The sequence below is a fragment of the Ochrobactrum sp. CGA5 genome, assembly GCF_006345815.1.
Lineage (GTDB): Bacteria > Pseudomonadota > Alphaproteobacteria > Rhizobiales > Rhizobiaceae > Brucella.
Genome location: NZ_VCIG01000009.1, coordinates 171,889 through 223,094 on the forward strand (window position 1 = coordinate 171,889; position 51,206 = coordinate 223,094).

The window sequence follows — 51,206 nt, forward strand, 5'->3', positions numbered from 1 at the left end:
GGCGGGTTCATGATTACAGTGTCGTAGATGCCTGCCATCTTTTCACTCGTCACATCAAACCAGTTGAAGCTGATCGGCACAGATGCGGACAGCCGTTCCAGACTGCCGCGCGCCGCTTCCAGCGCCTCGTAATCCGCTTCGTAGAGATCAATGGATTTGATGCGATCCGCGAACTTGAGGCATTGCGCTGCAAGATACCCCCAGCCTGCGCCAAGATCAGCAACATTGCCGAAAACGATCTTTTCCATATGCGGGACGAGCAGCGCCGAACCTTTGTCTATAACGCCGTGCGAGAACATGCCGGGTTCGGTGCGAAACACGTCGTCAATATCCTTAGCAAGCGGTTTCAGCGCCGTGATAAAATCATCAGTAAGATCGGCAGGACGCCTAAGCCAGAACACCACCGCATGGTTCTTCGACATACGGTCGCTGATCTCGGCAATATTGCCGACCCATTTCCTGAAACTATCGATGCCAAGCTTCTTGTCGCCGGACACGACAATCCACCCCCCCGGCTCAACACGCGCCAGAAGCTCAGAAAACCACGCCTCGTTACGTCCGCGATGTTTTCCAAGCACAAGTAGCCCACCGGAAAAACGGCTCTCCTCGCCCATGTCTGGCGCTAATCTGGGAACGGTCTTGAAACTCTCCTTTTCCAGCGCCAGCCAGTCGGGACGCCACGGCTGCAGGAAAGTCAATGCACGTTTCCATTCGTCTTCAAGATGCCGGTCCGCAGACAGACCACAGGCCAGAAAAGATTGTCCCTCCTCGGGCACATCTAGAATGGCCTGATCGAAGGGGAGAAAGAGAGTTTGTTGTGCCGGTGTAATCATGATTCATCCATGGTCTTGAAATGAATCCCATGCAACAAAAAAGCGCGCCATAAAGGCGCGCTTTCCTTTGAAATCGAAGCAGTCGACGCTTATTCGGCGTCAGCTTCTTCCTTCTTCTTTTCCTGGGCAATTTCCTTGCCGGTTTCCTGATCGACGACCTTCATCGACAGGCGAACCTTACCGCGTTCATCGAAGCCCATGAGCTTGACCCAGACCTTCTGGCCTTCCTTGACCACATCGGTGGTCTTGGCAACACGGTCGACAGCGAGCTGCGAAATGTGAACCAGACCGTCACGCGGGCCGAAAAAGTTCACGAATGCGCCGAAGTCAGCAGTCTTGACAACGGTGCCTTCGTAGATTTCGCCTACTTCCGGCTCAGCAACGATCGAATGAATCCACTTCTTAGCGGCTTCGATTTCCTTGCCGTTCGACGAAGCGATCTTCACCGTGCCATCGTCTTCGATGTTGATCTTGGCACCGGTCTTTTCCACGATTTCACGGATAACCTTGCCACCGGAACCAATAACGTCGCGGATTTTATCGGTCGGGATGTTCATCACTTCGATGCGCGGAGCGAACTCGCCCAGTTCGTCACGCGAGGTCGACAGAGCCTTGGCCATTTCGCCGAGAATGTGGACGCGACCACCCTTGGCCTGTTCCAGAGCGACCTTCATGATCTCTTCGGTAATGCCGTCGATCTTGATGTCCATCTGCAGCGAGGTGATGCCGTTTTCCGTTCCGGCAACCTTGAAGTCCATGTCGCCGAGGTGATCTTCATCACCGAGGATGTCGGAAAGAACCGCGAAACGTTCGCCTTCCTTGATCAGACCCATGGCGATACCGGCAACCGGACGTGCCAGCGGGACGCCGGCGTCCATGAGAGCAAGCGAGGTACCACAAACGGTAGCCATTGAGGACGAACCGTTGGATTCAGTGATCTCGGAAACCGCGCGGATCGTGTATGGGAACTGCTCAGCGGCAGGCAGCATCGGATGGATAGCGCGCCATGCGAGCTTGCCATGACCGATTTCACGACGGCCCGGCGACCCCATGCGACCGGTTTCACCAACGGAGTAAGGCGGGAAGTTGTAGTGCAGCATGAAAGGCTGCTTGTAGGTGCCCGTCAGGGCGTCGATCATCTGTTCATCTTCACCGGTGCCGAGCGTGGCCACGACGATAGCCTGCGTTTCACCGCGGGTGAACAGAGCCGAACCGTGGGTGCGAGGCAAAAGACCAACCTCTGAGACGATCGGACGAACTGTCGAAAGATCGCGACCGTCGATGCGGCTACCGGTATCAAGAATGTTCCAGCGGACAATCTTGGCCTGCAGATGCTTGAAAATGGTCGCAAACTGTTCCGGCGACATTTCCGTTTCTTCTACACCTTCAGGGAAGAAATGTTCCTTCGCCTTTGCCTTAGCGGCATCGACGGCGGCATAACGAGCCTGCTTTTCGGTGATCTTGTAAGCGTCGCGCAGGTCGCTTTCGACTACGGCGAGCATCTTTGCCTCAAGGGCCGACAGGTCTTCCGGCTGGAAGTCGCGCGGTTCCTTGGCAGCAACTTCAGCGAGCTTGATGATCGCGTCGATGACTGGCTGGAAGCCCTTCTGTCCGAAAACAACGGCGCCGAGCATAACTTCTTCGGAGAGTTCCTGTGCTTCGGATTCAACCATCAGCACGGCTTCCGAGGTACCGGCAACAACCAGATCGAGCTTCGATTCCGGCATTTCGTCGATATTCGGGTTCAAGACATATTCGCCGTTGATGTAGCCGACGCGTGCCCCGCCGATCGGGCCCATGAAAGGCACACCCGAAATGGTGAGAGCTGCAGAAGCAGCAACCATCGACAGGACGTCAGGATCATTTTCCAGATCGTGCTGGACGACGGTGATGACGACCTGCGTGTCGTTCTTGTAGCCGTCAACGAAGAGGGGACGGATCGGACGATCTATCAGGCGTGAGACCAGTGTTTCATTTTCGCTCGGACGACCTTCACGCTTGAAATAGCCACCGGGAATCTTGCCAGCGGCATAGGTCTTTTCCTGATAGTTCACGGTCAGCGGAAAGAAATCCTGGCCCGGCTTCGGCTCCTTGGCAGAAACGACAGTCGCCAGAACGACAGTTTCGCCATAGGTTGCGAGAACTGCACCGTCTGCCTGACGGGCAATCTTGCCGGTTTCGAGCGTGAGCGGACGACCGCCCCATTCGATTTCTACTTTATGGGTATTGAACATATCTTGTCCTCATGTGGTGATGCCGCGCAAAAGCGCCTGAAGGCATCGCCTCGGTTGGCGGACAGGCCACGGGCAAGACAACGGGAAGTTCGCTATGTGCCAGAACATTCATTTCCGAATATCCCCTGACACGAACTGCCTGCAATCCTGCCCCATGACTGGTCCAGGTCATGAGCCTTGTGGCTCTTCATCGGCATGACGGAATGCACCTAGTGCGTCGTTTCATGCCAGCGGGCACTCCGCCCGATACTGTCGCATTTTGCTTTTTCAGCGGCTATCCGCACGACAAAATGCCCGAATAAATTAAACGGGCGACGTTTTGAGACGTCGCCCGATTTTACCGTTAGCGGCGCAGGCCGAGACGGCTGATCAGCGCCTGGTAACGTGCCTGGTCGATGCCCTTGACATAGTCAAGAAGACGACGACGCTGCGAAACCAGCTTCAGGAGGCCGCGACGCGAATGATTATCATTCTTGTGGCCCTTGAAGTGTTCGGTGAGGTTGGCGATACGCTCGGAAAGAACGGCAACCTGTACTTCAGGAGAACCGGTGTCGCCTTCCTTGGTGGCGTATTCCTTGATAAGTGCTTGCTTGCGCTCAGCAGTAATCGACATCGTAACACCTTTCTAGATGAGAGGAAAACCAGACGCCCGGGCCGGGATGTCGTCCAGCGCGGGCCATTTACACGATCTGACATGCTTTTACGCATGATCGATGAGGGGCATATAGTGCAAAACTGACGGAAACGCCAGCCTCAATTCAATTTGCTACCTTATCGCGATCTTCTGACAAAAGGTCAGCCCGTTGTGAAAACGCGCTTCGGTTTGAATTGTCCATGCTCGATATAGCCGATAGCGAGCAATTTTCCGCGTGTCGTGACGCAGGCTTCGTCTGCTTCCAGAGGGGCATCGCGTCCACGGAGGATTACCGGGTTGCCAAGACGCACGCGTTGCGCCTGATCGTCGGTAAGTGGCACCTGCGGCAGACAGTCAAGCGCCGCACCCGTATCGATGACCAATGCATCAATCGCCGAAAAGTCACGACGCGGAGCGGGCTCAATGACATTTCCATCCTCATCCTTCGGCGGAAGTGGCGGCCAAGCCTGTTCGAGTTCGGCCAGCGTTACGGCGTCTTCTTCCGTAAACGGCGCGACTTCGATGCGGCGCAGGTCGGAAATATGACCGTAGCAACCGAGGTCCCTGCCCATGTCGCGTGCAAGGGAGCGCACATAGGTGCCCTTGGAGCATTCGACCTCGAATTCCGTGCGGTCGGCATCTGGAGTGCCGACGATCTCCAAGCGGTCAATCTCGACTTCGCGGGATGGAATCTCGACCGTCTCGCCTTCGCGAGCAAGATCGTAAGCGCGCTCACCGTCGATTTTGATGGCGGAGAACTGTGGCGGAACCTGCGAAATGACACCAGTATAATTCGGTAGCAGTGCCTCGACGTCAGCGCGCGATGGCCGCTTGTCCGAAGTCTTGGTCGGCGAACCTTCCAGATCATCCGTGGAGCGTTCCTCGCCCCAGCTTACGGTGAAACGATAGATTTTGGTTCCATCCATGACATAAGGCACGGTCTTGGTGGCTTCACCCAGTGCTATGGGCAACATGCCGGAAGCGAGCGGATCAAGTGTACCGGCATGACCGGCCTTTTCGGCATTGAACAGCCATTTGATCTTCGAGACCGCTTCGGTCGATCCCATCCCCTTCGGCTTATCGAAAATAACCCAGCCGGATATCGGACGACCTTTTTTCTTGCCCCGTCGTGCCATGCTTTATTCGTCTCCATTGCGGGAAGCCTTGTCTGCCTCCCCGTCTTCTGCATCATCATGCCCAAGATCGCGGGCGACTTCCGGCGAACGGAGAATCGCATCGATCTTGGAAAAATTGTCAAAACTCGTATCGGCCCGGAAACGGAATTCCGGCATGTATTTCATTTGGCTGAGGCTTGGCGCCATGCGTCCGCGAATAAACTTTGCGTTTGCAGCCAGTGCCTTGATAACCGCCTGCGTATCGGCGTCGCCGAGAGGGGTGATAAAGCAGGTCGCAATCTTGAGGTCGGGCGACATGCGCACTTCAGAGACGGAAATCACGGTGCGACTGATTAGATCGTCGCGGATTTCACCGCGTTGAAGCACTTGGGCCAATGCGTGACGCACCTGTTCGCCGACGCGAAGCTGGCGCTGGGAAAGACCACCTGAGCCTTTGGGGTCGGGAGAACGTGCCATCGTTAAATCCTCGGTAAACAGCCATAAACCGGCGTCCAGCTCCTTGGGCTGTACAACCACATGACTTGAAAATTATAGGTGTAACTTACCACAATTCAGATGGGAGTCAGACCCTCGAAACCGGGCAATAAGAAGCCGAACCGCCAATTCAGGGCAGTCCGGCTCAAAGCTATTAAAGTGTGCGCGAAACGTGTTCGACGCGGAAGGCTTCGATGACATCGCCTGCGCGAATATCGTCGTAGTTCTCGAACGCCATGCCGCATTCCTGACCTGCCGGAACTTCCGACACTTCATCCTTGAAGCGCTTGAGCGTCTTGAGCTTGCCTTCGTGGATAACCACGTTGTCGCGGATGAGACGAACGCCTGCACCACGCTCCACCTTGCCTTCGGTGACACGGCAACCGGCAACCTTGCCAACCTTGGTGATGTTGAAGACCTCGAGAATCTCCGCATTGCCGAGGAAGGTTTCGCGGCGTTCCGGGGACAGAAGGCCCGACATCGCTGCCTTAACGTCATCAATCAAATCATAGATGATGTTGTAATAGCGGATTTCGATACCCTGCTGATCAGCCGCGTCGCGTGCCTGCTTGTTGGCGCGCACGTTGAAGCCGATGATGGCTGCGTTGGAAGCTTCGGCCAGAGAAACGTCGCTTTCCGTGATACCACCTGCACCCGAATGGACGATACGGGCACGAACTTCATCGGTGCCGAGCTTGTCCAGTGCATTGGTGATGGCTTCGATAGAACCCTGCACGTCACCCTTGATGACGAGCGGGAATTCCTTCGTGCCCGATACCTGAAGCTGGTTCATCATCTGCTCAAGCGAACCGCGTGCACCCGATTGGCGAGCGACAGCCTTGTCGCGCGCCAGGCGCTGGCGGTACTCAGCGATTTCACGTGCCTTGCCTTCGTTGGCAACCACTGCGAAACGATCGCCCGCCTGCGGCGTTCCCTGGAGGCCAAGGATTTCGACCGGCATTGCCGGACCCGCTTCCTTGACATGCTCGCCCCGGTCGTTGACCAGCGCGCGCACACGACCCCATTCGCTGCCAGCGACGAGGATGTCACCCGGATGCAATGTACCGGTCTGAACCAGAACGGTTGCAACCGAACCACGACCACGATCAAGCTGGGCTTCCACGACAACGCCTTCCGCCGTGCGCGTCGGATCTGCCTTGAGATCAAGGATTTCAGCCTGCAACAGAATTGCTTCAAGCAATTTGTCGAGGTTGAGCTTGTTCTTGGCCGACACTTCAACGTCAAGGACTTCACCGCCCATCGATTCAACAAAGACATCATGCTGCAACAGGGCCGTACGGACTTTCTGCGGATCTGCAGCCGGCTTGTCGATCTTGTTGATCGCCACGATGATCGGAACGCCTGCCGCTTTGGCATGGTTGATCGATTCAATCGTCTGCGGCATCACGCTGTCGTCCGCTGCCACAACAAGGATGGCAATGTCGGTTGCCTGCGCACCACGGGCACGCATTGCAGTAAAGGCAGCGTGACCTGGCGTATCAATGAAGGTGATCTTCTGGCCGTTCTGTTCGACCTGATAGGCACCGATATGCTGGGTAATGCCACCAGCTTCGCCGGATACAACGTTGGCGTGACGGATCGCATCGAGCAGCGAGGTCTTGCCGTGATCGACGTGGCCCATGATGGTCACGACCGGAGGACGGGAGACCAATGCAGCTTCGTTGTCCGCTACACCGAAGATACCTTCTTCAACGTCCGATTCAGCAACGCGCTTGACAGTGTGGCCAAACTCTTCGGCGATCAACTGCGCCATATCGGCATCGATCACGTCGCCCGGCTTCATCATCTGGCCCTGCTTCATCAGGTACTTGATAATATCGACCGAACGTTCGGTCATACGCTGTGCAAGTTCCTGAAGCGTGATGGTTTCAGGGATGGTCACCTCACGCGAAATCTTTTCGCGGGTTTCCTGCATCTGCGAACGCTTGAACTTTTCCTGACGACGACGCATCGCCGACAGCGAGCGCGAGCGACCTTCCTCTTCGAGATTGCTCGTCAGAGTGAGCTTGCCACGGCGGCGATCATCCTCACCCTTTGTGGCTTTTGGTGCGCGCACTTCCGGCTTAGCAGGAGCGCCGCGACGAACTGCGCCACGACGATCATCTTCGTCATCCGACTGGCCGGGTTTGCGAAGCTGGCTCTGCGGAAGCGGCTTGCCCGGGATCGGGGCAGCATCGGCAAGGCTCGGTGCAGCGGGGCGCACGCCCCCCTGCTGCGGACGACCACCTTGCGGCGGACGATTGCCCTGAGGACGACCGGCCTGCGGCGGACGATTGCCCTGTGGTGCCGGGCGCGCATCGTCGCGCCGCTCGGTACGGGCTTCTGGCTGCGGCATACGCTTGGCAGCTTCTTCCTCGGCCTTGCGGCGGGCATCGGCTTCGGCCTTGAGACGAGCTTCCTCTTCCGCCTGACGACGGGCAGATTCTTCACGCTCCTTGGCGCGGCGAGCATCTTCCTCAGCGCGGCGCTTGGCTTCCTCAACCGCGCGGGCGCGTTCTTCAACTTCACGAACCTGAGCTTCTTCAAGCGCGCGGCGACGCGCATCCATTTCAGAGCGTGACAGCGTGTTCAGCACCATGCCTGAGCGGTCGGACGGGCGCGGACGCTGTGCCTGCTGTCCGCCGGGACGCTGCTGCACAGGGCGCTGCTGCGCAACATGCGGCTTCGTGACCGGAGCAGCAGGTGCTGCTGGCTTCGGTGCGGGGGCCGCAGGGGCTGGTGCTCGTACCGTCGGAGCGGCCTGTGCAGGCTGTGCCGATGCCGATGCCGGTGCCGATGCCGATGCCGGGGTAGTAGCTGCTGCAGGCGCGGGCGCAACAGGTGCTTGAGCCGCTGGCCTTTGTGGCGCTACCTCGACTTCCGGCTTTTCATCAGGCCGCGAGAATTTGCGCTTTTTCGTTTCAACGACGACAGCCTTCGTGCGGCCGTGGCTGAAATTCTGGCGCACGGTGCTCTGCTCGACGCCTGGCCGCTTCATGGTCAGCGTCTTCTTCGTATTAACGCTCAGCGTCTTGTCGTCGTTCGTTTTATCGCTCATTACGTTTCCGTTTCCTTCGCGGCTCCGGCCGCTCTACTCGAGCATTATCCAACGCGACCGAGTCATGTTGGATAATGCTCCAGTCATCCGCCTCAACGCGCAATCCGATCCGGGAGCTGCCAAAGCCCCTCCAGAGTTGCGCTCTAATCCAGGTCCAACGCGCTTTCACCGCGATAGCGATGCAACATAAGCGCCCGCTTTACGAACCCGGTTGCCGCCTTTCCTTCAAGTACGGCTGCATGTATCACATTTCCGCCACCAAATGCCAAATCCATTTCTTCTCCCGTAAACAGAGAGAAAGAAGGAATTTCTGGACCATCCAGATGCAACACGGCGCGGCGAGCCTGATCGAGCTTGCGTACACCGTCAGCAGCGGCTTCCTTTGCGTGCAACACCATGGCGGCTGTCCCGGTGCGGATCGCCTGATCCACCTTGGTCGAGCCCGACACCACAGCCCCGGCCTTGCGAGCCAGAGCGAGACTGCCGAGAGCAGATTTCGTCAGCAACTGGTCCACCAGCGCGCCAAGATCCGCCTGCGGCGTCACACCTTCCTTCAGCGCCCGCGCAAAAAGCTTGCGCTTGACCGCCTCATCCACCAAACGACGCTCGGCCTTTACCCAGCATCCCCTGCCTGGCAGATTCCTTTTCAAGTCCGGCACCACGGAACCGTCGGGGCCGGCCACGAAACGGATCAGATCATCAGCAGAACCGCTTTCGCGCGTAACGATACAGGTTCTGTCATTCATTTCCTGCTCCACGCGAACTCCAGTCTTGCCATATCGTGGTCTGCCCGCGCATCGGACGTAACGCGGGCGCTGTACCAGAGCATAAGCCCCACCACAACCCGTAAGATGACCGGAACCGCACTTGAAAACCGAACTGGCCTGTCGTTTCAGGTGAACAACGGCCTTTCCAGCGTTTAATTGCGAGAGCCGCACAGCTTACGCCTGAATTGCCTCAGACGTAAGAAGCCATGCGGCTCTTTTTATGCCGACTGCTTATTAGGAAGCGGCCTCTTCTTCACCGGCTTCCACTTCGGGTTCTTCTTCCTGAGCCGACGCCAGTTCTTCTTCCGTGATCCATCCTGCCTTCAAACGCGCGGTCAGGACCATCTGTTCCGCATCGACGCGCGAAACATCGAAGGAAGAGAAGATGCCGCTGTGAACGATGGTCTCGCCATCCTTACGCTCACGCCAGCCGACCAGATCGTCAACGGCGTATCCGGCGAAGTCTTCGATCGTCTTGACGCCATCTTCACCGACCGCCACCAGCATCGCCGTGGTGATGCCCGGCAGCTCACGCAGTTCGTCTTCGACGCCCAGTTCCTTGCGGCGGTTATCCTGTTCGCTTTCAATACGATCCAGATACTCGCGTGCACGATCCTGAATTTCACCAGCCGTTTCTTCATCGAAGCCATCGATGGAAGCGATTTCGCCCGGCTCGACATAGGCCAGCTCTTCAACTGATGCGAAACCTTCAGAAGCCAAAACCTGACCAACCATTTCGTCAACGTTGAGAGCTTCCATGAAGAGCGTAGAACGCTCAGTGAATTCCTTCTGGCGACGTTCGGATTCTTCGTCTTCCGTCAGGATATCAATGTCCCAGCCGGTGAGCTGTGAAGCAAGGCGCACGTTCTGACCGCGACGACCGATTGCAAGTGATAGTTGGTCATTCGGAACGACAACTTCAATACGTTCGGCATCTTCATCGAGAACAACCTTGGCAACTTCAGCCGGCTGCAGTGCGTTAACGATGAAGGAAGCTGCATCCGGCGACCACGGAATGATGTCGATCTTTTCACCCTGAAGCTCGCCCACGACAGCCTGAACGCGGGAGCCGCGCATACCGACACAGGCACCTACCGGATCAATGGAAGCGTCACGGGAAACAACCGCGATCTTGGCGCGGGAACCCGGATCGCGGGCGACCGACTTGATTTCGATGATGCCATCGTAGATTTCCGGCACTTCCATGGTGAAGAGCTTCGCCATGAAGGACGGATGGGTACGCGACAGGAAAATCTGCGGCCCGCGCTGCTCGCGACGCACGTCATAGACATAGGCGCGGATGCGATCGCCATAACGGAAAGCTTCACGCGGGATCAGCTCGTCACGACGCACGATGGCCTCACCGCGACCAAGATCGACAATCACATTGCCGTATTCAACGCGCTTGACGGTGCCGTTGACGATTTCGCCAACGCGGTCCTTGTATTCGTCATACTGGCGGTCACGTTCGGCTTCGCGCACTTTCTGCACGATAACCTGCTTTGCCGACTGGGCAGCGATACGACCGAAATCCATCGGCGGCAGCTGATCGGCGATAAAGTCGCCCACCTGTGCGTCCGGGTTGCGATCGCGAGCGGTGAAGAGCGAAATCTGCGTCGCATAATCCTCCACATGCTCGACGACTTCGAGCAGGCGCTGCAGCTTGATCTCACCCGACTTCGCATTAATGTCGGCGCGAATGTTGCTTTCCTGGCCGTAGCGCGAACGCGCCGCCTTCTGAATCGCATCGGCCATGGCCGCAAGAACGATCTCGCGGTCGATCGACTTCTCGCGTGCGACCGCATCGGCGATCTGCAGAAGCTCCAGCCTGTTAGCACTGACTGCCATTGGACTCTCCTTGGTGTCGCACCCGGCTCCTCAAGATGCCGGATGCCTGAAACTTAAACTTTATCTTCGGCTTCACCGGACTTGGTTTCACCAGACCGCTCGTCCGCTTCTTCGCTACCAAGATCGTCGCCGGGAATGCGGCCTTCGCGCAGGGCCTTGTCCTTGCGCAGCGCATCGCGGATCAGATCATCGGTCAGCACGAGGCGTGCATCCGAGATCAGGTCGAATGGGATGCGTACGACAGGTTCGCTGCCATAGGAAATCTGGTCGCTTTCAATCACGACCGATTCTGCATCGCCAAGAACGATGCGACCGCGGAATTTCTTGCGTCCTTCATGCACGATGGAGGTTTCCACCTTTGCAATGTGACCGGCCCAATCGGCAAAATCCGATTTACGGACCAGCGGACGATCGATACCGGGAGATGAAATCTCCAAATGATATTTTCCGTTGATCGGATCTTCCACGTCGAGCACCGGCGCAACCGTGCGGCTGACCAGCTCGCAATCATCGACGGTCATCGTGCCATCAGGACGTTCGGCCATGATCTGCAAAGTCTGGCCGTTCAGCCCCGAGAGACGCACGCGCACCAGCCGGAAACCCAGCGTATTGATGACGGGCTCGATGATGGAAGCCACTTTGGCATCGATACCCGTCTCGCGAATGATACGCTCATCCACAGCCACGGCTGGCATCTCTGCTTCGTTTGCCTGAACCTGTTCCGTCAACTCTAAACCTCTCGAAGGGGTCGAAAAACCTCTGTTTCTTGGCTGCAAGTAACAAAAAAGAGCGGGACCGGACGGACCCACTCTTGTTCGTTCGACCAAGAATTTGAAAGTTATATACCAGCGGAAGCGGATTTTTTCAAGTCCCGCTTCCATCATGAAATTCAAAGCCTGATAAAAGTCAGATAGGCAGCCCGGCGGCCCTCGCGAAAGGCCTTTGCCTCATAGCGCGTACCCGGCCAGCCCTCGTAAGCATCATTCCAGTCGGAGGGGCCTTCAGCCTGCCAGTCAAATGCCGGATGGCGACGACAATGCTGGAGCGTCCAGTTGACGTAATGCGCGATGTCGGAAGCAAACCGGAATTTTGCACCGGGCTTCAGGAGGCGGGCAAAGCGGTCGAGATTGGCATCGCTGACGAAACGGCGCTTCCAGTGGCGGCGCTTGTGCCATGGATCAGGATAAAAGAGGTCGATACCCGACAATGAGGCGCTCGGCAGCCAGTCCAAAACCGCCGTTGCGTCCTCGTCGTAGAGGCGCAGGTTTTGCCGCGGCTCTCCATCCAACGCGGCCAGCATCTTGGCCATGCCGTTGATGAACGGCTCGACCCCAATGAAGCCTGTCCGAGGATAGCGCCCCGTCTCATGGTGCAGATGCTCACCTCCGCCGAAACCGATCTCCAGGCGCACAGCATCTACCTTTGCCTCAAAAAGCGTGCACAGATTCTCTGGTGCCGGGCTTTCGACATCAATCTTCAGGCGCGGCAGAAGATCCTCAAACAGGTTCTTCTGATGGCTTCTCAGTGGCTTGCCGTGTCGACGGCCGAAAAAATTTCCAGCTCCGCGCAGAGGATGAGATTCTTCAGTCATATTTTATCCGTCGGCCTCAGATCGGTGCTCTATCTATTTGTTTTGACGCGCATTGGCTCCGAAAACCGCTTCACACTTTTCGGGACACGCTCCAATAGCAGAAGAGCGCGATCCAAGACCGCGCTCCTCGAAAGTCGTCGGGACACATAACGCCAAGCGGCTTGCGATGCAACTTTCCGGCAGGAAAGTTACGCTAACGCTGCCTTCAGCGCCTTGGTCAGATCCGTCTTCTCCCACGAGAAGGAACCATCACGGCCCGGCTTGCGACCGAAATGACCATAAGACGAGGTCTTGGCATAGATCGGCTTGTTAAGGTCAAGATGCTTGCGAATGCCGGTCGGCGAGAGATCCATGACTTCACGAAGCGCTTCTTCGACCGCAGATTCGGCAACCTTGCCCGTGCCATGCAGGTCGACATAGACCGACAGCGGCTGTGCCACACCGATGGCATAGGAAAGCTGGATCGTGCAGCGTTCAGCAAGGTCGGCAGCAACAACGTTCTTGGCGAGATAGCGCGCGGCATAGGCGGCGGAGCGATCGACCTTGGTAGTGTCCTTGCCCGAGAACGCGCCGCCTCCGTGTGGAGCGGCGCCGCCATAGGTATCCACGATGATCTTTCGCCCAGTCAGACCGGCATCGCCGTCCGGCCCACCGATAACAAACTTGCCGGTCGGATTGATGTACCAGTTGCAGGTGGCTGCGATCGGAAGGTCGCCAAGTGCTTCCCTTATATAGGGTTCGACGACTGAACGCACCTTCTTCGAATCCCAGCTTGCATCCAGATGCTGTGTGGAAAGAACGATCTGCGTGACCTCAGCGGCCTTGCCGTTCTCATAGCGCACCGTGACCTGGCTCTTGGCGTCGGGTCCGAGTTTGCCTGCGTCGCCTTCTCCCTTGTGGCGGGCTTCAGCGAGTTTTTCGAGGATCTTGTGTGAATAATAGATCGGCGCCGGCATGAGGTCGGGAGTTTCGCGGCAGGCATAACCGAACATAATGCCCTGATCTCCCGCCCCCTCTTCGCCCTGACGGTCGGCAGCGTTATCTACGCCCTGCGCAATATCGGCTGATTGCGGATGCAGAAGCACGTCAATCTTTACGGTTTTCCAGTTGAAGCCGTTCTGCTCATAGCCAATTTCCCGGATCGCTTTCCGCGCTGCCGAACGGAAGCGTGAAGGATTGATCAGCGGATGTCCGGCAGCATCGTGGGCGATAGTGCCGTCCTTATTCTTCTTCAGGAAAGTATCCGGCACGCGCACCTCGCCTGCAATAACCACGCGATTGGTGGTGGCAAGCGTTTCGCACGCAACGCGGACAGACCATGGATCGACGCCGGTGCGGCGCGCTTCCTTATAGATCATATCCACAATTTCGTCGGAGATGCGGTCGCAAACCTTGTCCGGATGTCCTTCGGACACAGATTCGCTGGTGAAGAGATAAGAACTGCGCGACACGGGTAACCCCTCTTGAAAATCCAACGGAGAATATCTCCGCCATGGAAACACAGTAGCGCCCGGAACAGGTCTCATCGTTCCGGGCACAGCAATGTGTTAGCGAAGTTGGGATTAAACCGTCAATGCATATTCTTGTTGCGACAGCGCCTTGACGGGAAATTTCGTTCCAGACGGCAGTTTCTGATGGCTGAGACGCTGAAATTCGCGAAAATCTCGCGGGACATGGCTATGTCCCGCAGTTGCGGCTTTTCTGGCAGATGAAATCAGTCAGCGTCCGCAGCGAGAGACTTGACGAGATCAATGATCTTGCGGCGCACTTTCGGATCTGAAATTTTCGTGAAGGCACGGGTCAGTTGAACACCTTCATTGGAATTCAGAAAATCGACCACATAGGTCGCTTCATTGTCTTCTGCAAAACCGGCTTGGTTCGAGGAGCCTGGTGCATCTTCAAAAAAGAAGGAAACCGGGACATTCAGAATTGCCGAGATCGCCTGAAGTCGACTTGCACCAACACGATTGGTGCCTTTCTCGTATTTCTGGATTTGCTGAAACGTAATTCCGAGGCTTTCGCCAAGCTTTTCCTGACTGAGGCCCAGCATGTTACGGCGGAGACGGATGCGGCTGCCGACATGCACGTCAATTGGATTGGGCTTCTTTTTATTCTCAATCATACAACTGTCACTCCTCGCAGCTGCGAGCTTTCATTCATGCTCTGTTCATCTGAACAGCGATAACAATAAGTTTTGGGAGGTAGTCTGACGATTTTTCCGCAAAAACCGTCGCCGCTGCGCCATAACAGCGTAACAATATTAGTCTGTCAATGAAAACGCCTGCCGATTGGCAGTCGGAAAGCCGCGCTCAACACGAGTAAGGTTAACAGCGCTACCAGAGATTGTCGTGCGGCGGGCGGCGTGCCCCAAAATGGTGCACGAGGTGACGGTAGGTAAGCGTCAATGACTCCGACAGCATCGTGTGCAAGCCCGTCAGTGATTCGACCGTAAGCATCAACGACTGCTGAAAGTCCGTTATTGGCTGCACGAATGAGAGGGAGCCCCTGCTCTACGGCGCGAACCTGCGCCTGCCGGAAGTGCTGGTATGGACCGGGTGTATCACCGTACCAAGCATCGTTTGTCACGTTGATGATGGCGCTGGCTCTTTGGCCCGAATATTCAAGCTCATCCGGAAAAATGGCTTCATAACAAATGAGCGGCAAAAACGTTTGACCGCTTTTCACATTCAGCGCCCGGCGCGACGTACCTGCGGTAAACCCGCCCGGCATTTCCACTACTTCCTGAAGCCCAAGCCTGCGCAGTAAATTTTCATAGGGAAGATATTCGCCGAAAGGAACCAGGTGCACCTTGTCGGCGGCATCAACGATCACGCCGCGATCATCAATCGTGTAAATTGAATTGTAGTAGCGCGGCTCGCCGCCTGTTGTTGCCTTCTCTTCGCGAACGGCACCGGTGAGCAGCACCTGCCCGCCCTGCAAAACCTCACCGATACGTGACAAAGCCTCGGGCGTGGATGTGAGAATATAAGGAACTGCCGTTTCCGGCCAGATGACCACATCAGGTTTGGGCTTGCCCTCAGCAGGCGCTTCGGCGGTCAGAGATATCAGCTTGTCAAAAATCGAGCGACGTTCGGCATTATCCCATTTCATGGTCTGTGCGATGGATGGTTGCACTATGCGAACTGCGAGCGCGCCTTTTTCCTCACCGAGTGGCGGCGCTTTTGAAAGTGTCCAGGCACCAAAACCAACGTGACCGGCAATGAGCATCAGGGCAAATACGATGCCGGTCCTTGCAAACCGCCCGCCAATCAGCAGAGCCGGCGCGGCAAAGACAAAGACAGCCACTGCACTCATTCCAACCAGGCCGAGCACGGAAACCGATTGCATCAGGAGCGGGGTCGGCATTATGGCATAGCCGATGGCATTCCACGGGAAACCGGTGAACAGGAACAGGCGCAGCCATTCCGCCAGAGCAAAGCCGAACGCCAACGCGAAGACCCGCCCCAAACCGTCCGACCAGAAGATGCGTGCTACCATGGTTGCGAACGCATAGAACAACGCCAAAAATGCAGGCAGGCCCAGAACCGCGAGCGGGAGGGCCCATGCAAACTGGTCCGCATCGACAAGCAGCGCCGTGCCGATCCACCACAGTCCCGAAACGAAATAGCCGAAGCCGAACCACCAGCCGACCATGGCAGCCGGTAAAAGACGGCGCACCGGTCCAGCATCCGTTTTCGCAATGGCCCCGTCAATCATCCAGACCAAAATGGGGAAGGAAACGAAACCAACGACGAAAACATCAAATGGCGGCTGGGTCAGCGTGGCGAAAGCGCCACTCAGAAAAGCGGCAAGCGCACGACGCCAGCCGCTCGAAAGAATGATTTTTCCCGCCAGTCTTTCGATCATCAGGCTTCTTTGGGGGCGTGGGTTGCGGCTTCGACTTCTGCAGCCTGCTCTCCCGGCTTGGGCGATACGACAGCACGCTGCTGGCGACGGCGGTCGGCCGCAGAAAGGGGTACGATACGCACTTTTTTCACCCGGCGCGGATCGACTTCCAGCACATGGAACTCATAACCCGGAATTGCCTGCAAGACTTCGCCGCGAACTGGGATGCGCCCGAGGACCGAGAAGATGAGGCCGCCGACTGTGTCGACGTCCTCGCCATGCTCACCGACCTCAAAAGATGGGCCGATTTTTTCGGCAAGCTCTTCCAGATCGGCGCGAGCATCGACAACGAATACGCCGTCGGCTTCTTCAGCGATCATGATTTCTTCGTCGTCGTGCTCGTCCTCGATATCACCGACAACCATTTCCACAATGTCTTCCAGCGAAACCAAACCGTCGGTACCACCATATTCATCGATGACCAGCGCCATCTGGATATGGGTAGCCTGCATGCGCGCCATCAAGCCGCTCGCCATCATGGACGGCGGCACGAACAGGACCTTGCGCATGAGATTGAGTTCACCGATCGTCTTGGTGAGATCGATGCGGCCCATATCGAATTTGGCAGCCTTGTCTTCGACCGGTGCCTTGCTGCGCGCACTGCTGCGACGCGTGGTCTTCTGGCGAGCCTGTTTGGTAATGTAGTTGAGAACATCGCGGATATGGATCATGCCGCGTGGATCATCCAGCGTTTCGGCATAGACCGGCATACGCGAGTGCCCGGATTTTTCGAAAAGCTCCAGCACTTCCCAAAGCGGTGTGGAGATTTCCACTGCCTCGACATCCGCGCGCGGAATCATTACGTCCTCGACTCGGATCTCGCGCAGGCGGAGAATGTTGTGCAGCATCGCCTTTTCTTCAGGCGTGAACGCTGAATCCTGCTCGCTCGTCGTACTGGAAAGGGCATCCGCCAAATCTTCACGCAGCGAAGATGACTGGCGCGAGCGCATGAATGGGAAAATATTAGACAAGAGGGAACGCTTCTCGGCCGTCACAGGCCGCTGCGTACTTTGCCCTTCGGCGTCTTGAGTCTCGCTGCGATTCTCGCCAGCGGACGGGGGGTGCGATGTTTGATCAGCCATGGTCAATCGTTGTTAGGGTCTTATTCGGATACAGTATAAGGGTCGGGGATGGCAAGAGCGTGAAGAATTTCACGCTCGCGCCCCTCCATCACATCCGCTTCCGCATCGGTTTCGTGATCGTAACCCAAAAGGTGCAAGAAGCCGTGCACGACGAGATGCGCGAGATGGTTTTCGAGCGGCTTGCTCTCTTCACGGGCTTCACGTTCGACTGTTTCCCGCGCGATGATGATGTCGCCCAGCATAGGCCCCGGTTGCGCCCCGGCTTTGATCGGAAAGGCGGGAAACGAAAGCACATTGGTCGGCTTGTCCTTGCCACGCCATTCCGCGTTCAGGATCTGGATCGACGCATCGTCAGTGAAGACGACACTGAGTTCACTCGTCGCGTTTTTCAGCCCAAGATTGGCCCATGCGGCCTCGACCGACTTCCTGACGAGCACTTCAAGGGCGGTCTCATCAGGCCAGTTGCCGGCTTCGACCATAATATCGATATGGATCGCGTTATTTGACACGTTCTGCGGCGGCTCTCCACAGGCTAGCCGCTTCATCCTTTCAGTTACAAGAAAGCTGCCCGCCCGAAAGGCAGACAGCGTTTCCTAAATCGTGATTCCGACACGCAATTGCAAGATCATTCCGAACGCGCGTGCTGTTTACCGTCGCGATCATAAGCGCCGACGATTGCTGCCACCAGCGGATGACGAACAACGTCTTTCTCCGTAAAGCGCACCTTGATGACGCCCTCGACATCGTCCAGCACGCGAAGCGCTTCGACAAGACCTGACTTCTGGCCCGGAGGAAGGTCGATCTGGCTTGGGTCGCCGGTGACGATCATGCGCGATCCTTCACCGAGACGGGTCAGGAACATCTTCATCTGCATGGAGGTCGTGTTCTGCGCCTCATCGAGAATTACCGCGGAATGCGCCAGAGTACGCCCGCGCATGAAGGCGAGCGGCGCGATTTCAATCACACCTGCCGTAATGGCACGCTCAACCTTTTCGGCAGGCATCATGTCGTAAAGCGCGTCGTAAAGCGGGCGCAGATAAGGATCGACCTTTTCCTTCATATCGCCAGGCAGGAAGCCCAGTCGTTCGCCGGCCTCAACAGCTGGACGCGACAGGATGATCCGCTCTACCAGACCGCGTTCCAGCAGCATTGCTGCGTGGGCCACGGCGAGATAGGTCTTACCAGTTCCCGCAGGACCGACGCCGAACACCAGTTCCGACCGGTCGAGCGCACGCATATAGGCATCTTGTGTCGGCGTGCGCGCAAAAATTGTCTTCTTGCGCGTGGAAATCTGGGCTGCGGAGAGCTTGCCCTTGTTTTCCATGGTCGGTAACGTCAGTTGATCATCGGCAGCGATTGCCATGCGCAAGGCGCCGTCGACATCCGACGTCGTCAGCTCATGCCCCTTCTGCAGCGTTTCATAAAGATGATCGAGCGCACGCCGCGCCTGTTCGGTCGCAGTCGGCTCTCCCCGGATCGAAAGCTGGTTCCCCTTGGAGCGGACATCCACACCAAGTTTCTGTTCGATACGGGCCAGATTTTCATCGAATTGACCGTAAAGCGCTATGGCAAGACGATTATTGTCGAAGGTGAGCACGATGTGGGCCATATCAGAGGCCCCGGTTGTCGGGCTTTTTTGCGTTTGATTGGTTGGCTTGGCAGACTTCAGCTTTTCCGTAGCGCTCAACCGTATCTCCTTAAAGCACAATCCTGAAATTTGCAGGCATTTCAGACCAGATTATGCATGAACGCAAACCGTTCACGCATTGCAATCACAGTCTCGGCAGGCTTACCGGCAAGCGACTCAAAATGCCGAAATTTTCTGCCTCGACACCATCATGCCTTCAGGCCGGTTTTTGCGCAATAAGGCTGTTGGTCCCTGTGGACGTGATTTTCACATGAATGATGTCACCGATCCGGTCATTGTTGTCGTCAATGATGACAGGCAGCAGCCAGGGTGAGCGGCCAACCATCTGGCCGGCGATACGGCCCGGCTTTTCGAGCAGCACATCCATCTCGCGACCGATCATGGAATCCTGAAACGCATATTGCTGTTCGGACAAAAGCGCCTGGAGACGCTGGAGGCGCTCATCCTTCACCGCTTCTTCCACGTGATCGGGCAGGTCGGCGCCCGGCGTACCAGGACGTGGCGAATACTTGAACGAATAGGCCTGCGCGTAATTCACGGCGCGCACCAGCTGCATCGTGTCTTCAAAATCCTGATCGGTTTCACCGGGAAAGCCGACGATGAAATCGCCAGACAGAGCCATATCAGGCCTGACTTCGCGAATACGTTCGATCAGTCGCACGTATTCGTCGGCCTTGTGGCGACGGTTCATCGCCTTGAGAATGCGATCAGAACCGGATTGTACCGGCAAATGCAGATAGGGCATCAGCTGGCGCAGATCACGGTGGGCGGCAATGAGGCTGTCGTCCATATCGCGCGGATGGCTGGTCGTATAACGAAGACGGGCAATGCCCGGAATGCGCGCCAGACGAAACAGGAGTTCACCCAAACCCCATTCTCGGCCATCGTCGCCCACACCATGCCAGGCGTTGACGTTCTGGCCAAGCAAGGTCAGTTCACGTACGCCGCTATCGGCAAGGCGCTCGGCCTCTGCCACGATCTGCTTCACACTGCGCGAAACTTCCGAGCCGCGCGTATAGGGAACTACGCAGAAGGTGCAAAATTTGTCGCAGCCTTCCTGCACGGTCAAGAAGGCAGAAACGCCACGTTTGCGGGTTTCCTCCTTTCTGGGCGACGGCAGATGTTCGAACTTGTCTTCGAGAGCATACTCTGTCTCGACGACCTTCTCGCCACCGCGAACCCGCGCAAGCGCATTGGGCAGACGATGGTAGGTCTGCGGGCCGATGACGAGATCGACATTCGGCGCACGGCGCAGAATTTCCTGTCCTTCTGCCTGCGCCACGCAGCCCGCGACACCAATTGTCAGTTCTTTGCCATTCGCTTCGCGCGCATCCTTCATCTTGCGAAGGCGACCTAGCGCGGAATAGAGCTTTTCCGACGCCTTCTCGCGAATGTGGCACGTATTGAGCAGAACCAGATCGGCATCATCCGGTGTATCGGTCGAAATGTAGCCTTCCGCTGCAAGGCTGTCGGCCATGCGCTGACTATCGTAGACGTTCATCTGGCAGCCATAGGTTTTTACAAAAACCTTGCGCACATTGGGGCGCTCTGCCGTAGGTTCGAGATCTGTGATTTTGTCGCTCATGCGCGGCTATCTACAGCTTTTATCGCCAATTTGAAAGGCGACAATCTGAACACTCGGCTGAACACTGGCGGGATAGCTGTTCAAGCGGCCCTCACTCTTCCGGAATTTCGCGCCCGAGCAACGCGCTTTGCAAGAGGGCACGCACCCGACTTTCCATTGTACGCGCAAGCGCCTTGCGGTCTGTCGCAGCCGTTACGACAACCGGCTCGCCAAAACGTACTTCGACGTCTATGGCGCCTTCCCGCAGGATACCCTTCAGGTGCGGCATCAGTTCGACGTCACCCGGCCAGGAGGCGATGGGGCGGAAATAGCGGCCCATGGCCATGCCATGCACGCCAGTATAGGCGATGGCAACCGGCTGCACCATGACCTCGGGTACGTCGGCTTCCTTGATCGCTGCATGCGCGGCACCAAAAAGCGCCGTCTTGAACGGCAGGACGCGATTGCCATCCGAGGTCGTGCCTTCCGCGAATAGCACCATGGCGTCATCGGTAGCCAGACGACTGGCGATTTCCGAAGCCTGTTCACCCGTCTTGCCCCGGCGTTCGCGCTCAACGAAAACAGTGCGCTGCAGAACGGCAAACATGCCGAAGACCGGCCAGCTCCTCACTTCCGATTTGGCAATGAAAGATATCTGTCCAACCGTCGACAGAACGATGATATCGCTCCAAGAGGTGTGATTGGCGACCAGCAGGAGAGGCCGCCCCTCGTGCATCTGGCCAACGGTCTTGATGCGAAAGCCGAACAGGCGTGCGGCAATGCGATGGAACAGTATTGGCAGGCGACGCTTCCAGTCATTCTTGAGCTTGAGCAACAGATACTGAACTGGAACGAGTGACAGGCTCAACAGAGCCATAGCCGCAAGAACGAAAAAGATGCGGATTGCACCGATCATCGTGATCCTGCCGAAGAACGGCTCAGGTCGCGGCGCAATATCAGTGCAGCCGAACGGCCATTCGCTGTTTCATAGTAAGCGGGACGGTCACCAACTTTCTGGAAGCCGAGACGACGATAAAGCGCCTGCGCGGCAATATTCGCCTCATCCACTTCCAGAAAAAGCGTTTCAGCGCGTTCCTGATAGAGATGACGTAGCACGGCATCCATCAGCGCACGGCCAACGCCCTGGCGCTGAGCGTCAAGAGAGACGGCAATCGTCAGGATTTCCGCCTCACCAGCCACCAGACGCGCCAACACGAAGCCGCAGGCATCATTCGGCTTACCTTCCGCACGCGCCACAAAGCCAAAAACCGTATCCTGTGCAATCAACGACCTGAAATCGTCAGAACTCCAACCGTGATGGAAAGCGGCGGCATGAATGCGCTGAATCAGATGACTGTCCCGCGCATTCAATGGTTCTACCGAAACCTGTCTGCGACCAAAACGGCCGAACGGCAAGCCCATCATCGGCTATTCTCCGGGAGCCTTGCGTGGCAACGCAAACCCGACCTGCGGCTTCGCATCCGGTCCGCGCATGTAAAGTGGCTTCGGTGCCTCGTCAGGCAAGCGCAAGCTGGCCAGACGTGCATAGAAACCAATTTTCGCGGTTGGCTCTGCCGGGCCAAGCGTGAAACGACTGCCGATCGCTTCATTGATCGTGGGGGCCGCAGAACCTGCTAGAACAGTGCTTTCTGTCTGGGAAGCGGCAAGAGTCTCCGCTTCTTCTCGTGACAGAACCTGAGGTTTGGCGCTCGGCGACCCTTTTGCATCGAATGATTGTGCATAAATCTCTTCTCGATGCGCATCGAGAAGAACCAGAGTTGGCCTTTCCGGCGACAGAGACTGTGTTTGTGCCGCCAGCGCCTCAAAAGTTGTGATACCGATGGCCGGAACGTCGAGCGCCAACGCAAAGCCGCGTGCTGCCGAGACACCGATGCGGACGCCGGTAAATGACCCCGGCCCAATATTGACCGCTATACGATCCATGTCGTGAAGCGATAGTTTCGCCTCCGTCACAGCGCGTTCGACATAACCCATCAATACTTCAGCATGTCCCTTGCCGATGTTTTCGCTCACATCGGCAAGCACGATATCGCCGCCGCAATCGTAGACAGCAACGGAACACCATGAGGCAGCAGTATCAAGCGCGAGTATCTTCATGCGCAACCGGGTAAATCAGATTTTGCGTCGCGACAAGCCAAGTCTTGCCCAAAGGCTGGATCAGGTTCGTTTTTAAGCAACACCTTGGAACAAAAACCGGCAACATGCATTTCGTCACCAGGTGCGGGAAAGTTTTATGCCGTCCTGATGACGACAAAGGCCCATCCGGCAATCGAACCTCATAAGGATCTGGCAGGTTCGTTTGCGTTTGGAATAGCTACCCGTAAAGACGAGCGGCGCTCCCCAGTCGCTCCATGCCGGATCGGACAACAGGATATGAGGATAAAATGGCCAAGAAGTCGATGCATGCAACCCGCAACGATCTTCCTTCCAATACGAAAACGACAATGATCGCGCTGCTGAATGAAAACCTCGCCGCGACAATCGATCTTGCCCTCATCACCAAACAGGCGCACTGGAACCTGAAGGGGCCGCAATTCATCGCTGTTCATGAAATGCTTGATGGTTTCCGCGACGATCTTGACGAACATGTCGACACGATTGCCGAGCGCGCCGTACAGATCGGCGGGACGGCCTATGGAACCACGCAGGTCGTGGCTAAAGAAAGCAAACTCAAGCCTTATCCGACTGACATCTATGCCGTTCACGATCATCTGCTTGCACTGATCGAGCGTTATGGCGACGTCGCCAATCTTGTGCGCAAGTCTATCAAGGATGCAGATGATGCAGGTGATGACGATACGGCGGATATTCTTACCGCCGCATCCCGCAGCCTTGACAAGGCATTATGGTTCCTTGAGGCCCATGTTCAGGAAAAGAACTGACCCCACAGGTCAATGAAAAGGCCGGGAGTTTCCCGGCCTTTTCTAGTTCCCGATTCAGTTAGCCCATTCGCCCTTGCGCATCACCGGCTCGCGGGTTCCATCCGCGTTGATGCCATCGACGTCGATCTGGCCGGAGCCGATCATCCAGTCGATATGGATAAGGCTCGAATTTCCCCCCTGCGCCTTGATCTGTTCCGGCGTCAGTTTTGCGCCGTCAATAAAGCACTTGGAATAGCATTGGCCGAGCGCTATGTGGCTTGCAGCATTCTCGTCAAAAAGGGTGTTGTAGAATAAAAGCCCGCTTTGTGAGATCGGCGAAGAATGCGGCACCAGCGCCACTTCACCCAGATGACGCGCCCCCTCATCCGTATCCAACACTTTGTTGAGCACTTCTTCACCGCGGCTTGCCTTCGCCTCGACAATTCGACCACCCTCGAAGCGAACCGCGATATCCTCAATCAACGTGCCCTGATGCGACAGAGGCTTTGTACTGGTCACATAGCCTTCGACATGCAGAGCATGAGGTGTGGTGAATACTTCTTCGGTTGGAATATTCGGATTACAGGTAATACCGTTTTTCGCGGTGGAAGCGCCGCCATGCCATTCATGGCCATCGGCAAGCCCGACCGTCAGATCGGTGTTCGGGCCTTTGAAATGCAAAGCACGATATGCCTTGCCGTTCAGGAAGCGGGTGCGGCTGCGAAGCGCCGCATTATGTGCCGCCCATGCACCGAGCGGATCATCCACATCGACGCGTGAAGCCGCGAAGATGGCATCAGCCAGCTTGCGTGTAGCGATACCCTCCGGTTCGTTCGGAAACATAAGCTTCGCCCAGGCAGGATTGGGATAAGAGACTATGTTCCAGTTGATGTCGAAACCGGCGATCTTTTCAAGTGCGGGCTGATAGGCCTTTGAATTGGCCCGGTTGGCGCGTGAAACCTTGGCTGGGTCCTGACTGGAAAGAAGCATTGGATTATCGGCTGCGATAGCCAGACGGGCGGCGCCTTCCGAGTATGCCTTTGCCATGCCTTCATAAAGCCAGTTTGCCGCGCGGTCGAAGCTTGCATCGGATGCGTTCTCGTAACGGGCAAGTGCCATTTCGTCATCCGCGAAAAATGGCGTTACCAGCCCAGCTCCAGCCTTGTAGGCATGTTTGGCGATGAGACGAACCAGCGGCAGTGCGACAACCGGCGCGGTGATGACAAGATCTTGCCCCTCGCGCAATTGCAAACCAACGCGAACCGCGACTTCCGCGAGACGTTCGAGTTTGAGCGGGTCTATGACTGGGTTCTGCTGTTCATGAGCCATGGGTGGAAGACCTCTTTGGATATGGAATCACCGACAGTTTATCAGACGGCATAATTTCACCACCTTTTTTCCTGCCTTTGCATTATAGTAAACCTGCGGTCAGTGAAGAAGAAAGCAGACAGCAATGAATAAGAAAGTTCTTATCTTACTGGGTGTTACCGGTCTTCTGGCGGGCTGCGTGACCATGACACCGGAACAACGGCGCGCAGCTGACGAACAGACCTGCCGTAGTTATGGGTTCAGGGCCAAGACCGACGCTTTTGCCAACTGTCTTATGCGGCTTGACCTTGATCGCAGGGCGGACAGGCGTGCCTGGCAGAATCAGGTCGATTTCTACGACACTCCCATGGTTATCTATCGCCCGATCTACCGTTAAGACCTCTGCTGGAACACGATCACAATCAGCCTTGAAAGCAAAAACACCGGTCGGGTTGAACCAGACCGGTGTTGCAGATTATCGGATTGCAATAACGTTTTTATAGTGGCGCTTCGGGACGATCCTGAGACAGGAGAAGCGCGCCAATGGCGTCAACCTGCTTCTGGCTCGCCGGAGCATAGCCGAGCGATGTCGGCTGCGGTGCAGTCGTATCGAATTGCGGCTGGTACGATGCAACCTGCATGTGCTGCTCCTGTTGAGGAGCGGGAACGCCACGATGGCGCGCCAACCGATCGCCGCGCGCCTGCGGACCGACACCAACATTCTGTTCTACGTTCTGAGCTTTTGCAGCTTCTGCGAGCGCAACCTGAACGGTCGGCTCCGTTCCCGGAACCGGACCGGTTTGGGGCAAGGTCACGTCATAGGAGGCATCCTGCGGTACCGAAGGCGATTGCGGCGAATAGGCGAGCGCTAAGTTATATGGTTCTTGAGGAACCGGATTCTGCAACGAGCCATCACGATTTCGCTTCTCGTAGAAGGAATTACCACCAGCTACGAGCACATAATGCATGTTTCTGTAAGGGAACCTCAAACCCGCCGTGTGGAAGAACATGGCGTTCTTGAGCTTTGGATGACGCTCCCCCTTCAGGACCGCATCGGCCGCAGCCTGAACATCAGGCAGCGCTTTGGAGTCCATCTTGCGGGTGAGAACGCCGGGCGCGAACTGGTTCTTCTGACCAACGACACCGCAAATCGTATCCGGATAGCGGCCCGATGCGAGACGGTTCATGACGACAGTCCCGACAGCGACAAGACCATCGGAACTCGAGCGATTGGATTCGAAGAACATCGCACGTTCAAGACAATTCCTGTCCCGTGCGGTGTAGGTGAAAGTCTTCACGCCATTCACGGTCTTGACGTGGCTTACCGCCGTCTTTTCCGAATTGGCTTTTCCAGAGGTTCCGGTCGTCGTGCAACCGGTTACCACGAAAGGCGTAATCAACAGCCCGATAAGAACGGGCAATTTCCACTTCGCGGTGCGCGTCAATGGCTCAGTCTCATGTTAGGACCCTTAACTGATCCAGTCATTCGTTCAGGCGAACGCATCCGAAACAATGCGTGCGAACGTCTGACTGCGGTGCAAGTCAAAGAGGACGAAGATCAAAATCAAACGCCCTACTGTCACTCAATCAAATTCAAGATTTTGGAATTTTTAGGCCAAAAAAAGGCGAATGGTCAAATCCCAACAATGCTGGTGACTACTAAAACGCCCGAAAGAAAATTCGAATCGATAGTGCAGATATGCCTATAAGCCTTTTGAATATATTACTAATTTATTAACGGGAATTGGCGATTCAGGTAAGATATTGATTTAATGAGATTCAAAGCCTTACAATACACGCCATATTCGCGCCTTAATTCGTTTTTCCTTGCCGATTTTTACATGCGCTTTCGTTTGTGCTTCCAATGAACTTCGGAAATTCTGCTTCGAGGCAAGTTCCCCCGCCATCGTCAACTTTGGCAACAAGTTTGTAACATCGTGTGAGATTGCGCTCGGGATGCCCGTTCCAGCTTGTTGTAACGCGAATCAGGTGAGCCCGCACCCCAATCTCAAAGTTCGACCTTAAACAAAAAACGACCCGCCAAGGAAACCGTAGCGGGTCGGACAAGTTCGATTTTGAAGTCGCAGATAACGGCGTTGGTTACCCGAAAGAATAACCCGCACCCCGAACGGTACGGATCGGATCGAGAGCTCGGCCGACATTGATCGCCTTGCGCAGCCTGCCGACATGGACGTCCACCGTGCGGTCGTCGACATAAATGTCCGGTCCCCAAACACCATCCAGAAGCTGGCTGCGCGAAAAAACACGACCGGGCGACATCATGAAGTATTCGAGCAGGCGAAACTCTGTCGGCCCAAGACGAACTTCCTTTTCCTTGCGATAGACACGATGCTGCTGGCGATCGAGCACAAGATCACCCACCTTCAGTACGTGCGAAAGAATGCTTGGATTGGACCGGCGCAGCATTGCCTTGACACGCGCCAGAAGTTCAGGCGTCGAAAAAGGCTTCACGACATAGTCGTCCGCACCCACACTCAAGCCTCGAACACGTTCGCTTTCCTCGCCACGCGCCGTCAGCATGATGATAGGCAGGCGTTCCGTTTCCGGCCACTGACGCAGGCGGCGGCACAGCTCAATGCCCGACACGCCCGGAAGCATCCAATCCAGAATCAGTAGATCTGGCACATTCTCACGCAGGACGATTTCGGCCTCGTCACCGCGCAGCATCGTGTCGACCTGATAGCCTTCTGCCTCAAGATTATAGCGAAGCAGCACGCTCAGCGCCTCTTCGTCTTCTACCACAGCGATTTTGGGTGCCTGTGACATCCAGTATTTCCCTATCCAAAGTGGGCGGGCAGTGGATACAATCCCCCAATCGACCGCGTGCCGCCGCGCCATTCATTCATTCTCACCGCCGGACCAAGGTCCGGCTGGCAGTAGTTCAGGGTTTACGTGCCTCATCCACGACAATACCGTGGCTCAGGTCTTCCTTCGGTCGTTCGGCCGGCATTTGCAGGCCAGTCACGATATAATAGACGGTCTCCGCAATATTGGTCGCATGATCACCGATACGCTCGATGTTCTTCGCGCAGAACAAAAGATGCGTGCAGGCAGAAATATTGCGTGGATCTTCCATCATGTAAGTCAGGAGTTCGCGGAAAAGCGACGTGTACATGGCGTCAATCTCATCGTCGCGGTCGCGAACGACATTGATCTGCTGCACCGAGCGTGACGCATAGGCATCGAGAACGTCTTTGAGCTGGGTCAGCGCCAGTTCGGCCAGTGTTTCGAGTCCGCGATAAAGCTTTACCGGCTGGCGTGATTCCGAAACGGCGGCAACGCGCTTGGCGATATTCTTGCCCAGATCACCGACGCGCTCCAGATCAGCGGAAATGCGGATCGAGCCGATGATCTCACGCAGGTCCACAGCCATGGGTTGACGCTTGGCGATAATCATCACCGCCTTGTCGTCGATCTCACGCTCGCTGGCGTCAAGGATGAGATCGTCAGAGATGACACGCTGTGCAAGCGCATTGTCCGCATTGACAATAGCGGCGACCGACTGCTCGACCATACGTTCTGCATGCCCGCCCATTTCGGCGATCTTATGGGAGAGAAACTTCAATTCCTCATCGTAGGAGCGAACGGTATGTTGAGACGGCATAGTAGACCTCGTAATATAAATTGCAGGGAAGCCGCACTGTCTATCAGTTGAGAGCAGTACCAGATCAGCCGAAGCGTCCAGTGATATAGTCCTGCGTGCGCTTTTCGGTGGGCGCGGTGAACATTGTTTCCGTGTCCCCCACCTCAACCAGATTGCCAAGATGGAACATGGCGGTACGCTGCGAAACGCGCGCGGCCTGTTGCATGGAGTGCGTAACAATTACGATCGTATAATTCTGGCGCAGTTCGTCGATGAGTTCTTCAACCTTTGCGGTTGCAATCGGGTCAAGCGCCGAACATGGTTCGTCCATGAGGATGACTTCCGGGCTCACCGCAATTGCGCGCGCGATACAAAGGCGCTGCTGCTGGCCACCGGAGAGGCCGGTACCCGCATCATGCAGGCGGTCCTTCACCTCCTCGAACAAGCTTGCCTTTTGGAGGCTTGTCACGACGATTTCTTCAAGATCAGCCTTGGTGCGGGCGAGACCGTGAATGCGCGGACCGTAGGCGACATTTTCATAGATCGACTTCGGAAACGGATTCGGTTTCTGGAACACCATGCCAACGCGGGCGCGCAGCTCGACGACATCAATCTTTGGATCGTAGATGTCCTCATTGTCGAGCGTAATCTTGCCTCCAACCTTGCAGCCTTCGATCGTGTCATTCATGCGATTGAGCGAACGCAGGAAGGTGGACTTGCCGCAACCTGAAGGACCAATCAGCGCCGTGACCATCTTTTCCTGGATATCCAGATCGACGTCAAACAGCGCCTGCTTCTCGCCATAAAATACGCAGACCTTGTCGCCGCGCATCTTTATGGAATTGGCGTTGGCGTTCATTTTTTCTCCTACGGCTTTCTCGAGAGATCGTTCAGTCATCAAATTCATAGCTTTCGACTCCCGTTTACCAGCGGCGCTCGAAACGGCGGCGCAAAATGATTGCTGCAATGTTCATTACGGCAAGGAACAGAAGCAGGACAATGATAGCGCCTGACGTGCGTTCCACAAAGGCACGTTCTGCTTCATTGGCCCACATATAGATCTGCACTGGCAAAGCGGTCGCCGGGTCCATCGGGGTCGATGGCACATCTGCAACAAAGGCCACCATGCCGATCAGAAGAAGAGGGGCGGTTTCACCAAGTGCATGGGCGAGACCGATGATCGTGCCGGTCAGGATGCCGGGTGCGGCAAGCGGCAGGACATGGTGAAACACCATCTGCGTCTTTGAAGCGCCAAGACCAAGAGCGGCGGCGCGGATGGAAGGCGGCACAGCGCGAAGGGCGGCGCGCGTCGCAATAATGATGGTGGGAAGTGTCATCAGCGTCAGCACCAGACCACCGACCAGAGAAGCTGAGCGCGGCAGACCGAAAAAATTGATGAAGACGGCAAGCCCGAGAAGACCGAACACGATGGACGGCACAGCCGCCAGATTGTTGATATTCACCTCAATCATGTCGGTGAACCGGTTCTTCTTGGCAAACTCTTCCAGATAGATCGAAGCGGCAACGCCGATAGGCAGCGACAGACCGAGAACGATCAGCATCATGTAAAGAGAGCCTACCAGCGCAACACCGAGACCGGATGTTTCCGGGCGGCTGGAGGCACCGAAGGTGAAGAGACCGGCATTAAACGCCTCTTTCATGACGCCCTCTTCCGAAAGCGTCTTCATCCAGCCAACCTGACGGTCCGAAACCTTGCGGCTCGCCTCCGGCACGGAAAGGTCAATCTGCCCCTTAAAGGCGGAATCGATGTCGGCGCCTGCCAGAACCGGAACAGTCTGCGTCGTACCGATAAGCGATGGATTGTCCATCACCATCTCGCGCAGCTGAATACGCACGCCATCCGAATAGAAGCGCCCAAGATCGCGCATCGCTGGACGGTCTGTCGTGGCGACACCCAGCTTTTCAGCCAGCGCATTGCGTATCAGCAACGGATAGTTGGCCGTGATCAGTACATTCGGATCGGTCGCACGCTTGTTTCCAGGATCGATCACCTTTTCTTCAAGCTTGACCGGCAGATAAAGCGTCGTCTGCCAGAAGGCGGTGTAACCCTTGGAGAAAACCGAGAAGAGGAGAGCGCACAGAAAAAATACACCGATGGCAATCGCAGCAATACCGTAGTAGCGGAAGCGGCGTTCGGCAGCGTAGCGGCGTTTCAATCCGATATCGCGGCGTGTCGGCTGAGCCGTTCTGCCGCCGGTGTTAAAGGTCGTATCGGTCATTATTCGTACTGCTCCCGGTATTTGCGCACGATGTGCAGCGCAAAGATGTTCATGATCAGCGTCAGGACGAAAAGCGTGATGCCGAGTGCAAAAGCTACCAGCGTTTGCGGCGAGTTGAATTCAAGGTCACCCGTGAGCTGGTTGACGATCTTCACCGTTATGGTGGTCATCGCCTCGAATGGATTGATATTGATACGTGCAGCAACACCTGCCGCCAGAACCACGATCATGGTTTCGCCGATAGCGCGGGATGCGGTCATCAAAAGCGCGCCGACGATGCCCGGAAGAGCAGCCGGAAGGACCACACGTTTGATAGTTTCGGAACGGGTCGCGCCGAGACCTAGCGAACCGTCGCGCAAGGTCCGGGGTACAGCAGTGATGATGTCATCGGAGAGAGAGGACACGAAGGGTATCAGCATCACGCCCATGACAAGCCCAGCGGTCAGAACGCTCTGTGCCATGATGAAACCCTGACCACCTGCAATGGCAATCGAAAGATCGCGCAGGAAAGGTCCGACGGTCACAAGGGCGAAGAAGCCGTAGACGATGCTGGGAATACCGGCGAGAAGCTCGAGGACTGGCTTTATGACAGTACGTACGCGGGGCGAAGCATATTCTGCCATATAGATGGCCGAGAACAGCCCAACAGGAACGGCGAACAGCATGGCTACAAGCGCGATATAAAGTGTACCGGCTAAGAGCGGGATGAGACCGAATTGGCCTGTCTCACCACCCGAACCGGCTGCGGCGAAACGCGGATCCCATACAGTGCCAAAGAAGAAATCCCACGGCGAAACGGATTGGAAGAAGCTGATGGTCTGGAACAGCATCGAACAGATGATACCGACCGTCGTCAGAATGGCGATACCGGATGCAGCGATCAACCCCCAGAGAACGATCCGCTCGACATTGTTGCGCGCGCGCATGCGGCGGCTGATCGTGGAAAGGCCGAAGATCAGACCTGCGATGGCGATCACCAAAGAAACAGCGGAACCGACTGTATGGGTCAGCGCCGTTGCCTTTTTCAGGTAGAGCGCGATCGGCACCATATAATCCTGGCCTTCGGTCGCGAGCGCGACACCCTTGGATGCAAGCATCGCGCGAGCATCCTGATAGTTCGCCGGGAAGCTCTCCAGTTCAGCAGGCGTCAGCCGGTCAAGCCCGTTAGCCAGCCCACGCACCATACCAAGCTGCAAGCTGCGATTGGTAAAGGAAGCGCCCTCAACGGTGTTCGGCAAGCGAGCGGCCGCGCTATGATCGAGATAGACCGATGTTCCAACGGCCCATACAGCGAGAAACAGAACTGCAGGCAAGGCGGAGACGAGGAAAACCCACCAGCCATGATAATGCGGACGGGAATGCATTTTCCCGGTCGGCGAGGCTTTAGCGGAAGCGGACTGCGCCTTGTCCAATGCAACAGCACGCTGGCGGCCTATGAAGAATCCGATCAGCCCGATTGCAACGATACTGACGAGAACCAGAAAGAAGGACATTCAATTTCCCCGGTTGCCCTAATGAATGCGGACCGGTTTTAAGGTGCAGCTTCCACCTATGCCGTTCCGCGCGGAGACGCCTGCCTTACGGCAAAGGCGCAAAAAGGAGAAGGAACGCGGAGATTTGTCATCCCCGCGTTCCGTAGATCAAACCTACTTTGCAGCCAACGTCTTACCTTCAGAGAAGGCAGCGCGCTGTGCTTCACGTTCGGCATCTGGAGCCGGAACCAGGCCGTATTCGGCGAGCGGACCGTCAGGACCGATCATCTGATCGTTGAGGAAGAATTCAACATATTCCTTCAGTCCGGGGATAACGCCGAGGTGCGCTTTCTTCACGTAGAAGAATAGTGGGCGCGACACCGGATACTCGCCCGAAGCGACGGTAGCAGCCGAAGGGGTGATGTCGTTGACGGTGGCAACCTTCAACTTGTCGGCGTTGTTTTCGAAGAAGTAGAGGCCGAAGACGCCGACGCCGGTCTTGTTAGAGTCGATGCGAGCCAGCGTTTCAGCATAATCGCCGTCGATGTCAACAGCCTTGCCGTCCTTGCGAACTGCAATACAGGCTGAAGCGGCAGCCTTGTCGTCAAGACCGGTCTTCTTGATTTCATCGAGAGCGCCGGAGTGCTTGCAGCCGTCGGCAAGAACCTTTTCTTCAAACACTTCGCGGGTACCGTGCTTTTCACCCGGAATATAGGCCGCAATGTCCCAATCCGGCAGGTTCGGGTTAACCTGGTTCCACTTGGTATTCGGATTGTCGACCAGCTTGCCGTCGACAACGAGCTTGGCTGCAAGAGCCTTATAGACATCTTCCGGCTTCAGCTTCCAATCCGGGCCCTTCGCGTCGGTTGCAAAAACGATGCCGTCATAGCCGAAACGCACTTCCTGAACGTCCTTGACGCCAGCCTCGATGCACGATTTCAGTTCAGAGTCCTTCATGGCGCGTGATGAATTGGCGATATCGATGGTATTTTCACCGACACCCTTGCAGAATTCCTTGATACCTGCGCCCGAGCCGCCCGATTCAACAACCGGCGTCTTGAAGTTCGGGAAGGTTTCACCGAACGTTTCGGCGACGATTTTTGCATAAGGCAGGACGGTCGAAGAACCGGCAACCTGAATCTGATCGCGCGCCTGGGCGGCGGAAACCGACATAACGGCAGCGATGGCAAGTGCTGCGGTCGAGGAAATCATCTTGTTCATGAGCTGCGGCTCCTGTTGTAAAAGACATATGACGATGTGGCGTCGTTAGCCCTCTACGCGCTCTATATTACATTCATATGACACTATTGTTACAGGTTTGTATCAGAGCCGCTTGCCAGTGACTTTGTGGTGTTCTGCCGTCCCTTGAACCGGCAAAGATTTTCAACCTCTAGAAATACGGTAAACGTGCACCAAGAGCTTCAATGCCGGAAACATCGACATTGGCGAAGGCAAAGCGCAGGAACGCATCCTGTCCCTCACCGAAAAACCGACCCGGCAAGGTGACGATGCCGAGCGACTTCGCAAGACGTTCGGCAACTTCCACGGATGAGACCTGTGGACAAGGATGACGGACAAAAGCGAAATAGGCCCCAACTGCCTCCACATGCCAGCCTTCAACATTGGCCATGATCGACCGCAATGCAGAGGCGCGTCCTGCAATCTCGCCGCGATTATTGTCACGCCAGCCGCTCAGAGGTTCGAGCGCGCGCGCGACAGCGATCTGCGGCGCACGACTTGCGCATATCTGCAGATTGTCCATAACTTTTGCGACGCTCTCGACCATCGTCTGGCCCGCTATAATTGCACCAAGCCGGTGCCCCGGAATGCAGAACGACTTTGAAAAGCTGTAAAGCTGGATCAGATGCGATGGCCAGTCCGCCTCTTCGAACAGCCGGTGCGGCGGTTCGTTAGCGTCGGCCAGAAAATCGCGATAGGTCTCGTCCAGAATGAGCCATGTCCCGTTGTCGCGGCACAGAGCATAGATCTCCGACAATAACTTCGCCGGATAGACCGCTCCGGTGGGGTTGTTCGGGGAAACAAGCGCCAGCGCCGCAATACTTGGACGAAGTGCAGCCCGAACGTCTTCAATGCTGGGGATAAAACCATTCTGGGCATAACAGGGCACGGAACCCGAAGCGATGCCGAGCATTTCCAGCGACGTACGGTGATTGAAATAGAACGGATCGGTGGTCAACACCGTATCGCCGCTTTGCGCCACACAGAGGATAGCAGCGATAAAGGCCTGATTGCAGCCGGATGTGATGTGGACATTGGAAGCATTGATCTGTGTCCGATAGAGCTGACCGACATGGGCCGAATAGGCCCCACGCAAGACTTTTTCACCCTCAATCGGCCCGTAGCCGGCGGAAGCGACCGACCCCGCTGCCTCGCCGAGAAAGCGCAGCATATCGGGATGCGGTGGATAGCCGGGGACTGCCTGCGACAAATCAATCAGAGCACCACGCGATCCGTCATAGTCCCGCGCCCAGGCTTGAACCGCTGGAATGGGCGGCGCAGAAAGGCGCTCTATCAGAGGATTAACAGCAGGCAAGGACATTGGCGGCTCCCATAGTGGTTTCGGCCACTCTTATAGTGAACCCCTGCGTGGTTGAAGCCGTTATTCGCTCGGACGCGAAAGCACGTAAGCGGCAGAACCGAGCATGAAGATCGTTACTGCCGTTGCCAGCAGCCAGCCGGGTTGCGCGCCCCACCAGAACAGACCATAGCCGACCGTCATGCCGAGACAGGCGTAAAGTTTCGCCCGCGGCGGGATAGCTCCACGCTCGCGCCATTTTATGACCAGTGGACCGAAACGCTGATCGGCAAGCAGACGCGCTTCAAGCTCCGGTGACGATCGTGCAAAGAACCACGCAGCAAGAATGATGAAGATCGTAGTCGGCATGACAGGCAGGAAAGCGCCAATAATACCAAGCCCCAGCATCATGAAGCCGAGGCAAAGATAGAGTATCCGCTTGCTCACCGAAGTTGCTGGCGATGCGGTCTCGGTTCGGTCTCTTTCGGGGTGGTCCTGCATGGCTATCCATCGTCTGATCTGGATGCTTATAGCAGGATTCCAGAGCTTTCGTGCAGGGTCCCAGCAGTCAAAGAAACGTCATACCGTTGCGTTTCAGCCTGTGGATAACTTTTTGCGACCGGTGAGGAATTATGAAACACAGTCATAAATTGCAATTTCGCCCCCGAAATGCCTTATTTCTTCAACTTTGCCACCGAAGCTGAAAACTTTCCCTACAAATAAAAATTGTAATCAGGGCTTTTCCGCTTGGCTATCGGGCAAGCAGTTTTGCTTGCTATCAACACGCGAACACAAGGCACATTAAATTTCCGCAGCGTAATCTTAACGAATCGTAAGAATCTTTAAAGAAATAGAACCCAATATTTCCTAATATTCCTTGGTTATTTTTATGTCTCTAAGTAAACAACGTTCAGTATAGGATGATTTTCCCGGCGCGATATAGATTCAATTATCGCACAATGTTCTCATTCGAACCACGTCAGCGCCACATTTGAATTCCAATTCGCGGTTGTCTTTTCAGTGACAACTGCAAGGCACCCCGTTAACAACTATTGGATCTGGCATGACTTTCAAGACCCGTATGGCTATGCTTGCCGTTGCGGTAACCGGTGTTCTCGCGGCCACCGCAATCGAGGCTTCAGCACAGCAATGCGGCGGCGCCTCCTGGTACGCCCTCACTTCTCGCACGGCTTCTGGTGAACGGATGAACCCAGCCGGTCTGACCGCAGCGCACCGTACACTACCGCTTGGCAGCAAGGTCAAGGTGACCAATCAGAGAAATGGCAAGTCGCTCGTCGTGCGCATCAATGATCGCGGCCCGTTCATCAAAGGACGCGTTCTTGACCTGTCGAAGGGTGCGGCAAGCCGTCTCGGCTTTGTCAGCGCAGGACACACCAAGGTCTGTTTTACGCCCCTTTGATTTCGGCAAGGTTTCATCCGGCTGCTACATATAGGGCATTTCCAGTTCAAACGCAGTCTCGGGAAATGCTCCATCGAGTTGCCTTCGACATGTCTTGCCCCAACACCAGTTCTCATTTTTCAGGAACATGCCTATCTCCGATCCAGCCGGTCAGTGAACCACCGGGTCAGCTTGATCCAGACGTCGTCCTTTTCGGCGGCATCCTCGATCCCGTGTTCAAGATTGGGATTGTCGTTGACTTCGATCACCACCACGCCATCGTCCGTTTCTTTCAGATCGACGCCATAAAGTCCGTCTCCAATACAGCGTGCCGCACGCAAGCCGGTTTCAAGAACTCGTGGTGGCGCGTCACCCAGCGCATAGGAACGAAACCCGCCTTCCAGAGGCTTGCCGCCCGTATCGTGTTGAACGATCTGCCAGTGGTTCTTCGCCATCATGTACTGGCAAATGAAAAGCGGCTTTCCGTCGAGAACCCCAACGCGCCAGTCGAACTTTGTCGGCATGTATTTTTGCGCCAGCAAGAGATCGCTATCCTCCAGCCATAGTGTAGCGAGTGCTTTCAATCCGGCAAAGTCCTTCACCTTCTTTACGCCCCGCGAGAATGACGAATCCGGTATCTTGATCACCATCGGAAAGCCGAGCATATCGGCAGCACGCTCCAGATCCTCCTCGCCCGCGATCATCACCGTCGGCGGAACCGCCACGTCGTTTGCCTGCATCAATTCGTGCAGATAAACCTTGTTGGTACAACGTATCATGGAAATCGGGTCATCAATCACTGGCATGTTTTCCTGCTGCGCCCGTCGGGCGAAACGGTAGGTGTGATTGGAGATCGATGTCGTTTCGCGGATGAAAAGTGCGTCGAAATTGGCAAGGCGCGGCAGATCGCGCTTGCCGATCGGTTCAACTTCCACTCCGAGCCGGGCCGCAATCCTTGCCCAATGCTTTAGCGTCGAGACGGTAGACGGCGGCATAGCCTCCTTCGGATCGCACAGAGTTGCAAAGGAATAGCGCGCGGGAACTTTTGGGCGCGCGGCGCGCCACTCACGCTGGGTATAGCGATCAAGCGCGTTCTCAAAGCGCTCCTTTTGCGCCTTGGTAAACTTCGTGATATTCGCGAAACCGATCTTCTGGATTCGAGCCCATTCACCGGGCTTTACTGTCACTTCCAGTGACGGCGCGCGAAACCAATCGAACAGCAGCCGTCCGAAGCGTTCAAACTCGGGACTGTCGGCAAGACCGAAATGCACGTGGATCGTTTCCGGCGCTTTTTCGGGATGCTTGCCAAGCGCCTTGTTCAGCATGTCCTCCAGTTCGGGAATGGCATTTTCATAAAGCCGTCGTTCCGACAGGTCGATCATCGTTTCTACGGAAGGGATGATGCGATGCCCGCGCGCTTCAGCTAGAAGCGAAGCGTAATAGCCGCGGCTCTGATAAGCGTAGGAGCGCGACAGATTGATGATGCGGGGTCGCAGCTGTCCGTTGAAGAGCGCGGGATGCGCGAGATAATCGCGCGTGGTCATGACCTTGTGCGGCGTCGCTCCGTTATCGATATCCGAGAGGCGCCCTACGAGAATGACGCAGATCGTCATCAGTCCGTCCTTTTTTCCAGAATAACGGCAGCCCTGAGCCCATCACTGCCGAAGCGTGCGATGCGGTCGAAAATATGAAAGGGAACCGGGACATTTGCAGCATCGGCAATGGTTTCGCCGAGCTCTTCCTCCACCCAGGGATCGTGAATGAAAATGTGGCGCCCATCTTCACCATGAGCGAGCACCCAATGCGGCACTTTTTTGCCGAACATATGATAGCCACTGACCAACACGATCACGGCTGCCCCACGCCGCAAGGCAACCAGAATGTCATGCAGTGTGAAACCTCTATAGTCCACCGGAATGTCATAAGCTTCTGTGCGCTGGCGAAAATCGGTCTGCGCCAGTTGCATGACCTTGCGTTTTTCTTCCGAACGCACCGACTGCAGAAAGAGCATGTCCTCGATAGAAACAATGATCGAAGCTTTGAGACCGCGCTCATGTGCAGCGACTGCAAGCCCGAAAGGCTCACATCCGCCCGGCCCTGACATCATATAGATCGTCGTCGCATCGCGCCAAAGGCGGACTTCCAAGACCGGATCAAGCCGTGTCTCCCGATTGTGCCGGGCAAGTACCATCATCAGGCAGGCCGCACCGCAGGTAAAATCGGTCGTCTGTTCATAATAGGGAAAGGCTGTGACCGGCGAAACATCACCGCGGACCGTCTTCTCAAAACGCAGAGCATCCGAATGGTCAGCATAGTAGTCGAGATAGCGTCCGATGGGACGGTAACCGTACCGCTTGTAGAGCGCAATCGCTCGTTCATTATCCTCGCGCACTTCTAACCGCAGCAACGGACGATCGTGATCGTAAGCGGCTGTTTCCGCCGCCTGCAACAGGAGAGAGCCTACACCCTTGACCTTGGCCTCCGGATCGACGGCTATAGAGTAAAGTCGCGCAAGCGCAGTGCCATGACGAAACAGGATCATCGCATAGCCGACAACCAGCCCGTCCACTGTTGCGACAATGGTTTCTGCGGTCGGGCGCGCAATTAGAACGCGAAATGAACGGCGGGAAATTCGGTCTGTTTCGAAACAACGCTCTTCGATGCGCAGGAGCGCGTCTACGTCGTCTGCCGTGGCCTTGCGCGTTGTTGCGCCTGTCATGTTTTGGCCTTTGCAAAGGGATCATTACGATCCAGTCGAACACCAACAATTGGCTTATTCGCGGCAAAAGACAAGCGCCCGGACCGTGGCAAAATTATGAGTGATTTCCGGTACTCGCTCTGTTCGCAGAGCCGGAAAACTCAATCAATAATTGCACCGCACAAAAATACACGCATTAACCATTAATTAAGAAGTCGGGCGATCCCGGCGCCAACCGAATTGACTCCAGAGTATTTCAGACATTAACGTTTCGTTAATAAATGAGTAAATGGCGAAAGCCAAAGGGCGTTGAGTATGTTTTGCGTTGTTCGCTCGACCACAAAGATTTTGGCAGTCGCCGGTTTCGCCGCCTCGCTGCTGCTGGCAAGCTTTGGTGCAGAAGCTGCATCCGCTGATTTCATGCAGACCGGCAAGCTGACCTCGCAGCCGATCGGACATTATGAGTTCTGCAAGCGCGAAACCAAGGAATGTGGAATTATCAGTCGCGATACCCGAGCACTCCAGCTCAACCATTCAAACTGGCAGCGCATCGTCGAGATCAATCTTTCGGTCAATGAACGTATCAAGCCGATGACCGACATGGAAATCTATGGCGTCGAGGAATACTGGGCTTACCCGACGACCGTTGGCGACTGTGAGGATTACGTCCTATTAAAGCAACGTGAATTGCAGAGGGCCGGTATCCCGATCACCGATCTTCTGATCACCGTCGTTCGCAAGCCGGACGGTGAAGGGCACGCGGTCCTCACCGTTCGCACCGATCGCGGCGATTTCGTTCTCGACAACCTGACCGATGAAGTCATGCGCTGGAACGAGACCGACTATACCTATCTGAAGCGTCAGGCCGCCAACGACACCGGTCGCTGGGTCACCATCGAAGGCCCGGACAATCTTCTCGTCGGTTCGGTACGCTGACATCAAGAGCCTCCATTGGTTTTGGAAATGACTTGGAATGTGCTATTCATTCCAAGTCTAAAAAGGAGAGGTCGGTGCGGTTAGCCCGATCCCCGTTGCAAAGCGGGTCCTGGCCTTCGCAATTGCTTTCATTTCGGCAGATGCGTCGAGTCCCTTGACCTTCCACTCCGATGCAATGGTGCATGGGAGAACAAGAGGTCTTGGTTATGAAACAACAAGTCTCCGTCATTACACTTGGTATAGCCGATCTTGCGCGCTCACGTCGTTTTTACAGCGACGGTTTCGGCTGGGTGCCGGTTTTCGAAAATGAAGAAATCATCTTCTATCAGATGAATGGTTTCGTTCTCGGAACCTTCCTGAAGACTTCGCTCGAAAACGACATGAACCGCAAGGGCCTGCTTCAGCCCGGAGCATTTTCTGTCGCACATAACGTGGAACTGAAGGCAGATGTCACACCACTGATGGACAGACTCGTCGAGGCTGGCGGTAAACTGGTTCGCGCCGCTGATGCGCCAGGCCATGGCGGTTTTCGCGGCTATGTCTCCGATCCTGATGATCACGCATGGGAAATTGCCTGGAACCCGGCCTGGGCCATTGACGAGAATGGCCTTGTAACATTTGGAGTATGAGACTCATGGGCTGACAACAGGGCGCGGTTCGCGTCTTGTTGTTATAATCATATAATTTCGGGCAACAGCACATGGGAAAAATCTACTTCATCTCGCATCCCGAGGTCGTGATCGATCCCGCAATACCTGTTCCGCTATGGCGCCTCTCTGAGCATGGGATTAAACGAATGCGTTCCTTTGCCAGCCAGCCAGAACTGCAATCGATCACATCGATCTGGTCCAGCACGGAAACAAAGGCAATTGAAGCGGCTGAAATTCTGGCGGGTGTTCGGGGAAAAAGCCTGTCGACCGACACCCGCTTTAATGAGATCGACCGAAGCGCTACCGGCTTCGTGCCCGCTGAAGAACACGAGATTATCACCGACAGGTTCTTTTCAGCATCCGAAACTAGCATTTGCGGGTGGGAGCGGGCCGTTGACGTACAGCAGCGCATTGTGGAAGGCTTCGAAGCCGTGAGGCGGCCTGGCGCCTCTGGCGATATCGCTATCGTCGGCCATGGCGGCGCCGGTACGCTGCTTCTCTGCTTTCTTGCCGGACTTCCGATCGGCCGTCAGCATGACCAGCCGTTTCAGGGGCATTACTGGTGTTATTCAAGCGAGGACAACGCTGTCCTTCATCACTGGAAGCCGATAGCGCCACGCTGACCAGCTTCCAACGAGAGCTTATGCTGCGGAAACCAGCCTTTCCGCGCCCATGCGATAGGATATGGCGCTAGCCAGATGAATGCGACCGACCTTGTCGCTTCCATCCAGATCGGCCAACGTGCGGGCAACCTTCAAAATACGATGATAGGCGCGTGCAGAAAAACGCATCTGCTCGCTTGCGTCGCGCAAAAGCTTGAGACCTGCCGCATCCGGCTCAGCAACTTCCTCCAGAAGTTTCGCCGAACAATGGGCATTGGTCATGGATGGTTCCAAACCAAGAGCTGAATAACGCTGGGTCTGGACCGCACGGGCACGTGCGACGCGTTGCGCAACGGTTTCACTCGCTTCTGACCGGGATGGCGTGATGAGATCGAAAGCAGAGACGGCGGGCATATCCACTCGTAAATCGATACGGTCAAGGAGCGGGCCTGAAATACGTGCCTGATAGTCTGCCTGGCAACGTGGTCCACGAGCACAGACATGTCCCGGCTCACCCGCCATGCCACAGCGACATGGATTCATGGCAGCGATTAATTGAAAGCGGGCCGGATAGCTGGTGCGATGATTGACACGTGCAATCAGACATTCGCCGGTTTCGAGCGGCTGGCGCAGCGAATCCAACACTTGCGGCGAAAATTCTGGAAACTCATCCAGAAACAGCACCCCGTTATGCGCAAGCGATACCTCACCGGGACGCGCACGCAGCCCGCCGCCGACCATTGCCGCCATCGAAGCGGAATGATGCGGCGCGCGGAACGGACGGCGGTCCGACAATTTTCCACCTGAAAGCTCACCCGCAATTGAGGCGATCATCGATACATCCAGCAACTCGCGCGGAGAAAGGCGGGGAAGGATAGAGGGCAATCGCTGGGCAAGCATGGATTTGCCTGATCCCGGTGGCCCGACAAGCAGCAGATTGTGCTACATTCCCCCGCGAATCAGTTTGACGGGGTTAGTTGTGGTAAAAGCCTATTCTTACATAAGATTTTCAACGCCTGAACAGGCGAAAGGCGACAGTTTGCGCCGTCAAATCACAGCGGCTGAAGCTTGGTGCGCTGCGCATGGTCTCCAGCTTGATGACACGATGCGAGACCTTGGCGTTTCGGCATTTCGAGGCACAAACAGCACCGAAGGTGCTTTAAAACGCTTCCTTACGCTCGTAGAGGACGAGCAAATCCAGCGTGGTTCATACCTTATAGTCGAATCTCTTGATCGCATTTCGCGCGAAACAGCCACCGATGCGGCTATGCGCCTTTTTGATTTAATTCGCGCTGGAATAATTGTTGTCACTCTAAGCGACGGGCAGGTCTATTCACATGACGGTTTGCGCGGTAACCCGATGCCGCTTGCATTCTCAATTATGATCATGGCTCGCGCACATGAAGAGAGCCTTGTAAAGTCCCAGCGCCTGACTGCTGTATGGCAGCACAAAAAAGAAATAGCCCGCACCGAAAAAAAACCTCTCACTCCACGTTGCCCAGAATGGCTCGAAGTGCGAGACGGCAAGTTTCATATTCGGCCCGAACGCGTTGCCATCGTGCATCGTATCTTTCAAGATGTGATCGACGGCTACGGACGCCGTGAAATTGTGCGCCGTCTCAATGCCGAAAAAGTGCCAACTTGGCGCGGCGGTGACGGTTGGCATACTTCCAGCGTTGCTAAAGTCGTACAAAGTAAGGCTGTGATTGGCGAATATCAGCCCCATTCAGGCACTCACAAGCTTCGCAATCGCAAGCCTGTAGGCGATCCGATTAAGGATTATTACCCTCGTATCGTTGACGAGGCGACTTTTTGGCGGGCGCAAGCCGCGACCGAAGGGCGGCAACAGCGTTCGGCAGGTCGTAAAGGCAAGCATGCGCATATTCTGCAAGGTCTTGCCGTATGCGGTTCATGCGGAAGCCCTATGCACCTTCTCAATAAAGGAAAACCGCCAAAGGGCGGGAAATATATTTGTTGCTCCAACAATCTGCGTGGTTTGGATTGTTCTATGTCGCGGCGTTGGCGAGCCGAAATGCTGGAAGACCAGTTGTTGCGCACCTTCGCCACCATTGAAGCAGGCTCTATTCAATTGCTGGACAACAGCGCGCCGCGCCTTGAGCATGATATTTCGTCGCTCAAAGCACGGCTGGACGATGAAAAGCGGAAGCGAAAGCGTCTTGTCGCCCTAGTCGAGGACGGTAACGATGACGAAAACCTTGCCGAGCGCTACCGCGCCGTTTCTAAGCTGGTCAAGGAATTGACTGCCGAGCTAAAAGCGGCGGAAACGGCGCAATCAAAAGCGTCGGCAGACCCCGATTTTGTGCAAAAAATCATCGAAACCGCCAGCCTGTCCGCGCAACTGGACGAAGCAGATCAAGCCAAGGCTCGTGATTTGCGTATCCGGTTGCGCGAGGTCATAAAATCGACCATCGATAGAATTGTTTGCGACCCTGAAATCGGCGCGATTCTGCATTTCCCGCCACGTCATTGGTTCGAGCTAAAAACCCGTGGTTTTGCTGTTCATATGAAGGCCGAAGGCGACACAGGCCCTATTTTCTTGCTCGACAAGAACCCTTCGCAAGACGCTGTAGACCGCTTCTTTGGCGGTGCTTTCCCAACCGATGCCGAGTTTATGCCTCCGTCCGAAACGCTAGACAGCATGCAGCCTCAAAATCCAGCAATGCTTGCTTATGCGGATGCGCTGTTTGCCTTCCTTCGCGATCACAACCCCACTCCTGAACAAATTGAGCAGTGGCAAGAAAGGTACGTGCAGGAACACGGTTTAGCAATGTAGGCCTTTCTCGTCGGTCACATGACCCGTTGCACCGTTCTTTTGCCTTTTTAGGTCGGGCGGTCGCTAACGCTCATGGGCAAGCGCCAGCGTGCAAAGGCACCCAGCTATCTCCCTATCCCTCCCTTCATGGCCCTCAGAACGGTCGCAGTCCCGCGACCGACAAGGAGGCTTAAAATGTTGCTTACTCGCGAAATCCGCACCGCACTTCGTCGCAATGCGAATCTGTCCGAAATCGCGGAACGCGATCACAGGCCAGTCGTAAAATTCTTCACGCCTGACGCCCAAGCGACATGGCTTTTCACCGAACTCGCTGCAGATGAGGATACGCTCTTCGGATTGTGCGATCTTGGGCTCGGAAATGTCGAACTCGGCTATGCTAGCTTGGCAGAAATCAGCGCCTTGCGTGGCCCGATGCGCCTTCTGGTCGAACGTGATCGGCACTTCCGCGCAGACAAGCCCCTTTCGGCTTATGTAGCCGAAGCCCGCGCAAAGGGCAGGATAGTCGCTAAGCGACTATCCCCTGTTTCCCACAATCTCTGACATCGCTAGACACTGTTTGACAATACGTGATAAGTCGCGATCTCTTTGAGAAAAAAGGTGGCCACCATGAAGACAATAGGTGATTTGGGGAAGTATCAGCAGCGCCGCCGTCTGGCGATTGGCGTTGTGATTGCGCTTCTGGTGGTCGCGCTATTGTTCGTGCGCTCTTCCTGGGTTGGGCGGCTACACGAATATATCGAGTCCGTTGGCCTCAGCTTCATCGTTGCAGCCATCATAGGGCGCATGTGGTGCACGCTCTATATCGGCGGGCGCAAGAGCGCGGAAATCGTGCAGAGCGGACCGTATTCAGTTACGCGCAATCCTCTTTATGTGTTCAGCACGCTCGGCGCAATAGGCATCGGCGCGCAAACAGGTAGCATCATCGTGGCTATCGGCTTCGGTATCCTTTGCTATATCGCCTTTTCTATCGTCATTCGCACGGAAGAGAAGTTTTTGGAGCAGAATTTCGGCGCGCCGTATCGCGCTTATTGCCGGGATGTTCCCCGCTTCTTCCCGAAACTCTCTAACTATAATGACGATGTAGCGGTGACGGTGAAACCGGATCGTCTCTACCGCACCTTCATGGATGGCCTTGTGTTTTTTGTAGCTTATCCATACTTTGAATTCATTGAATACCTACAAGACCAGAATATTTTACCTGTGCTTCTGCATTTGTATTAACTATTCTCAATGCCAAAAGCAGTTTCCAAAATCTCCCACGTCTCATCCATTGCATAGGTTGGAGAAAGGAACGGAATCCCGAAATGGCCGTATTGAATACTCAACTGGCGTTCGGCAACATCCTCAGGTAAATTTGAAACCCTATTCAAATAGATAACAGATGCTAGCCCAGTTCTATCTGAGCCGCTTCGACAATGAATCAGAATTGGTTTCTCTGCGTTTTTGAGGATATCAACCAACTTAATTGCTTTCTCGTTCGGCAGTATTTTGGTCGATGACATTTCAAAGTCTATATGGTTTATCTGTTGATTTTTTATTGCAGAAATTTCACCGCGATACCATTTGTCGTTGCGCGGACCGATAAGATTTACAACCGTTTTTATTTTGTATTCTTTGATTTTTCTTTCTAGATCAGACTCATTGAGTTGGGCTGACCTATAAAGTTCGTTTGGAATGACTTCGTGAAAATTCCCGCCGATTTGCAAATAGCCAGCATATCCACCCACTGACGCGACACCACAAAACATGGCTATCAGAGAATACTGTGTCAATTTCTTTACGCGCAGAATGTTCAAACCCGTAACCCCACCAAAAGATTAATCTACCTCGTAGTTTGGTTGAAATTTTGAGCAGAATTATGATGGATACTGTTCGGATTACGACACGAAAACGTGATGAGATGATTAGCTGAAGGTTCCTTCCAGAGCCTCCTATACTTACCTGATGATGGTCCTCATTCAGGCCGCTAAATCCAGCTTTTCCGCCGTCACCCGCTGCACCCTGGAATCGAGAAATTCAGCATACAAGCGGACAGCAACGCGCAAATCAGATCGTTTCTTCGGCGCAATCACCTGGAAGTCCGGCAGGGCTCCAGTTTAGCCAACTCGCTTCAATGCGTTCCAATTTAAAATAAATTGAGCTTGACACCTATAGGTGACATCGCTTTTTGTTCTTGATATGTTCATAATCCGTACTAACTCAGAATCGGGCTGTGGAAAATGTCGGAACCAGCAGAAATCACTTTGCGTTTAAAGTGGCGCAAGACTTGGGATGACCGAGAAGACGATTTCGTCGCCAGCGCGCCCAATTTCCCTGGAAATGTAGGTCGATTTTATAAACATATCGCCAGTTCGGAAGGCGGCTGGTCATGGTCTTTTCAAGCTATGAATCTGCCTGTCGGACGTGACAGTTTGGGTGAAACATCGGGTATTGAGCCGTCCGCTCGCGAAGCTGCAAAGAAGATAGAGGATATCTGGTTTCGCGCCTCAAAAGGCACCGAATACGAGGAAACCGAGGCACCAGACGAGCCAAAACCGAATGCGTACGCCGCCGCAAAAGGCCTCTGAATCGCCCGTTTTCCAGTGAGTTCAGGTAAGGCAGGCATCAAACTTGTGCTTTAAATGGCACTTCTAGCGCCTTCATTTTTGCGCCCAACGGCCAAAATCTGGATTTCGGGTGTTTTGAGTGCCGACGCCTCGCTATAATTTCGTGACGACACGAAATTCAATTGCGTCGCTTTCCGCCATCGGGCATATTTTCGTGACGACACGAAAATCAGGGGCGGGTAAATGACCGATCAACAGGAACCAGAAAAGAAGAAGCGTGGACGACCAGCACAGGGCGACCGCGCAATGACAAACGCGGAGCGCTCAGCTAGACGGCGGGCATCAGCTAAAAAGATCGCGCAGCAGGCAGATTTTGAGAAAGAGCGGACGCTAATGGCGCGCGAGCATCTTAAAGAAGTGGCTGAAATTCTTGGTGATTATTGGCGAAAGAATAATGCAAATCGCGATCCAAAAATTTCCGAAGCTATTGCAATGGTTGATAAATTATCGCGACGCGTCAGCGCTGCAAGAAAGCTGATGTCTCCTGTCTGGCATCTGTACGTCACAACGCAAACGGGTCCGACAGCTAAAGAACACGACACCCCGGTTGAACCGCGACGCTTGATTTGTGGAAGCACTGATTTTGAATACGCTACGGACGCGATGGGATTTTATTATTCTGGCAGTCCTGAATCTAAGTGTCCCGAATGTGACCGCCGCAAGCGCGAGTTTTATAAGGGGTGGTAGATTCTCCGCGACCTAGAACCCATCCAACCCCAAAACCGCGCAAATTTGGGTACTTTATGAAGCTCCATTTTTCCGCAAGCCGCAAAAAATATTGAAAACGGCCAGTTTTGCAGCCGCAAGCTCTCCCATTTTCCAGTTTCCCGAAGCTCTTTTCTGTCAACTTTTTGGCTGGATTACCTTCTTTTTAGAACGGAAGTCTATCCTGAACGCTAAACCACCCAACAGGTGGGGCGTTAGCCCCCACCGCCTTGGGTAGGTGTCGATTATCTGGAGATGTATCTTTGAAAACAATATTATTTTCAATCCCTTGAGACATACCACTTTCGGTTTCGATAGCCGAATTATATTCCTCAACCATCTTCGCCGCTGTTTCTTCATCAACGATCTTCCACGCGTCAGGGGTTTTGATCATCTGTTCGCCAGACGTATCAAAAATCACAAAACGCCCGCTCGGACGTTTGCTGAATCCGAAACCAGCAGTTTGAGCCAATCCGAAAAACACCTTTCTAAACCGCCAAACGGTCAATTCACGGCCTTTGCGTTTTTCGACAAGTTTATCAACCGCGAATTTCAGCGCATTCGAAAGCCCAAGGGATGCTACAGCTTCCCGAATTTCCGCCTCTTGTGGCATGTCATGCTTGAAAACAAAACGCGCCACCGCGCCAACTGCGCCAATTGTCTGACTAATCTCTTCGCCATATGCATTTTCAGCCGATTTGCGCAAAGGCATAGGTGGTAGCGGATCTACGGCCAGGCGATTGATAATCGTAGCGGATTCCATGACCTCATCCACGTCAACACCCATCATTTCCCACTCGGCAACCGCCTCACGTAGCCACTGCAACTCAATTGGGTCCATGTCCGAATCCGGCCACATGCCAATTGCTATGGCTGCATGCCACGCTTCCATTGCAGCCGCATCCGAATGCTCGCGTAGAACCATGTTCAGTCCAGCCAACGTCTCGTCGTCTTCGTCCAATCTCGCAATGTCCGCCCTTGTAGCTTCCGCTAGCTTCGACAACTCGCGCACCTTGATCATGTGACGCATAGCTATTGCCATTCTGGCATCTTCCGGCTCGCGGTCACCACGATGTGCGCATTTCCACAAAACATCCCAAATTTCATTGGGCGCACGACTGGAATCGAGGCCGATCCACGTATGCGTCCGAGTGCGGCGAATCCATTTCCAAGCGCGATAACGCTCAGAATCCAGCATTTCTTTCACTGCCTTTTCCTCGCGCTTAAACTCCTTCCTTTCTTCGCCAAATAGCTTTTTATCGCCTATCTCTTTTTTCCATTGTTCAAATTTTTCGACCCGCCTCCTGTCAACCTTCTGCTCTTGTCTGGTCGAATATCTGGCTGCATATCGGGCTGCAGATGTAGCAGTCTCCGCCGAGCCATCGCTACTCGGTTTCGGGCTATAGCGCTTGTCAGTATCGCCAATAACGCGGGCATCGCATCCGCGATCCTGTCCCTTGCCGTCAGCCTCAAGACGTGTCGAAAATTTCTTACGGAATTCGTCGCAAACGCTCCGCGCTTCCTCCAATGTCGGCACTGCCAATAGTATATGTCTGTGTGGTGATCCCGATTGCTGAGGCTGTCCGCACCACATTCCGGATGGTCGAATTTTCTTATTGCGAAGGATTTGAAGGACGATTTTCATATCGTCTTGAATCTTGTCCAATGCATCCCACGGCCCGAATTTACGCGGATCGTGCTCACTGGTCCGTATCTCTTCATTTGTCGCGTGACATACAAATTCGCCTGGTAGCGTGACCGTAATCCAGCAGACTTGCCAGCCCAATGCCTTCCAACGTGCAAGCATCATGTCGATCATCAGTGAGCGCTTTGCCGTCGCCTGTCGTTTGGCCTTTTCATTAAGCTCTATCATGGATATTTGCACGGTCGGATCATCGACTTTCACAAGTCGCAGGCCCTGCAAAATTTCCTCCGTTAAATCGACATGCTCGCGATACAAGCCCACTAAATAGTCGCTTACATAAGTCGGTCTAGCCCATGCATTCCGCCCGCCTACGGCTTTTAAAGCGCCTTCTACCCGTAGTATCGTTTTGCGCTGCAATTTCGCTATCTTGCGCAGGTGCCAACGTTCATCGCGGCGGCGGCGTTGGTCTGGGTGCTGATTGATAAGATTGCCGTCCTTGTCTTTACACGGCCATTCCAGTGCATATGCAGCCGCCTCGTTGGCAGCCATTTCCCGCAACTTTTCAGGTCTCAGGCCCAACACCTCCAGCCCGTCCCACCCGACCAATTCGATAATCAAATTCTCGCGCTCGACACGTCGAACATCGCTTAATTTTTCTAGAAATTTGCGCCATTCCGGGGGTAAGAAACTACCGACATCCTTGTGCGTGCGCGCCGTACTAGCCAGGATTTTATCAGACGGAGCGACAAACTCCGCCGTATGACGTGGCAGAGCTTTCCGGCTTGGATTTTTTGCCTCTTCTTCATCCAGCTCCGCCAGATCGGAATGACGGCGTTCGTCTGGGTCAACGCAACCCCATTCAGCGTCGCGCCTTTTTTCCCATTCTTCATATGCATTATCGACAATTCCGCCGACAGAGCCGCCAGCGTTGAACTCGTCTTCAAATTCTTTTCTGAAAAACCCACGGCCAAGCAGAGGCGCAGCCGCCAGCCTTTGGGCTAGAAAACTCTTGCCAGCTGGAGCGTCGTCAACAAATTTTGCTTTTTCAGGTAGACTATTTTGTGTGCTGAAAACCGGGGTTCTCAGCGCGGCGATCAACCGCCGCTAAATGGCGCTTTACAGCTATATAATTCGTAGTGCAGAATCATAATCACTTCTCCAAAAGACCGCCGAGCCTGCCAGGGCTATGACAGCGGTCTTTTTATTTGGCCCCGGATTCCGAACAGTGTCAAATCCACCCATTTTACCGCCGACCAAAAAAACGCTTGCGCCGACAGTCGTCGCTGCACACACTATCAATGTGTCTCAGGGCATGATTTTTGACATTGATTTTCCTCACGGAAAAACCCCGGCCTGAAAACCGGGGTCTTTCTTTTCCTGTCGTCACAAAATTCATTGCAGGATGCAGCGGGGTAACGCTCGCTCTTTTTCACGTCGATTTTTCTGAACTACTTCAACCAACATCCCGGCCGAGCTACGCATCTCGTCCGGTACGGGTTTTCGTGTCGTCACAAAAATAGAACATGAAACTTTTTCGCTCGGTGACGGCTCTCAGGGCAACGCCTCACTCCGTTCGCAACCCCGTCCCGCCAAGGCAGGGCCGAGGTTGTTAAGCGTATGTCGCCCTTCACGCCATCAACCCCGCCGCGCAAACCACTCAAATTATTAATGGAATCCTAAAAATACCGCTTGCAATCCAAGTCGCGACTGGCTAAGAAGCGCATCCAACTTAAAGGCAACTTCAATGAACAGGGTCACAGACATTCATTTTCCTCATCTACCGAGCCATTTCCGGGCGTCGGATCACATAAGGAAAACGATATATGTCTGCACCTCACGCCTTTTACGCTAGCGGCCATCCTCTGACATTCAGTGATTGGAATTACGATTCCAATTACTACGCCGAAGCGCCCACAGATTTCCGTGAATACGCTGCATACGATTGGCTTGATCACCCTGTATTGACTCTCAACGTAGAATACGACGAGGGCGAGCAGGATCACGTCGAATGGAGTGTTTTTAACGACATTTCGGGCGCGACGGTTGCGAGTGGCTACGCTGAATCTGTCGTGGCTGGAAAACATGCAGCATCCATCATCGCCAGGCGCACACTAATGATGCTGTCCGCGCTGGATGACGAGCCAACAGCTAACTAACCCGAAAGGGATAAGTCCCTTTCTCATCCACTATCCCATAAGTCTTACTATATGGAATAGCCCCTTAATTGCCCGGACAGTTTCTGCCACTTAAATAAGTGATAGGACTACTGTTCACATTATGACTGGTAATAGCATTAAGATGGAAATTCTTTCCGGCCCTGAGCGGCGTCGACGCTGGAGTACCGCGGAGAAACT

Annotated in this window: 46 protein-coding genes and 1 pseudogene (1 of these 47 running past the window's edge); 12 read left to right on the top strand and 35 right to left on the bottom strand. The window is 55.0% G+C overall.

The window, feature by feature from the left end; all coding sequences use genetic code 11:
• The 20 genes from FJQ48_RS10445 to tsaB form a co-directional block, all read right to left on the bottom strand.
• A protein-coding gene (locus FJQ48_RS10445; protein WP_139975058.1) for a class I SAM-dependent methyltransferase crosses the window boundary here: on the bottom strand, positions 1 to 833 show its 5' portion. 202 nt of this gene lie to the left of the window's left edge; 833 of the gene's 1,035 nt are visible here — the first part of the coding sequence; its start codon is at positions 831 to 833; the stop codon falls past the left edge of the window.
• An 89-nt stretch (positions 834 to 922) separates the two neighbouring features.
• Positions 923 to 3,067: a polyribonucleotide nucleotidyltransferase gene (pnp, locus tag FJQ48_RS10450; RefSeq protein ID WP_139975059.1), complete on the bottom strand. Its 2,145-nt coding sequence runs from the start codon at positions 3,065 to 3,067 to the stop codon at positions 923 to 925.
• 343 nt (positions 3,068 to 3,410) lie between these two features.
• A complete protein-coding gene (gene rpsO, locus FJQ48_RS10455; protein ID WP_061344682.1) occupies positions 3,411 to 3,680 on the bottom strand; it encodes a 30S ribosomal protein S15 in 270 nt (89 codons plus the stop codon).
• 182 nt (positions 3,681 to 3,862) lie between these two features.
• Entirely contained in the window at positions 3,863 to 4,837 is a 975-nt protein-coding gene (gene truB, locus FJQ48_RS10460; RefSeq protein WP_139975060.1) for a tRNA pseudouridine(55) synthase TruB, read from the bottom strand.
• A gap of 3 nt (positions 4,838 to 4,840) precedes the next feature.
• Positions 4,841 to 5,293: a 30S ribosome-binding factor RbfA gene (gene rbfA / locus FJQ48_RS10465; RefSeq protein WP_139975061.1), complete on the bottom strand. Its 453-nt coding sequence runs from the start codon at positions 5,291 to 5,293 to the stop codon at positions 4,841 to 4,843.
• Positions 5,294 to 5,465: 172 nt separating this feature from the next.
• Positions 5,466 to 8,369 carry a translation initiation factor IF-2 gene (infB, locus tag FJQ48_RS10470; RefSeq protein ID WP_139975062.1) on the bottom strand — a complete coding sequence of 968 codons (2,904 nt, stop codon included), beginning with the start codon at positions 8,367 to 8,369 and terminating at the stop codon, positions 5,466 to 5,468.
• Between the two features lie 143 nt (positions 8,370 to 8,512).
• Positions 8,513 to 9,127, bottom strand: coding sequence for an RNA-binding protein (locus tag FJQ48_RS10475; protein WP_282183543.1), 615 nt, complete (start codon positions 9,125 to 9,127; stop codon positions 8,513 to 8,515).
• Positions 9,128 to 9,370: 243 nt separating this feature from the next.
• Positions 9,371 to 10,984, bottom strand: coding sequence for a transcription termination factor NusA (gene nusA / locus FJQ48_RS10480; protein WP_139975064.1), 1,614 nt, complete (start codon positions 10,982 to 10,984; stop codon positions 9,371 to 9,373).
• Positions 10,985 to 11,037: 53 nt separating this feature from the next.
• The gene (rimP, locus tag FJQ48_RS10485) at positions 11,038 to 11,712 is read right to left on the bottom strand and encodes a ribosome maturation factor RimP (protein WP_139975065.1); all 675 of its coding nucleotides are present in this window, start codon (positions 11,710 to 11,712) and stop codon (positions 11,038 to 11,040) included.
• A gap of 161 nt (positions 11,713 to 11,873) precedes the next feature.
• The gene (locus FJQ48_RS10490) at positions 11,874 to 12,575 is read right to left on the bottom strand and encodes a tRNA (guanine(46)-N(7))-methyltransferase TrmB (protein ID WP_139975066.1); all 702 of its coding nucleotides are present in this window, start codon (positions 12,573 to 12,575) and stop codon (positions 11,874 to 11,876) included.
• A gap of 188 nt (positions 12,576 to 12,763) precedes the next feature.
• Positions 12,764 to 14,026: a methionine adenosyltransferase gene (gene metK, locus FJQ48_RS10495; RefSeq protein ID WP_139975067.1), complete on the bottom strand. Its 1,263-nt coding sequence runs from the start codon at positions 14,024 to 14,026 to the stop codon at positions 12,764 to 12,766.
• 263 nt (positions 14,027 to 14,289) lie between these two features.
• Positions 14,290 to 14,697 (bottom strand): helix-turn-helix domain-containing protein, encoded by a 408-nt coding sequence (locus tag FJQ48_RS10500; RefSeq protein ID WP_010657769.1) that lies wholly within the window; start codon positions 14,695 to 14,697, stop codon positions 14,290 to 14,292.
• A 146-nt stretch (positions 14,698 to 14,843) separates the two neighbouring features.
• Positions 14,844 to 16,442 (bottom strand): apolipoprotein N-acyltransferase, encoded by a 1,599-nt coding sequence (gene lnt, locus FJQ48_RS10505; protein WP_139975068.1) that lies wholly within the window; start codon positions 16,440 to 16,442, stop codon positions 14,844 to 14,846.
• Entirely contained in the window at positions 16,442 to 17,563 is a 1,122-nt protein-coding gene (locus FJQ48_RS10510) for a hemolysin family protein (protein WP_139975069.1), read from the bottom strand. The genes lnt and FJQ48_RS10510 overlap by 1 nt, the downstream gene beginning before the upstream one ends.
• Before the next feature lie 20 nt (positions 17,564 to 17,583).
• Positions 17,584 to 18,072 (bottom strand): rRNA maturation RNase YbeY, encoded by a 489-nt coding sequence (gene ybeY, locus FJQ48_RS10515; RefSeq protein WP_139975070.1) that lies wholly within the window; start codon positions 18,070 to 18,072, stop codon positions 17,584 to 17,586.
• Positions 18,073 to 18,188: 116 nt separating this feature from the next.
• Positions 18,189 to 19,250: a PhoH family protein gene (locus FJQ48_RS10520; RefSeq protein WP_180350173.1), complete on the bottom strand. Its 1,062-nt coding sequence runs from the start codon at positions 19,248 to 19,250 to the stop codon at positions 18,189 to 18,191.
• A 157-nt stretch (positions 19,251 to 19,407) separates the two neighbouring features.
• Positions 19,408 to 20,796, bottom strand: a complete 1,389-nt coding sequence (miaB, locus tag FJQ48_RS10525; RefSeq protein WP_139975071.1) for a tRNA (N6-isopentenyl adenosine(37)-C2)-methylthiotransferase MiaB — start codon at positions 20,794 to 20,796, stop codon at positions 19,408 to 19,410.
• Positions 20,797 to 20,887: 91 nt separating this feature from the next.
• Positions 20,888 to 21,691, bottom strand: coding sequence for a 1-acyl-sn-glycerol-3-phosphate acyltransferase (locus FJQ48_RS10530; RefSeq protein ID WP_139975072.1), 804 nt, complete (start codon positions 21,689 to 21,691; stop codon positions 20,888 to 20,890).
• Positions 21,688 to 22,200, bottom strand: coding sequence for a ribosomal protein S18-alanine N-acetyltransferase (gene rimI / locus FJQ48_RS10535; RefSeq protein ID WP_139975073.1), 513 nt, complete (start codon positions 22,198 to 22,200; stop codon positions 21,688 to 21,690). Before rimI ends, FJQ48_RS10530 begins: the two co-directional genes overlap by 4 nt.
• Positions 22,201 to 22,203: 3 nt before the next feature.
• A complete protein-coding gene (tsaB, locus tag FJQ48_RS10540) occupies positions 22,204 to 22,893 on the bottom strand; it encodes a tRNA (adenosine(37)-N6)-threonylcarbamoyltransferase complex dimerization subunit type 1 TsaB (protein WP_139975074.1) in 690 nt (229 codons plus the stop codon).
• Between the two features lie 287 nt (positions 22,894 to 23,180).
• On the opposite strand from tsaB, the gene dps reads away from it, so the two are divergent.
• Positions 23,181 to 23,678: a DNA starvation/stationary phase protection protein Dps gene (gene dps / locus FJQ48_RS10545; protein ID WP_139975075.1), complete on the top strand. Its 498-nt coding sequence runs from the start codon at positions 23,181 to 23,183 to the stop codon at positions 23,676 to 23,678.
• Positions 23,679 to 23,732: 54 nt separating this feature from the next.
• Here dps and FJQ48_RS10550 read toward each other — a convergent pair whose 3' ends face one another.
• Positions 23,733 to 24,986: an aminopeptidase gene (locus FJQ48_RS10550; RefSeq protein ID WP_139975076.1), complete on the bottom strand. Its 1,254-nt coding sequence runs from the start codon at positions 24,984 to 24,986 to the stop codon at positions 23,733 to 23,735.
• A gap of 124 nt (positions 24,987 to 25,110) precedes the next feature.
• Here FJQ48_RS10550 and FJQ48_RS10555 point away from each other — a divergent pair, with 124 nt between their 5' ends.
• Complete coding sequence (locus FJQ48_RS10555; protein WP_139975077.1) at positions 25,111 to 25,362, top strand: hypothetical protein; 252 nt, start codon at positions 25,111 to 25,113, stop codon at positions 25,360 to 25,362.
• Between the two features lie 100 nt (positions 25,363 to 25,462).
• On the opposite strand, the gene FJQ48_RS10560 is transcribed toward FJQ48_RS10555, so the two are convergent.
• From FJQ48_RS10560 to FJQ48_RS10600, 9 genes are all read right to left on the bottom strand, one after another.
• Entirely contained in the window at positions 25,463 to 26,410 is a 948-nt protein-coding gene (locus tag FJQ48_RS10560; protein WP_139975078.1) for a cell wall hydrolase, read from the bottom strand.
• 655 nt (positions 26,411 to 27,065) lie between these two features.
• Positions 27,066 to 27,752, bottom strand: coding sequence for a phosphate regulon transcriptional regulator PhoB (phoB, locus tag FJQ48_RS10565; RefSeq protein WP_139975079.1), 687 nt, complete (start codon positions 27,750 to 27,752; stop codon positions 27,066 to 27,068).
• Between the two features lie 115 nt (positions 27,753 to 27,867).
• Positions 27,868 to 28,590 (bottom strand): phosphate signaling complex protein PhoU, encoded by a 723-nt coding sequence (phoU, locus tag FJQ48_RS10570; protein ID WP_010657755.1) that lies wholly within the window; start codon positions 28,588 to 28,590, stop codon positions 27,868 to 27,870.
• A gap of 64 nt (positions 28,591 to 28,654) precedes the next feature.
• Complete coding sequence (gene pstB / locus FJQ48_RS10575) at positions 28,655 to 29,428, bottom strand: phosphate ABC transporter ATP-binding protein PstB (protein ID WP_235969060.1); 774 nt, start codon at positions 29,426 to 29,428, stop codon at positions 28,655 to 28,657.
• Between the two features lie 64 nt (positions 29,429 to 29,492).
• Positions 29,493 to 30,809: a phosphate ABC transporter permease PstA gene (gene pstA / locus FJQ48_RS10580; protein WP_139975080.1), complete on the bottom strand. Its 1,317-nt coding sequence runs from the start codon at positions 30,807 to 30,809 to the stop codon at positions 29,493 to 29,495.
• Positions 30,809 to 32,302 carry a phosphate ABC transporter permease subunit PstC gene (gene pstC / locus FJQ48_RS10585; RefSeq protein ID WP_139975081.1) on the bottom strand — a complete coding sequence of 498 codons (1,494 nt, stop codon included), beginning with the start codon at positions 32,300 to 32,302 and terminating at the stop codon, positions 30,809 to 30,811. The genes pstA and pstC overlap by 1 nt, the downstream gene beginning before the upstream one ends.
• A 153-nt stretch (positions 32,303 to 32,455) precedes the next feature.
• Positions 32,456 to 33,502, bottom strand: coding sequence for a substrate-binding domain-containing protein (locus FJQ48_RS10590; RefSeq protein WP_139975082.1), 1,047 nt, complete (start codon positions 33,500 to 33,502; stop codon positions 32,456 to 32,458).
• Positions 33,503 to 33,671: 169 nt separating this feature from the next.
• Positions 33,672 to 34,835, bottom strand: coding sequence for an aminotransferase (locus FJQ48_RS10595; protein ID WP_180350176.1), 1,164 nt, complete (start codon positions 34,833 to 34,835; stop codon positions 33,672 to 33,674).
• Positions 34,836 to 34,901: 66 nt separating this feature from the next.
• Positions 34,902 to 35,318 carry a YbaN family protein gene (locus tag FJQ48_RS10600; RefSeq protein ID WP_139975084.1) on the bottom strand — a complete coding sequence of 139 codons (417 nt, stop codon included), beginning with the start codon at positions 35,316 to 35,318 and terminating at the stop codon, positions 34,902 to 34,904.
• A 562-nt stretch (positions 35,319 to 35,880) separates the two neighbouring features.
• On the opposite strand from FJQ48_RS10600, the gene FJQ48_RS10605 reads away from it, so the two are divergent.
• Positions 35,881 to 36,237, top strand: coding sequence for a septal ring lytic transglycosylase RlpA family protein (locus FJQ48_RS10605; protein WP_139975085.1), 357 nt, complete (start codon positions 35,881 to 35,883; stop codon positions 36,235 to 36,237).
• A gap of 131 nt (positions 36,238 to 36,368) precedes the next feature.
• Here the strand turns inward: FJQ48_RS10605 and FJQ48_RS10610 are convergent, their stop codons facing one another.
• Together FJQ48_RS10610 and FJQ48_RS10615 are read right to left on the bottom strand one after the other, a co-directional pair.
• Positions 36,369 to 37,829 carry a RimK family protein gene (locus FJQ48_RS10610; RefSeq protein ID WP_139975086.1) on the bottom strand — a complete coding sequence of 487 codons (1,461 nt, stop codon included), beginning with the start codon at positions 37,827 to 37,829 and terminating at the stop codon, positions 36,369 to 36,371.
• Positions 37,829 to 38,935: a GNAT family N-acetyltransferase/peptidase C39 family protein gene (locus tag FJQ48_RS10615; protein ID WP_139975087.1), complete on the bottom strand. Its 1,107-nt coding sequence runs from the start codon at positions 38,933 to 38,935 to the stop codon at positions 37,829 to 37,831. The genes FJQ48_RS10610 and FJQ48_RS10615 overlap by 1 nt, the downstream gene beginning before the upstream one ends.
• Positions 38,936 to 39,229: 294 nt before the next feature.
• On the opposite strand from FJQ48_RS10615, the gene FJQ48_RS10620 reads away from it, so the two are divergent.
• The 3 genes from FJQ48_RS10620 to FJQ48_RS10630 all read left to right on the top strand — a co-directional run bounded on the left by FJQ48_RS10620 (position 39,230) and on the right by FJQ48_RS10630 (position 41,123).
• Entirely contained in the window at positions 39,230 to 39,850 is a 621-nt protein-coding gene (locus FJQ48_RS10620) for a transglutaminase-like cysteine peptidase (RefSeq protein WP_139975088.1), read from the top strand.
• Positions 39,851 to 40,056: 206 nt separating this feature from the next.
• Positions 40,057 to 40,479 (top strand): VOC family protein, encoded by a 423-nt coding sequence (locus FJQ48_RS10625; protein WP_139975089.1) that lies wholly within the window; start codon positions 40,057 to 40,059, stop codon positions 40,477 to 40,479.
• Between the two features lie 71 nt (positions 40,480 to 40,550).
• A complete protein-coding gene (locus FJQ48_RS10630) occupies positions 40,551 to 41,123 on the top strand; it encodes a histidine phosphatase family protein (protein WP_139975090.1) in 573 nt (190 codons plus the stop codon).
• Positions 41,124 to 41,141: 18 nt separating this feature from the next.
• On the opposite strand, the pseudogene FJQ48_RS10635 reads toward FJQ48_RS10630, so the two are convergent.
• Positions 41,142 to 42,044, bottom strand: a pseudogene (locus FJQ48_RS10635) (ATP-binding protein); the annotation flags it as partial.
• A gap of 22 nt (positions 42,045 to 42,066) precedes the next feature.
• Here FJQ48_RS10635 and FJQ48_RS10640 point away from each other — a divergent pair.
• The 3 genes from FJQ48_RS10640 to FJQ48_RS10650 all read left to right on the top strand — a co-directional run bounded on the left by FJQ48_RS10640 (position 42,067) and on the right by FJQ48_RS10650 (position 45,117).
• Positions 42,067 to 43,896, top strand: a complete 1,830-nt coding sequence (locus FJQ48_RS10640) for a recombinase family protein (RefSeq protein WP_180350174.1) — start codon at positions 42,067 to 42,069, stop codon at positions 43,894 to 43,896.
• A 174-nt stretch (positions 43,897 to 44,070) separates the two neighbouring features.
• Positions 44,071 to 44,436: a DUF2958 domain-containing protein gene (locus FJQ48_RS10645; RefSeq protein WP_139975092.1), complete on the top strand. Its 366-nt coding sequence runs from the start codon at positions 44,071 to 44,073 to the stop codon at positions 44,434 to 44,436.
• Positions 44,437 to 44,502: 66 nt separating this feature from the next.
• Positions 44,503 to 45,117, top strand: a complete 615-nt coding sequence (locus FJQ48_RS10650) for an isoprenylcysteine carboxylmethyltransferase family protein (RefSeq protein WP_139975093.1) — start codon at positions 44,503 to 44,505, stop codon at positions 45,115 to 45,117.
• Here FJQ48_RS10650 and FJQ48_RS10655 read toward each other — a convergent pair.
• Positions 45,114 to 45,692, bottom strand: coding sequence for a dual specificity protein phosphatase family protein (locus FJQ48_RS10655; RefSeq protein ID WP_226622368.1), 579 nt, complete (start codon positions 45,690 to 45,692; stop codon positions 45,114 to 45,116). The genes FJQ48_RS10650 and FJQ48_RS10655 overlap by 4 nt on opposite strands.
• A 423-nt stretch (positions 45,693 to 46,115) precedes the next feature.
• Here FJQ48_RS10655 and FJQ48_RS10660 point away from each other — a divergent pair, with 423 nt between their 5' ends.
• Both FJQ48_RS10660 and FJQ48_RS10665 read left to right on the top strand, forming a co-directional pair.
• A complete protein-coding gene (locus FJQ48_RS10660; RefSeq protein WP_139975094.1) occupies positions 46,116 to 46,463 on the top strand; it encodes a hypothetical protein in 348 nt (115 codons plus the stop codon).
• A 222-nt stretch (positions 46,464 to 46,685) separates the two neighbouring features.
• Positions 46,686 to 47,189: a hypothetical protein gene (locus FJQ48_RS10665; protein ID WP_139975095.1), complete on the top strand. Its 504-nt coding sequence runs from the start codon at positions 46,686 to 46,688 to the stop codon at positions 47,187 to 47,189.
• A gap of 184 nt (positions 47,190 to 47,373) precedes the next feature.
• Here the strand turns inward: FJQ48_RS10665 and FJQ48_RS10670 are convergent, their stop codons facing one another.
• On the bottom strand, positions 47,374 to 49,950 hold the full coding sequence (locus tag FJQ48_RS10670; protein WP_139975096.1) for a replication endonuclease: 2,577 nt from the start codon (positions 49,948 to 49,950) through the stop codon (positions 47,374 to 47,376).
• 725 nt (positions 49,951 to 50,675) lie between these two features.
• Here FJQ48_RS10670 and FJQ48_RS10675 point away from each other — a divergent pair.
• A complete protein-coding gene (locus tag FJQ48_RS10675) occupies positions 50,676 to 51,008 on the top strand; it encodes a hypothetical protein (protein WP_139975097.1) in 333 nt (110 codons plus the stop codon).
• Positions 51,009 to 51,206 lie beyond the last annotated feature (198 nt).

Excerpts from the sequence above, each read along its gene's own strand:
- FJQ48_RS10550 (WP_139975076.1), bottom strand. The coding sequence starts at position 24,986 with ATGGCTCATGAACAGCAGAACCCAGTCATAGACCCGCTCAAACTCGAA.
- FJQ48_RS10590 (WP_139975082.1), bottom strand. The coding sequence starts at position 33,502 with ATGAACAAGATGATTTCCTCGACCGCAGCACTTGCCATCGCTGCCGTT.
- lnt (WP_139975068.1), bottom strand. The coding sequence starts at position 16,442 with ATGATCGAAAGACTGGCGGGAAAAATCATTCTTTCGAGCGGCTGGCGT.
- infB (WP_139975062.1), bottom strand. The coding sequence starts at position 8,369 with ATGAGCGATAAAACGAACGACGACAAGACGCTGAGCGTTAATACGAAG.
- FJQ48_RS10675 (WP_139975097.1), top strand. The coding sequence starts at position 50,676 with ATGTCTGCACCTCACGCCTTTTACGCTAGCGGCCATCCTCTGACATTC.
- FJQ48_RS10605 (WP_139975085.1), top strand. The coding sequence starts at position 35,881 with ATGACTTTCAAGACCCGTATGGCTATGCTTGCCGTTGCGGTAACCGGT.
- phoB (WP_139975079.1), bottom strand. The coding sequence starts at position 27,752 with ATGTCACAGGCACCCAAAATCGCTGTGGTAGAAGACGAAGAGGCGCTG.
- rimI (WP_139975073.1), bottom strand. The coding sequence starts at position 22,200 with ATGATGGGCTTGCCGTTCGGCCGTTTTGGTCGCAGACAGGTTTCGGTA.
- FJQ48_RS10645 (WP_139975092.1), top strand. The coding sequence starts at position 44,071 with ATGTTGCTTACTCGCGAAATCCGCACCGCACTTCGTCGCAATGCGAAT.
- FJQ48_RS10615 (WP_139975087.1), bottom strand. The coding sequence starts at position 38,935 with ATGACAGGCGCAACAACGCGCAAGGCCACGGCAGACGACGTAGACGCG.
- FJQ48_RS10660 (WP_139975094.1), top strand. The coding sequence starts at position 46,116 with ATGTCGGAACCAGCAGAAATCACTTTGCGTTTAAAGTGGCGCAAGACT.
- pstC (WP_139975081.1), bottom strand. The coding sequence starts at position 32,302 with ATGTCCTTCTTTCTGGTTCTCGTCAGTATCGTTGCAATCGGGCTGATC.
- rbfA (WP_139975061.1), bottom strand. The coding sequence starts at position 5,293 with ATGGCACGTTCTCCCGACCCCAAAGGCTCAGGTGGTCTTTCCCAGCGC.
- pstA (WP_139975080.1), bottom strand. The coding sequence starts at position 30,809 with ATGACCGATACGACCTTTAACACCGGCGGCAGAACGGCTCAGCCGACA.
- FJQ48_RS10625 (WP_139975089.1), top strand. The coding sequence starts at position 40,057 with ATGAAACAACAAGTCTCCGTCATTACACTTGGTATAGCCGATCTTGCG.
- nusA (WP_139975064.1), bottom strand. The coding sequence starts at position 10,984 with ATGGCAGTCAGTGCTAACAGGCTGGAGCTTCTGCAGATCGCCGATGCG.
- FJQ48_RS10490 (WP_139975066.1), bottom strand. The coding sequence starts at position 12,575 with ATGACTGAAGAATCTCATCCTCTGCGCGGAGCTGGAAATTTTTTCGGC.
- phoU (WP_010657755.1), bottom strand. The coding sequence starts at position 28,590 with ATGCCGTCTCAACATACCGTTCGCTCCTACGATGAGGAATTGAAGTTT.
- tsaB (WP_139975074.1), bottom strand. The coding sequence starts at position 22,893 with ATGAAGATACTCGCGCTTGATACTGCTGCCTCATGGTGTTCCGTTGCT.
- rpsO (WP_061344682.1), bottom strand. The coding sequence starts at position 3,680 with ATGTCGATTACTGCTGAGCGCAAGCAAGCACTTATCAAGGAATACGCC.
- pnp (WP_139975059.1), bottom strand. The coding sequence starts at position 3,067 with ATGTTCAATACCCATAAAGTAGAAATCGAATGGGGCGGTCGTCCGCTC.
- FJQ48_RS10650 (WP_139975093.1), top strand. The coding sequence starts at position 44,503 with ATGAAGACAATAGGTGATTTGGGGAAGTATCAGCAGCGCCGCCGTCTG.
- FJQ48_RS10500 (WP_010657769.1), bottom strand. The coding sequence starts at position 14,697 with ATGATTGAGAATAAAAAGAAGCCCAATCCAATTGACGTGCATGTCGGC.
- FJQ48_RS10600 (WP_139975084.1), bottom strand. The coding sequence starts at position 35,318 with ATGCAGGACCACCCCGAAAGAGACCGAACCGAGACCGCATCGCCAGCA.
- FJQ48_RS10665 (WP_139975095.1), top strand. The coding sequence starts at position 46,686 with ATGACCGATCAACAGGAACCAGAAAAGAAGAAGCGTGGACGACCAGCA.
- FJQ48_RS10610 (WP_139975086.1), bottom strand. The coding sequence starts at position 37,829 with ATGACGATCTGCGTCATTCTCGTAGGGCGCCTCTCGGATATCGATAAC.
- pstB (WP_235969060.1), bottom strand. The coding sequence starts at position 29,428 with ATGAACGCCAACGCCAATTCCATAAAGATGCGCGGCGACAAGGTCTGC.
- miaB (WP_139975071.1), bottom strand. The coding sequence starts at position 20,796 with ATGAGCGACAAAATCACAGATCTCGAACCTACGGCAGAGCGCCCCAAT.
- FJQ48_RS10510 (WP_139975069.1), bottom strand. The coding sequence starts at position 17,563 with ATGGCTGATCAAACATCGCACCCCCCGTCCGCTGGCGAGAATCGCAGC.
- FJQ48_RS10620 (WP_139975088.1), top strand. The coding sequence starts at position 39,230 with ATGTTTTGCGTTGTTCGCTCGACCACAAAGATTTTGGCAGTCGCCGGT.
- dps (WP_139975075.1), top strand. The coding sequence starts at position 23,181 with ATGGCCAAGAAGTCGATGCATGCAACCCGCAACGATCTTCCTTCCAAT.
- FJQ48_RS10630 (WP_139975090.1), top strand. The coding sequence starts at position 40,551 with ATGGGAAAAATCTACTTCATCTCGCATCCCGAGGTCGTGATCGATCCC.
- FJQ48_RS10555 (WP_139975077.1), top strand. The coding sequence starts at position 25,111 with ATGAATAAGAAAGTTCTTATCTTACTGGGTGTTACCGGTCTTCTGGCG.
- truB (WP_139975060.1), bottom strand. The coding sequence starts at position 4,837 with ATGGCACGACGGGGCAAGAAAAAAGGTCGTCCGATATCCGGCTGGGTT.
- FJQ48_RS10530 (WP_139975072.1), bottom strand. The coding sequence starts at position 21,691 with ATGATCGGTGCAATCCGCATCTTTTTCGTTCTTGCGGCTATGGCTCTG.